Source organism: Kaistia granuli DSM 23481 (assembly GCF_000380505.1).
GTDB classification, from domain to species: Bacteria; Pseudomonadota; Alphaproteobacteria; order Rhizobiales; family Kaistiaceae; genus Kaistia; species Kaistia granuli.
The window spans coordinates 57476-114364 of record NZ_AQYH01000004.1; the positions used below are offsets into that span (position 1 = coordinate 57476).

A 56889-nucleotide genomic window follows, 5' to 3' on the forward strand; every position below is an offset into this window, starting at 1 on the left:
GCTCGGCCTCGCCATCGTCGAGGTCGCGTCGGCCCGAATCGGCTGGAGCCTGCATCTGGAAAACCGTGCCGAGGGGCGTGGCTTCCGGGCAGAGCTTCGCCGGGTCGGAAACGCCATTCCGGCCTGAGCCAGCGGCGGCCGCCGAGCCCAAGGAAGGCTCATTTGGCGTTTACCACCGCTCTGAACTGAATGTTAATCCACAGTCCGCTAGGTTTCCCGCTCGGAATGACCGCTGTCTTGTCAGCGGGTTATGATCCGCGTTGCGAAGGCGGCTGGCGGTCCCTGGCGGACCTCTCGCACACTTGAGAAGAGGAAGCCGGCGCGGCCATGAACGACGTCTCGCATGACATCGGAAAAGCCAATGGGGCATCCGGCGATGCCGGTCCCTGGCCGATGGCGTTCGCCATTCTGGTGAAGACGCTCCGGCGCTGGATCTGGATCATCCTGGCGGCTGGAATCGTCTTCGGCCTTCTGGCCGTGGTCGCCAAGTCGCTGATGCCGCAGCGCTATACGGCGACAGCGCAGTTCCTGCTCGATCCGCGCGGCCTGCCGATCTTCCCGGGCGATCTCTCGGTCGCCCAGTTCGACGCCAACAGCCAGATCGGCGTGGTCGAGAGCCAGATGCGGATCATCACCTCCGAGCGGGTGCTCTCCAAGGTCCTCGCCGACGAGGCTCTGATGGACGCGCTGATGCCGCGCGACGGCGGCGAGGGTACCGCGCCAGCGGATCCGATGCCGCTGCGCCCCAGCCTCGACGTCAGCGGCAACAAGGCCGCGGCGCTGACCGTCCTGCAGCGCGCGATCTCCGTGCAGCGGGCCGAGCGCAGCTTCGTCATCGACGTCACGGCGACGGCGCGCACGCCGGTTCTGGCGGCCGAACTCGCCAATGCCGTGGTCAAGGCCTATCTCGAGGAAGACGCAGCCAATCGCGGCGAGGCGGCCAAGCGCCTCACCGATGAACTGACCGGCCGCCTGGAGACGCTGCGCCAGCGCCTGCGCGATTCCGAGGCCAAGGCCAACAGCTTCCGTATCGAAAGCGGCCTGATCAGCACGGGCGACCGCCTGGTCGTCGAGCAGAAGCTCGCCGAGGCCGTCACCGAACTGAGCGCGGCGCAGCTGCGGCTCGATCAGGCGACGTCGCGGGCGGCGCAGCTCGATTCCGCCCAGCGCGATCTCGGCATGCTCGGCGCCAATGACGACATGCGTTCGCTGACGCCGCTGATCGAACGGCAGAACGCGGCGCGCGAGAATATCGCGGTGCTGGCGGCGCGCCTCGGCGATCGCCATCCGGCGTTGAGCGAGGCCCGCGATCGCCTCGAAGAGATCGGCCGGCGCATCGACGTCGAGCTCGGCTGGATCAAGCAGGCGGCGCAGGCCGATCTGGAGCGGGCGCGGACGACGCAGCAGGCACTGTCGCGCTCGGTCGCCACGTTCTCCGACCAGGTTGCCAAGACGCAGCAGGCGAAGCTCGAAATGCGGGCGTTGGAGCAGGAAGTCGAAACCAACAGGACGCTGCTGGAATCCTTCAAGACGCGTGCCCTGCAGGTCGGCGAGTTCGGTCGCATCGATCCCGGCGCGGTCCGCATCGTCTCGGTGGCGCAGCCGCCGCCGGAACGTCGAGGGCTCAAGGGCCTGGTGCTCTGGGGCGCGTTCGGCGCCGTCATGGGCATGATCCTCGCCGCCGCGTTCGCCACCTTCAAGGCCATGCTGTCCATCGGCGCCGCGATGTCTCGCGGCGCTGCCTCGGCCGGCGCCCGCCCGCACGCGACGCGGGAGCGTGCCGCGTCCGAGGGGGTGGCATTGCCATCCTGAGCCGATGATCCGCTCCATCGCCCATTCGACCCTCGCGGCACCGGTATGAAACCGGCGAGATCCCCGCGCCTGCTTGGCTGGATCGGTTGGGCCGGCGCCGACGCGATGGGCCGGCTGGCGCTGCTGACCGGCAGCACGATCATCCTGTCACGCATGCTGACGCCGCACGATTTCGGCATCAGCGCGCTGGTACTGACCATCGTCGCCGTGGCGTCGGTCTGTGTCGGCGCTCCGTTCGAGGAGGCGCTGGCGCAAAGGCGGTCGCTGCGGCGGTCGCATCTCGGTGCCGCGCTCGCCCTGTCCTGGCTGGTCGGCCTCGTCCTGCTCGTGCTTTCGGTGGCCGGCGGCTATTGGCTCGGCCATCTCTATGGCGAGCCGCAGATGCGGACCCTGCTGCCGGTCGCCATGCTGTCGGTCTTCTTCAGCGGCCATTCCGACATTGCGACGGCGCTGGCGCGCCGGCTGCACCGCTTCAACGATGTCGCGATGGCGACGCTCGCAGGGCATGCGATTGGCATCGCGCTGGCGCTTGCCATCGCCTTTGCCGGCGGCGGGGTCTGGGCGCTGATCGCCCAGCGCCTGCTCGTCGTCGTCGCCCGCGCCTTCATCCTGCAATGGCGGCTGGGCTTCCTGATCCTGCCGCGCTGGTCGATGTCGCATCTCGGCCATATCGGCCGGTTCGCCCGCATCTCCTTCTTCGACCGGCTGGCCGACAACCTGACCTATCTCGCCTTCAACAACATCGTCGGCATGCTCTACGGCGTCACCGTGCTCGGCTATGTCAACATGGCGATGCGGCTGATCGAACCGATTCGCGGCGCCATCATCGCCACCTCGCACAATCTCGCCTTCTCCTATTTCGCCGGCGCGAGCGACCATCCCGTCCGCCTGCGCGAGCGGGTCGAGCCCGTCGTCGCCAATGCCGCCTTCGTCATCGCGCCGCTCTTCGCCGGCCTTGCTGCCGTGACCCCGATCCTGCTGCCGATCGTCGCCGGTCCCGGCTGGGACGGCGCGATCAACATCGCCATCTGCCTCGCTGCCGGCGCGGCGATCGTGCTGCCGGCGCGGCTGGTCTATACGGCGCTCTCCGCCAGCGCCCGGCCGGAATTCAGCCTGATCGGCGCTTTGGCGAGCTTCGGCTCCACGCTCGTCATCCTCGTCGCCGCGAGCCCGCTCGGGCCGATCAGCGTCGGCGTATCTCGCTTCGTCGGCGACAGCGTCCAGGCCGGCTTCGCCATCAGCTTGCAGTCGCGCCATCTCGCCTGGTCGCGCTTCGAGCGCCTCGGCTCCCTGCTGCCGGCATGGTTCCTCTCCGGCGCCATGGGTCTGGTCGTCGCCGGCGCCGGGTACGGGCTTGCCGGCATCAACCGTCCGCTGGCGCTCCTGCTGTCGGTGGCGCTCGGCGTCGCCGTCTATGCCGGGCTGCTCGCTGTCTTCGCCCGGCCCGCTCTGCGCAACCTGCTGGCCGTCGTGCGTCCCGGCCGGCGGACCGGAACCATCAAGCTGGAATCCTGACCATGTCCGCCTCGTCTCCGCGCGATCGCGCTGTCCTCGTCACCGGTGCCGCCGGTTTCATCGGTCAGGTGGTGACGCGCGACCTGGCAGCGGCCGGCTTCGCGGTACGGGCCGGAACGCGTCGGAACGCCGCCCCGCTGCCGGAGGGCGCCGTCGCCATGCGCTGCGACCTGGCCGATCCGGCCGCGACGCGCGCCGCCGTCGCCGGCACCAGCGTCGTCGTCCATGCGGCCTATGGCGATTCGGCCTCGATGGTCGCCGAATGCCGCGTCCTGCTCGCGGCGATGAGCGCGGCCAAGGTGCCCTGCCTGATCTATTTCAGCTCGATCGCCGTTTATGGCGAGCGGACGGGCGTGGTCGACGAGACGATGCCGGCGGCTGGCGCGCCGGGCGGCTATGGTGACGCCAAGATCGCCTGCGAGGCCTTCGTGCGCGCCTGGGCGCAGGATCCGGCCGCGCCGGAGCGCCGGGTTCTGATCCTGCGGCCGGGCATCGTCTATGGCACCGGCAGCGTGTTCTGGACGGACAAGCTGGCCGAGCGAATCCGGGCTCGCGCCTGGGGCCATTTCGGCCCGTCCGGCGCCGGCCCGGCGGCGCTGGTGCATGTCGATGACATCGGCGAACTGGTGGCGACCGCCGCGCGCTGGCTGGCGCTGGTGCCGTCCGAATGGCCGCCGGTAACGGCGCTCAATGTGGTCGGCCCGGAAACGCCGAGCTGGAACGACTATTTCGCGGCCCTGGCGAAGCGGATTGGCGTGCCGTTGCGGCCGCTCGGCGGTGTGAGGCTGTCGCTCCGCCAGGCACTCGCCGTGCCGGGCAAGGTCGCGCGCAAGCTGCGGCTGCCGCTGTTCCGTCGCGCCGCGCTGGCGCCGACCCGACCCGAGATGGCGATCTTCGCGCGGGACGTGCGCTACGACACGACGGCGATCCGCGCGCGCGGGCTGGCGCCGCGCACCGGTCTGGCGGAAGGCCTTGCCCGCACCACTTTCAAGCCGACGCGCTGACGCCTCAGGCGAAAGCGAAACGACGCGCCGAGCGCGCGGGCAGGTCTATCTGCCAGCCGTTATCGACCTGGCGGGCGCCCGCGTCGAGGCCGATCGCCTGGGGGTGGGCGTCATCGAAACCGAACGCGGCGACGAGCGGCCGGGCGCCGCCGGTCTCGAAGCTCACATCGATCGTCGCGGCGGCGTCCGATTTGTTGATCACGACGAGATGCAGGCCCGTCTGGCCGGTCGCGCCGGCGGCATAGGCGACCAGGTCCGCGCCGCCGCCCGCGATCGTAACCTCGAGCGATTGATCGCCGAAGCGTTGTCCGCCGGCGTCGGCCGCGCGATAGAGCCGGTAGGCCTCTCCGAGCCAGCCCTCAAGACTGCCCCAATGGCTGGCGAAGACGACGTCGTGGCGGCCGAACCGGCCGAGCACGTCGGCCAGCGCAAGGCCGGAGGCGAGTTGGCCGGCGCCGCCATAGTTGAACTCGGTGATCGCGAGCGCCGTGCCTGGGAAGGTCGCGGCGATGATGGCCTCGAGGCTAGGCAGCAGCGGCAGGCCGAGCTGGGCCTCGCCCGAAAATGCCGGCAGGGCGCGCGGCACCCAGCTTTCCTCCCGGAAACCGGGCTCGGTCAGCGTGCGGGGCGCCTCGAGCAGCGCCGCCGCCAGCGCCGGATTCTCGGTACGGAACAGGTCGCCGGAATTGCTGTAGGGGTACCAGTGCACGTCCAGCGCGTCGAGCAGGCGGATGCCGTCCTGCTCCGAGGCCTGGCGGAAGGCGTCGAGATAGGCGGCGACGAAGCTGCCGTGATGGCGGTAGTCGTTCCAGTCCGGCGCATCCTGGAAGCTCGCCATCTCGGTAGCGCCCCAGCTCACCGGGCCAAAGACGAGGGCGGCCGGGTCGGCGCGCTTGATGGCGCGCGCGGCCGCCAGCGAGCGCTCGAGGAAGGCGCGGATCGTCGGCTTGCCGGCGACGATGCGCGGGTGGGTCTCGAACCAGAGCCCCGGTTCGTTGTCGAGTGCATAGGCGTAGATGCCGCGCTCGCTGTCCGCGCCGCCATAGGTCTCGACCAGGCGCGCGAGCAGCTGCGGGATATCGGCGACGGCCGGCACGATCGGGTCGCCGGCCTTCGTGCCGGCTGTCCACTGGATCGGCACGAAGCGCGGCGAGGGCGCGGCGGCCTCAGGCGGTACGGGGCCGTCGAAATCGGCGGCGACGGAACCGGCGAGCGGCACGGTGACGAGGCTCTTGGCGCCCATGGCCAGCGAGGCCTCGTGCATCGCCTCGATCAGCAGGGCGGGCTTGGTCCATTCCGTCTTCGGCAGGCCCAGCGCGTCGAGCAGGAACGGGCCGTTGGCGTGCTGGTAGTCCTTGCCGGCATTGGCGGCGTTGTTGACCCAATTGTAGGTCGTCATCAGATTGCCGCCGAGCCGGCGCGCCGTGACACCGGCGGCGCGGTCGAGTTCGGCGGAGGGCGCGCCGCCATCCATCGTGCCGATCTCGTTGGAGCCGTAGATTAACGGGCTGATCGGCCGGCCCGGTCCGCCGTCCGCGACGCGCAGGCTCCACTTTGCGCCGGACTGCGCCATCGCGGGGAGACCGCCGAGGGCGAGACCGCCGGCAGCTAGGCCGGCGCCGAGTACGGCGCGGCGGGTGGGGCGGCGATTCACGAAACGAGACCCGAGCCGTAGAGGGCAGGGCGGCTGCGCATCCACAGCAGCTTGCCGAGCCCGCCATGGAGCTTGACCCGCGCCTTCTCGGCGCGGATCGGATCGATCGGCGTGAAGACGAGCGCTGTCAGGCCGTGCAGCACGATCTGGATCGCGCCGGCCGCCATCCAGAAGCCGATGCGCGTCCATTCGACCGGGCGCGCCTTCCAGTGGGTGAGGACGCGGATCTGGCCCGAGAGGAACTTGCGCTTGCGCACATAGGCCCAGTTCAGCCGTCGTTCCGGCACCCATTCCGTCACGATGCCGCCTGCCGACCAGGCAAAGCGCTTGCCTTCCTCGACCAACCGCTTCAGCAGCAGCGTATCCTCGCCGCCGATCTCGTTCATGCTGGTGTCGAAGGGCTGCTCGAGGGCGAGGCAGGCCGCGCGGTTGAACATCGAATTGTTGGTGCCGAGATAGGCGGCGCGCGCGGTGATGTCGGCGCCGTCCGGCAGATCGAGCCAGCGCGAAAAATACGGCGCGAGCGGTCCGATCGGCTTGTCGTCTTCCGCCTCGGCGCCCACCGGTCCGAACACCGCCGCGGCGCCGCTCCGTCGCGCGGTCGCGACATGGCTGGCGAGCCAGTTCGGCGCGGCTTCCTCGTCGTCGTCCAGAAACGCGACCCAATCGCCCTGCGCCGCCGCGACGCCGGCATTGCGGGCATTGGCGACGCCGGGAACCGGGGCGGAGATATAGCGGACGACAGGCCCGTCGTTCGCCGCGATCGCCTCGACCCCGGCGCGGGCATTGCCGTCGCACGAATTGTCGATGATCAGGATCTCGATCTCGAGATCGTCCAGATCCGTCTGTGCACGGGCGCTGGCGATGGCGCGTTTCAGGGCCTTCGGCCGGTTCAGGGTCGGGATGACGATGGAAACGCTGCCCACCAGAAACGTCTCCTGTAAATGGGCAACACCGCCAGGGACGCTGGACGCGGACCATTGGACGATTGCTATTGCTTGCCCGTTGATTCTACGAATCTATGCTAGGAAGGCAAGCCGCTGCGGCCGGCTGCGCACATCGTGTCGCGCCTGCCGCAGGGGCGGCGCGACCGTCGGGGTGCCGATCCGGCCGCTAGTCGAAATTGTCGCTTCGGAGCCCATGAACATGAGCGATGCCCCGATGCCCGTGAGCTTGCGCGCATCGGCCGAAGCCCGTGTCGTCGCTCTGGGCGCCGCCGGCCTGCATGGCGTGCTGCTGGCCGGCTTCATGGCCTACACCTTCGTCGGCACGCGGCCATTCTCCGATGCCTCGGTCGCGGAACGGCTGGAGGGCAATCCGCTCGATCGTTTCGCCGCGCTGGGTCTGGTGCTGCTGGCGCTCGTTTCGATCGTCCTGCACTACCGCGTCGCGCTGAGGCTGTTCCTGGTCAACCTGCCGCTGGTGGCGCTGACCGGCTTCTGCTTTCTCAGCATGTTCTGGTCGGACTATCCGGGTCTGACGCTCCGGCGGGCGCTGCTGTTGGCGTTCCTGACGACGATCGCCGCCGGCATCGCCGCCGGCCTGCAGGATCTCCGGCGCTTTCACACCTGGTGGTTCTTCGGCCTGACGGGCGTGATCCTGATCAATCTCGTCGGCACGGCCCTCTGGCCCGGCATCGCCATCACCGATATCGGCGTGCGCGGTCTCTACACCCAGAAGAATGTCGCCGGTCTCGTCGCGATGATCACCGTCGTCTGCGGCGCCACCTGGATGCTCGGCGCGCGCGGCGCGCGACCGGTTGTCCTGGCCCTGCTCATGCTGCTGCCGACACTGCTCTTTCTCGTCCTGACCAAAAGCAAGACGTCGATCGGCCTCACCGGGGTCGCACTCGTCGTGATCGCCGGCATGGCGCTGGCCGAACGGCTCGGGCCGCGCTTCGTGCTCCTGGTGATCGGCTTCGGTTTCGCCGGTCTCGCGGCGTTGCTGCTCATGTTCGCCGCCTATGATTTCGAGCTGAACGCGCTGCTGACCGCGACGCTCGGCGACGCCTCCTTCACCGGCCGCGACGAACTCTGGGCCTTCGCGCTCCGCTCGGCGCAGGAGCGCTTCTGGCTCGGCCACGGTTACGGCGCGTTCTGGGATGTCGGTCTCGCCGCCGATCCGTTGCAGCGACTGGAGCCGGGCACCTGGCTCGGCGATGTCGAGATCGGCACGATCAACCAGGCCCATAACGGCTATCTGGAACTCTGGCTGCATATCGGCCTGCCGGCGACCATCTTCGCCACGCTGATCGTCATGGCCGGCGCCGTCTCGGGCGTGGCGCAATCGGTCTCGACGGCGCTGACGCGGCCGGCGCGCGCCGCTATCGGCTTCATGACGATGTTCCTGCTCGTCTATCTCTTCCACAATCTCACCGAGGCGTCGCTGTTCATGCGCGGCGCCGTGCTGTCGAACGTCGCCGTGCTCTTTCTTTTCGTGCTGTCGCGCAGCCGGTCGCTGGGCCGGCCGGATCGCGGACCGGCCGAGGTGGCCGCGACGCGCTCGTTCGGCTAGGAATGCCGGGGCATGACAGGGGGCGGGCAGTCTTGAACACGGAACTACGGGGCGCGAACACGGCGCCGGATGGCAGCGATGCGATCGATGTGGTGATCGTCATCTGCACCTTCCGGCGGGAGAAGCTGCTGGCCAAGACCCTTGCCAGCATCCGCGCGCAGACTATCCCGCCGGGAGCGCGGCTTTCCGTCGTCGTCGCCGACAACAGCGACGAGGGCTCCGCCGCTGGGGTGGTGGCGGCGCAGGCGGAGAGCCCGTTCGAGATCCGCTATGTCGAGGCCCATCCCGCCAACATCTCGGTAGCCCGCAACGCCGGCATCCGTGCCAGCGACGCGCCCATCGTCGCCTTCGTCGACGACGACGAGGAACTGGCGCCGGACTGGTTCGAGGCCGTGGTCGCGGGGTTGCGCGCTCATCCGCACGACGTCTTCTTCGGTCGCGTCGATCCCGTTTTCGAGACGCCCGAACGGGTGACGCCGGCGATCCGTCAGCTGTTCTCGCGCTTTATCGATGCGCAGTCGGGGCGGGAAGTCGCCGCGCTCGGCGCCCGCAAGGATCGCGTGCTGACGGTCGCGACCTCGAATTCGGTCCTGCGCCGTGCCACCACGCTCACCGACGACGCGCCGTTCAACCCGCATTTCGGCAATGCCGGTGGCGAGGATCTCGACCTTTTCTGCCGCCTGCAGGTGCGTGGTTGCCGCTTCGCCTGGCTGCCGGAGGCGCGGGTCTCCGAGTGGGTGCCGGCGTCGCGCTGCGATCCCGGCTATTTGCGCCGGCGCTTCTTCGCGGGTGGCCAAGCCTATGCCGAGGCGGTCGCCGGCAGTAGCGGCCAGCCGGTGCTGGCGCGCTGGTGGTTGCGCGCTAAGGCGCTGGTGCAACTCGGCCTCTTGGCGCTGCGCTATCCTGCCGTCCGCCTGCAGGGTGGCGCCGCGCTCACCGATTTCGGCTTCCGCTGGGCCGGCGTGCGCGGCAAGCTCTCGCTTGGCCGGCTCTATCCGGTCTATCGCGAGGCGGACGGGGTCCAGCGGCCGGCTTCCTGATCCTGGACGGCGGCGCGCGCGGCGATCTTCTCGAAGATCGCCTGCCGCTCCGCCATGCTCGTGCTCATGGTCGACTGGATCAGGGTTGCGACATGCTCGGGGCGCAGCGCGTCGATGAAGGCCTGCACGCCCTCGGCCCCGTCGAACTCGTCGCCCCAGCGCGCATGGCTGAGCGAGAAGGGCTCCGCCACCAGCCCGGCTTCCTCCAGCCCCAGCACCTGATCGGCGAAGACGCCGTAGAGCACGTATTCGGCGAAATGCGGCGTGCGGGCGAGCGCGACGCGCCAATCGCGACCCGAGACCTGCGCGATGCGCGCGATCATGCGCTGGATCACCGAGCGCCGCCAGACGACGAGCTGGTCGATGTACTCGGCGCCATAGTAGCGGCTCGATGGCAAGCCGAGCAGCCGGCCGGCCGCCTCCTGCCAGACGCGATGCGTTTCCAGATCCACCATCTCGGGATTGCGGTAGATCCGCACCTGGCCGTCGCGGGCGAGGTGTTCGAGCCTCAGCGGGCGGATGAAGTTGTTGTCGCTGTCGACATGTACCGTGATTTCGGCCGAAGCGCACGCCGTCGCGGCGATCTTCATGATCTGCTGGGCGATCCAGCCGCGCACCAGCGGGCTGTAGGGCGTGACATACATGTTGCGGCGCGGAAGATGCAGCCGGCGTCGCCATTCCGGGCTCGGCAGCGGCAGCTTGACGAACCAACGCGGGAGCAGGTCTTCCTGCGCGCCGATCGTGCGGCGATCGGAGGCGAGATCGGCGAAGAGCGGGATGTCGGCGCGCGGCACGTAGAGGCTGTGCGGGATCGTCTCGGGCACGAAACGGTCAACGCTCTCGCAGAGCATGCGACAGACGTCGAGATCGCCCCGGAACGAGCAGGTGATCAGGTTGGCTTGCGGTTCCGGCAGGCTCATCGTGCCCACTCCATCGGTTCGATCGGCGCGAAGCGCGACTGCACGCGGGCCGGGCGCTCGAAGCGCTCGGGATATTGCAGCATTTCCGTCACTTCGGTCACATGCACGGCGAAATCCTCGTCGAGGCGCGAGGGGCGGTTGTCGCGGATGGCGGTGGCGAGCTCGGCCGGGCCGCGCATGAAATCCATCGTCGGCTTGCCGCGCCCGCCCTTGAACGGAACCGGCCGCGCCATCGGCAGCTTCTTGCCGAAGGCGCCGAGATGGCGCTCGATCACGCGGGTGATCCGGCCTTCGCCGGGCCGGCGCAGGACGACCGGCGAGGCATAATCCCACGGCTCCTTGATCTGGAGCGTGCCGGTCTCGCCGATGATCCGCATGCGGTGGTCATAGGGGGCGACGATCGAATTGGTCAGCCGCGCGACGACCCCGCTCTCGAACTCGATGCAGCCGACGGAGAAATCCGGCGCCGGATGGGCGAGGGGCGGCGAGGTGCCCTTGTCGGGGACCAGCAAAGCAGCGAAGGAGGTTACCCGCATCGCCGGGCCGAACATGGCGGCGAACAGGGTCAGCGCATAGCCGGCGTGCTCATAGGTGCAGCCGGTCTCGAACTCGCCGCGACCCGGCCATGGCTTGCCGCTGCGGCTGCGCCAGCTGTCATAGTTGGTGCGATGGATCATGCCGTCGTCGAGTTCGGCATAGGCGAGCAGCACCTTGCCGATCGTGCCGGCGCGGACCGCCGCCCAGGCGGTCTGCATGCTTTCGCCGAGCATGTTGCACGGGGCGGAGGCGAGCCGCACACCGGCGGCGCGCGCCTGGTCGCGCAACGCGCCCGCTTCGGCCGCCGTCATGGCGAGCGGCTTTTCCGAATAGACATGCTTGCCGGCGGCGATCGCCGCCTGGGTGACGGCGGCGTGGTTCTCCGGATCGGTCAGATTGAGCAGGATGGTGCAGGATTTATCGGCCAGCACCTCGTCCAGCGACGCATAGCCATGGTCGCCCCAGGTCGCCCTGAATGCCGCGACGCGCTGCGGGTCGCGGTCATAGACGCCGGTCAGCCGGAGCACGCCCTCATGCAGCGGCAGGCAGTGCCGATAGGAATCGGCGACATAGCCGCAGCCGATGATGGCGATGCCCGTCCCCGTCGTCGTCGCCATGTCGCTTCGGTCCCCGCCTGTTTCCCGACCCTGCCGGTCGCGCCGCCGTCGACGCGCCGCGACCATAAGGGCAGGATCTTAATACCGGCTGACCAATTCGGCCGGTCGAGGCTCCGACAGGGTGGGACGAGGCGTCGTCAGGCCGTCCTCTGCAGCAGCAGCCAGCCGGGGCCGGCGCATTCGAAGGCGGTCTCGGCCGGGCCGGGCACACCGTCGGAGAGCTTCAGCGCGGCGACGCGGGACGAATCCCAGCCGGCGACCAGAAGGTGGTCGCCATGCACCAGCAGATGCTGCGGCCAGAACACGGAGGAATCGACTTCCGAAACCAGCGCCGGCTCGGCGCCCGAGACGTCGAAGGTCGCGATCGTGTCGTTGCCGCGATTGGCGAAATAGACGAAGCGGCCATCGGCCGAGCGCTGGATGTCGCCGGGATAATTGCGGCGGTGGCGGGTGCGGGGCGGACCCGGCCGCGTCGTGCTCGGAACGCTCTGCCAGGCGCCCTCGGGCGCGCCGAGATGGCCGACGAGCAGGTTGGAGCCGAGCTCGCCCGAGACGGCGAGGCGGCCGTCCGGCAGCACGACGGCATGACGCGGGCCGCAGCCGGCGGGAAGTTTGGTCACCCGCGTCTCGGAGAGCGCGGCGGCGCCGGGCTTCGCGAGGTCGACGCTGAATTCGCGGATCGAATCGTCGCCGAGATCGATGATGACGAGCGTCTCGCCGACGAAGAAGGCCTGATGCGGATGCGCGTCGTCCTGGCGATCCGACTCCGGGCCGCCACCCGAGAGCTTTACAAGTGCAACCTCGCCGTCGAAGCCGCCATCGGCGCCGAGGCGCTGCAGGCCGAGCGTCGAGGTGGTGTAGTTGGTGAAAACGAGAAGTTTTCCCGAGGGATCGACCGTCAGATGACACGGCTCGGCGCCGGCGCTCTTCTTCTCGCCGATCGTCGCGGCCTTGTCGCCGTCGATGCGCCAGGCGTGGATCTCGCCGTCCATGCCGGCGCGCGAGGTGCCGTAGATGACCGGGAGCGTCGGGTGCCAGCAGAGTGCGGAAAGCTGCTCGGCGCGCCCCAGCGTTTCACCCTTCCAGACGCCGTCCTCCTGCACCCAGCGCGTCAGGCCATGCAGTTCGAAGACGCCGCGCGAGGCGACGAACAGCGCCTCGCCGACGGCGAGGTTGTAGTCGGACATATTGGTCTCCCCCGATCGAATCTTTCTGTTCCTGTGGAGCTTAGTGCAAGATCCATTGGCTCTGAAACAAGACGCTCTACTTCACCTCTCCCCGAGGAGGCCGCTGCAAAACACCGAATGGTCGCCATGCGACCCACGGCCCATGGCAGGGGCATCGTCGCCCCGGCGGAGGCCGGGGCCCATGAACACCGGCCAAGAAATCTTGGTCCCAGCCTGTCGGCCACAGGCCCGTGTGTCTGGATCCCGGCCTTCGCCGGGATGACGGCGGAGGGTGCAAGATCCGACCAGCACGATGAGGCGCTATTCGTCACCTCTCCCTCAGGGAGCGGTGACGCGTCGGACCTTGTCCGTCCGGTTCAGCCCTTTACTCCGACGAGCCCGGCCCAAATCCTTCCCAGGTCTCCGTCACCTTGCCATCGCGGATGATGGCGGCGCGGCGCAGCATGGCGAAGGCCATGCAGACATGGTTGGGCACGATTTCCAGCCGCGTGCCGACTGGCAGCGGCGTCGGCTCGCCCGCGCCTTGCCAGCGCAGCCAGCCATGCTCTTCCGACATCTTGTCGATGACCCAGCCGGGCGCGTTCACGATCAGCCCCATGCCGGGATATTCGTGCCGGTGGGCCGCGGCGGGGACGAGATCGGTCGAAAGCGACTTCGAGCCGGCGTCGATGCAGGCACGGTCGGGATCGGGATGGCTGATCACGGTGCCGATGACGCGGACGGCGACGGTGTCGAGCGTCGCATTGCCGAGCGCGACCTGGCCGACATCGTTGAAGGCGTAGATGCCGGGACGGATCTGCGTCACGCCCGGCACATGGGCGACGGCGCGGGCCGAGGCCGAGGCGCCGAGCGAGACGATCGGCAGCGGGATGCCCTCGGCGCGGATCGCCTCGGCGACGGCGACCATCGCCTCGCCGGCGGCGACGGCGCGCGCCTCGAGATCGGCCTTGTCCTTGGCGCCGTAGGTGCTGCCTTCATGCGTGTAGATGCCGACCAGTTCGACGCCGGGCGCGGCGGCGATCGCCTTGGCGACATCAGGCGCCTTGGCCGGCGACACGCCCTCGCGGCCGAGGCCGGAATCGATCGCCAGCATCATGCGGACCTTTTCGCCGGCGGCGGCGAAGACGGCGCCGATGCTAGCGGCCGCGTCGACGCTGTCGGTCGCGAACAGCGTGTCGGCCCGGCGCGCCAGCGCCAGCGCCCGGGTGCCGTTCTCGGCGCCGAAGATCGGGTTGGCGACGAAGAGGCGCTCGATGCCGGCATCGGCGAAGGCCTCGGCCTCGCCCAGCTTCGCGACACAGAGGCCATGCGCGCCGCGCGCGATTTGGCGGCGGCCGGCATCGGCCATGCGGTGGGTCTTGGCATGCGGGAACAGCTCGACCCCGGCCGAGCGGGCGATCGCCGCCATCTCGTCGAGATTGCGGTCGAGCACGTCGAGGTCGAGGACGAGGCCGGGCGTTGCGACCGGGATCTCGGTCCAGAGGGAGGCGGTCGGGGCGGAAGTGTCGAGTGCGGACATGGTCAATACCTGCGGGGGACTGTGATCAGGACGGCATGCGGATGACGCGGCCGGCGCGGTTACCGGTCATCTGGCCGTCTTCGAGTGCCAGTTCGCCGTTCACCATCACGTGGAAGATGCCGGACGCCGCCTGGCGCGGCACTTCATAGGTCGCGTGAGCCTTGACCGTCATGTGGTCGAACACGACGAGATCGGCCTTGGCGCCCTCGACGATGCGGCCACGATCGGGCTGGCGCAGGCGGTTGGCTGCCGTGCTGGTCATGTGGCGGACGCATTCGGAAAGCGTCAGCACCTTTTCCTCGCGCACATAGGTTTCCAGCATGCGCGGGAAGGTGCCCCAGGAGCGGGGATGTGGCCGGTCGCCGACCAGGATGCCGTCGCTGCCGACGGTGTGCTCGTCGCGCTGCATCAGCGCACGGACATGCTCCTCATGGCCGATGAAGAAGACGCAAGGCGCGCTGCGCTCGGTGGCGACGAGGATGTCGAGCGCGAACTCGGCCGGCTTCTTGCCGGCCTTGGCGGCGGCGGTGGCGAGGTCGCTCTCCATCACCCATTCGAGCTCGGGTGCGCCGGGCGTGCCGACGACATGCACGGTCGACCAGTTGACGGTCAGGCCCTGATGGCCGTCCGAGCCGATGACGTCGAGCGCCTCGATGATCTTCGCCCGGAACTGCGGCGAGCGCAGCCGCGCCATCTGCTCCTCGCCTGTGCCGGCCAGCGCCCAGCTCGGCAGCTGTGAGAGCAGCGTCGTCATGCCGGCGAGATAGGGGTAGCTGTCGAAGGTCAGATCGACGCCGTCGGCGATGGCGTCGTCGAGCATCTTCAGGAGTTCCGGCAGCTTGCCGCGATTGCACTCGAACGAGAGGTGCGTGTGCGCCAGATGCAGCGCGACGCCGGAGCGGCGGGCGATCTCGAAACACTCTCGATAGCCGCCGAGCGCGTCGAGGCCGTAATTGCGGTGATGCGGGCAGTAGAAGCCGCCATATTCGGCGACGACCTCGCAGAGCGCCACCAGCTCATCCGTGTCGGAATACATCGCCGGCACATAGGTGAGGCCGGTCGAGAGGCCGACGCCGCCTTCCTCGAGCGCGGTGCGCAGCAACGCCTTCATCTGCTCCAGCTCGTCCGGCGTGGCGAGGCGAGGGGCGTTGCCCATCACCAGCATGCGCAGATTGCCGTGCGGCACCAGATAGGCCGTGTTGACGGCGGTGTTGCCATCGAGACGCTTCAGATATTCGGCGACCGAGCGCCAGTTCCAGTCGAAGCCCGGCGGGTCGTCGTTCCAGCCCTTCAGCTGGGCGCGCAGTTCTGCCAGCGTCGCCTCGTCGATCGGCGCGTAGCTCAAGCCGTCCTGGCCGAGCACCTCGGTCGTCACGCCTTGCGTGATCTTCGAGGTGTGATCGGGCTGGACCAGAACCTGCAGATCGGAATGGGTGTGCATGTCGATGAAGCCGGGCGCGATGATCAGCCCGTCGATGGCGATCGTACGATCGGCTTCAAGCTTTTTCGTGCCGTCGGTGATGCGGACGATGCGGTCGCCTTCGACGAGCACGTCGCCGCGCACGGGATCGGAACCGAGGCCATCGACGATGATGCCGCCGGAAAAGAGCGTGGTCTTCGAAGTCATGCTGTTGGGATCCGTATTTTCTGTCCGGTCCGGGCGCTCTCATAGATGGCGTCCGTGACGGCGACCACATGGGCCGCGAGCTGTGCCGTAAGTCCCGTGGGCGCGGGTGCGCCGAGCGCGCAGTCGATCAGCGCCTTGGTCGGCGCGCCGGAATCGTAGAGGCCGGAGGCTTCCGCCTCGCCATATTCGACGACGTCGCCATTGGCGCGCACCAGGCGGACATGGTCGGCGACGGAATCGAGCCAGATCTGCCCCTTCGATCCGTACAGCGCCATGTGCCATTGCGGCCGGGCGAGATAGGCGTGCGTCGAGGCGCTGCTGATCGCCGCCGAACCGCCGCCGGCGAATTCGGCATTGACGCTGGCATGCAGGTCGATGTCGCGGCCCGGCGGATAGGTGCTGGCGTTGAGGGCCACGATCGGCTCGCCGGCCAGCCATTCGATCAGGCCGAGCTGGTGCGACATCGAGACGGCGGCCGAGCCGCCGCCAGAGATCTTTCGGTCGGTATAGGTCGAGGCATCGGAATTGCCGGCTCCGCCCCAGCCGCCATCGGTGCCGCCCATCAGCAGCGCCCGCGTGTTGACGGCGAGATGCATGGTGAGATGCTCAACCGGACCGATCTCACCAGCGTCGATCAGCGCCTTCGACAGGGCGAAGCAGGGCGCCGCCGGCCAGCCGAAGCCGACGAGCAGCACGCGTCCGGCCCGCGCCGCCGTGTCGCGCATGCGGTTGGCAGCGCCGGATTCGAGCGCGAACGGCTTCTCGACCAGCACATGCGCACCGGCTTCGAGCGCTGCGATCACCTGTTCCTCATGCGCGACGGGCGGGCTGGAGACGACGATGATGTCGGGCTTCGTCGCCAGAACGTCGCGCCATTCGGTCAGCCCGAGCGGCACGTCGAAGGCCGCGGCGAGCCTTGTCGCCGTTTCGCCGTTCGGGCTCGACAGGGCGACGATCTCGACGTCCGGATGGGCGGCGAGCGCCGGCAAGTGGCTCGACTGCGACCAGGCGCCGGCGCTGATCACCGCGGCGCGGATGCGCTTCGTCATTTCACGGCTCCGGCGGTCAGCGCGCCGACGACGTGGCGCTGGAAGATGATGACCAGCACGACAGGCGGGATCATCGACATGACGGTAGCGGCGGCCAGCGAGTTCCAGTTGAACTGCTGCACCGACTGGAAGCCGGCGAGAAGCGGCGGCACGGTCAGCTGGTTGGTGAGCACGAGCGAGTAGAAGAACTCGCTCCAGCCTTCGAGGAAGATCAGCACGCCGGCGGCGACCAGGCCGGGCTTGGCGATCGGCACGATGATGATCCAGAGCGTCTGCATGCGCGACGCGCCGTCGATCTTGGCCGCTTCCTCGATCTCGCGCGGCAGCTGGTCGAAGTAGTTCTTCAGGATCATGATCGCCAGCGGCAGCGTGAAGACGTTGTAGCTGATGATCAGCGCCCAGGGCGTGTTGAGGATGCCCATCACGCGGAAGGCGACGAAGAACGGGCCGATGATGGCGATCGCCGGAATGACGCGCGAGATGATGATCGACAGTTCGAACAGGCGCGAGCCGGAGAACGGATAGCGCGACAGGCCGTAGGCGGCGTGGCCGGCGATCAGCAGGTTGAGAATGACGAGCACCGAGCTGACGAAGAAGCTCTGGCCGATCGCCGGCAGCAGGCGCGAGCCGACATCGGTGCTGCCGAAGCCCTTCGAGCCGGTGTCGCCGGTGAGCACCGACCAGTAATTGTCGAAGGTGATGCTCGACGGCACGATCGGGAACGGCTTGATGCCGAGCTGGGCCGGCGTGATCAGGCTGGAGACGACGAGGTACCAGACCGGCAGCAGCACCCAGAGCGCGAACAGGGCGACGCTGGCATAGATGACGATGGAGGCGGTCAGGCTGCGCGGCCGGCCGCCGCTGGCGGCGAAGCTCGTCGCGCGCTTGCGGCTGCGGGGCTTGTCCAGTGCGATGTTAGCCATGGGTACGCTCCGCGCGGTAGAGGATCTTCACGGTCAGCAGGCCGCCGACCAGGGCGATGACGCCGAGAATGACCGCCAGCGCCGAGCCGAGGCCGATCTGGGTGACGCCGAACAGCTGGCGGTAGATCAGGATCGACAGAACCTGCGTCGCATCGCCGGGGCCGCCCTGCGTCATCGCGAAGATCACGTCGAACTGCAGGAAGGCGTAGATGATGTTGAGCACGGTGACCGTGATCAGCGCCGGCCGCAGCCACGGAATGGTGATGTTGGTGAAGCGCTGCCAGAGATTGGCGCCGTCGAGCGAGGCGGCCTCGTTCAGATCGTCCGGCAGGGTCTGCAGGCCAGCCAGAAGCAGGATTCCGGCAAAGCTGGCCTGACGCCAGACGGCGGCGACCACGGTCAGGGCGAGCGCGGAATTCGGGTCCGACAGGAAGTCGTGATAATCGCTGATGATACCGAGCTTCAGCAGGATGGCGTTGAGGCCGCCGACGCTGCCGTCGGCATACCACTTCCACAGGATGCCGATGACCAGCCAGGGCGTCGCCCAGGGGATGATCAGCATCGCGCGGGCGAGGCCGCGGCCGACGAAGCGCTGGTTGAGCAGGATCGCCATGGCGAGGCCGATCAGCGTCGAGAAGATGACGAAGCCGATCGAGAACAGCGACGTCACCCAGGCCGAGCGCCAGAACACGTTGCTCGATAGCACGATGGTGTAGTTTTCCAGTCCGACGAACGGGCCGAGGCTGCGGCCGTTGGCCGGCACGTCATGCACGCTGTAGAGGACGGTGAGAACCGTGGGGACCAGGAGCAGCGCGGCGAGCAGGATGCCCGCCGGCGCCGTCAGCTTGAGGCCGAACATGCGTTCGGTCCCCGGGAGTGGTCCGCTGGTTTTGGATAGAGCCGACACGGCCGCTCCCCTTGCTTTCGTCAATCAGGACAGTCGGCCCCGAGTCCTCGATCGCCCGTGGAGAGCGAGGAAGGACCCGACGCCTGGACGGGTCGCGTTTTCGCAACGCGACCCGGTATCCGCTTCGGGCGAAAGCGCCCTAGAGGCTGCGACCCTTCTGGGCCGAGTTCGCCGCGGCGGTCAGGTCCTCGACCGTCTTCTTCGGCGTCGCCTGGCCGAGCAGTAGTGCATGGACGACGTCGCCGACCTTCGCCTGGAAGTCCGGATACCAGGGCAGCGTGCGGGCTGGCACGACCTTGGAGCCGGTCTCGAAGGTCTTCGAGATCAGCGGCAGGTCGTAATAGTCCGGGAAGGCGGCGATAACGTCCGGATCCTTGAAGAAGCCCGGATAGGGCGCGGCGAGGCCGGCGGCCTTGGCCCACTGGTTGAACACCGTGAACTTGCCGGCGGAATCCTTCCAGCCGTAGAACTTCATCAGGTCCCAGGCGGCGTTGCGGCGTTCCTCGTCGCCGATCTCGCCGAGCTGCAGCACTTCGCCGATCTGGAAGGTGTGGTTGGCGCCGCCGATCGGGCCCTGCATCACATTCGCCGATTCCTTGCCGCCGAGGCTGCGGATCGACGACAGGAAGTAGTGGTGCAGCACGAAGAAGGCGGCGTCGCCCTGGGCCATCTGGTTGGACAGCTTGCCCGGATCGTCGCTGAGCACCGACTTCGGCGCCAGGCCCTCCTGGTACATGGTCTGCCACCACTCGAAGACGCCTTCGGTCTTGGCATCGTCGGCGAAGACGGGCTTGCCGGCGGTGTCGAACGCCGTAATGCCCTCGTTCAGCAGGTAGGTGTGCAGGTATTCCTCGCAGAATTCCTTGACCCAGTAGGCAACATAGGGGCTCTCGACGATCTTCTTGTCCTTGAGGATCTTCGAGGCGTCGTAGACTTCCTTCAGCGTCTGGGGCGCGGCGGCGATGCCGGCTTCCTTCAGCATGCGGTCGTTGTAGTGCATCATGTGCACGGCGGAGAAATAGGGCGCGCTGATGATGTCGCCGGCGGCGTTCACATGCGCGGCGCGGGCGCTCTCGAACATGTCGGCGACCATGTCGTCGACGCCGGGAAGGCCGTTCAGCTTGGCCGCCCAGCCCTGGTCGATGAACTTCTGCGAATTGTAGGCGAAGTTGTAATAGAGATCGATCGCGTCGCCGCCGCGCAGGCGCGTCTGCAGCGCCGGCGAGTAGCCGAGATTGGGGATCACCGCGACGTTGACGGCCGGATTGCCCTTGGCGGTCCATTCGGCGACCAGCGTCTTGATCGTGTCGGGCTGGAAATCCCAGGCCAGCATGTCGAGCGTGCCGGAATAGGCGGCCTGGGCGCGGCCCGCAAAGGCGGGGGCCATGATCGTGGCCAGCGCCGTGGCGCCGCCGGCCTTCAGAAAGGCGCGCCGATCGAGGCCGCCCGTGCCGCGCTTCCCAGCTGAATCGGTCGTTTTCATAGTGAATCCCTTCCCTTGGATGGTGTGAACCCGCTTGGTGTCGTCAGGGTCCGGGCTTGCACCCTCGCCGCTGTCGTTCCTGGCCGCGCGAGCGTGTCGTCCGCCCGTCGAAGCCCGGCCTTCCCGCCTCCGGAGCTGGATGGAGGCCTCGTTCGCGGTGGCGTTCCGGGCCGCCGCGGCCTCCGCCTGTCAGTCGTTACGGCTCCTCGATCCGGTGTCGGTGACCTGCGCCGCCTGAACCCCTCCGGCCCCGGTGCGATGCTGCCTCCGCCACCCTATGAAGCGCCACGCTATGGCAGCTCATATCAAATATCAACGCCTAATATTGTAAGTGAAACAGTCACGCACAGTCGGCTAACGCATGGATTTCAGGACGGTTTCCGCCGTCTCCAGGGTCCTGCCAATGTTGATTCGGCATGAGCGGCGCTGATAGGGTTGGGTTTCAGCGCCACGGGCAGCCGAAAGGGCCCGCTGACGCGCGGGCGCAATCGACTGTCGGGTATGGGCTACGCCTCCGGCGAGGCAGGGAGACCGATGGCACGGCGCGGCGAGCCGCCGATCCGGACGAGGGGACCTAGGCCTTCGAACCGTCGGGACGGCGTGTGCCGTCTGCCTTTTCGCGAGCGATGCGTTCGCGTCGTTCGGCGCGGCGCGCCGCCACTTCTTCCGGCGTGCTGATCCTCGGCGGCGGCAGTTCCGCCGCGGCGGCGGCGATCGCCTCTGCGACGGCGAGCTCGATGCCTTCGGCGATCAGGGCTGTTTTCAGTTCGTCGGCGCGGGACAGGGCGGCTTCCTCGGTGGCCGCTGGATGGCGGCGGCGGATGTGCCGTCCTACCAGCCCCGCCCGCCGGGCTCAACAGGCGCGCGACGCCGTCCACGCCTGTCCGGCCGACTGTCGCGCCGCTCGGCTCCGGCGCCTATCGCTTCACGCGTGAACGATGACAAGGCGGCCCGCGGTTGATTCGGCCGGCTGTTTCCAACTAACTGACTGCACAATGGATTCTTGCAGTGCCGCTGGCGGATTCTTGCAGTGCCGCCGGCGCTCGGCGGCTGGGCATGAAGGATTCGCGACATTGACACATAAGCCTGCCGGATGGCTCGTGAACCTGACCCGTCTCAATCCCAAGACGGCCTGGCCTTGGCGGCATTCGATTCGCACCGCGCTGGCGGTGACGGTGCCGCTTGCGATCGGCTTGCTCGCCGGGCAGTTGGAAGCGTCTCTCCTTGTCGGCCTCGGCGCCTTGCTGAACTCGACCAAGGTGCAGTCCGATCCCTATCGGATCCGCTTCGAGAACTTCCTCATCATCGTGCCGATGGCCATGGCGGGGTTCGTGCTGGGCGCTCTGGTGGCAGGGCACGGGCCGCTGACGCTCATGCTTCTGATTCTGCTCGGCCTAGTCTCCGGCCTGGTCAGCGGCTATGGCGCCACCTATTCCACCGGCGCCATGCAGATGCTCATTCTCGCCGTCATCGCCGCCGGCCATCCGTCCTCGTCGCTGTGGATGCCGCCGCTTCTGTTCGCGGCCGGCGCCGCCTATGCGGCGTTCCTGCTGGCGATCGAGGCGGCCTTCGACCGGCGCATGCCGGAGCGGGCGGTGCTGGCGCAGCTCTTTCATGCGCTGGCGCAATTCGCCAGATGCGCCGCCCGGCCGACGCCGGACAAGGCAACGACGTCACTCGCCACTCCGCTGGAGCAGCAGCGCCGCCATGTGACGGATGCGATGCTCAAGGCCTATTCCGGGCTGCTGCAGACCCGGCAGCAGGATGCGGGAAGCACGCCGGAGACCAATCGGCACGCTGTCGTGCTGGCCAGTGCGGACCTGGTATTCTCGGGCATCGTGGCGGGCGGCGTCGAGCCGGCAGAGCTGCATGGCGTTGCGCATTATCTGGATGAGATCGCAACGGCGGTCCGAAAGGGGCACGGACGACCGACGCGCCCGGCCGACCTGCCGGAAGCGAGCCGGCTTGGCAGCCTTGTCGACAACCTTGCCGACAGCCTGTGGCCTGACACCGTGCCGCCGCGCCCGATTCACAGGGCGCGTCACCGGGCGGCGGCGTCATTCCCGGATCTCGCTACGCGTCTGCGTGCGCTGGCGGCGCGGCTGGCCCTTGGACACGACGTCGTCCTTTCGGCCCTGCAATTGGCACTCTGTCTCGGCATCGCCTTCGTCGCGCAGGACATTCTCGGCGGCGCTCGGTCGTACTGGATTCCGCTTTGCGTCGTGATCGTCCTGAAGCCGGATTTCGGCTCGGTTTTCGTCCGCGCGGTCCAGCGCTCGCTCGGCACGATCCTCGGCGTCGTCCTTGGCGTGGTCCTGATGACCTTCCTTCCCAAGGGATGGTGGTTGCTGGCCAGCATGGGCGTGCTCGGCGCGTTAATGCCGGCCGCCGGCCAGCGCAGCTATGCGCTGCAATGCGCAGTCTTGACGCCGCTCGTGCTGCTCCTGATCGACATGACGGTGCCTGGGGCAACCGTCGACTTCGGCCCGCAACGCCTGGTCGACACACTGATCGGCTCGGCGATCGCGCTCGTCTTCGGCTACCTGGTCTGGCCGCAGAACCCAGGGTCGAAGATCCTCGCTTCCTTCACCAAGGCGATGAGCGCCGCCGCGGCCTATCTCCGTGCGGCTTCCGCGCCCGCTCCCGCCGACGCGGCGGATCTCCCCTCAGCCCGATCCGCCCTGCTGATGGCGATGATGGCCGCCTATAGCAGCCTCTCCAATGTGCGCACGGCGCTGCAGCGTTCGCTCGCGGAGCCGCCGCCGGCCAGCCGCGAGGCTGCCGCCTGGTTCCCGGTCATCGTCGAGGCGGAGCGCTTGTGCGATCGCATCACCCGGCTGGCGCACCAGACCATGGCGGGCTCGGCGGTCCTCGATCCGGACGCGGTCGAGCAGCGGGTCGCGGTTTTGAAATCGCTGGGAGCCGAGACAGCCCTGAAGCATGCGTCGGTCGCCGGTCCTGGCAAGCCGGCCGATACCGACGCGGTGTTCCACGAGATCGACGTGGAGCTCGACCAACTGACACGGATGCTGGAGCCGACGCGCTAGCAAGGCGAATGGGCTGGAGCCCCGACTTGCGTTCCGCCGTCGAAAGCTTCGCCAAGTCCTACTGGGCGGTGAGCAGCGCCCTATTTGGAAACGTTCGGGCGGATTTTCGGGTCGCAGGGAGAGGGCCATGCTGGTCGACACCATAATGACAACGCCAGTCGTCGCCATTCTTCCCTCGATGACGGTTCGTGAAGCGGCCCGCCTGATGGTGGCGGGCCGATTCGGCGGACTCCCGGTGGTCTCGGAGGATGGCACACTCGTCGGAATGGTGAGTGAGGGCGACCTTCTGCGGCGTGGCAAGACTGTGTCCGAGCGGAAGTCTCCCTGGTGGCTGGAGTGGTTCGCCAGCGCCGGCAAATCGGCGGAAGACTACGCTGAAATCTACGAGAGGTCCGTGGGTGACGTCATGTCCAGAGATTTGGTCGTGGTCAACAAAGGGGATCGTCTGGATGACGTTGCCGACCTCATGGTCGGGCGTCAGATCAAGAGGCTTCCGGTGGTTGAGAATGGAAAATTAGTCGGGCTTGTGGCTCGGATTGATCTTCTGAAAGGTTTGAGTGGACGCCTTCCTGGCGATGACCGGCACGTTTCCGCGGATGCGAAGCTGCAGGTCGAGGTTGAGGCAGCTATTGCCGGTGAACTCGGCAGGAGCTTCGTACGGACTCGGGTCGAGGATGGCGTGATCAAACTGCGCGGGATCGTTTTCAACGAGAAGGCACACGTCACGGCCGTGGAGGCGGCGCGACGTGTTGCCGGCTCAAAATCGGTTGAGGATGGCCTCGTCTGGGTGGAACCGATGGCCGACAGGGTCGTCCTGCCCTGAGGGCTGGCGTTTGGAGGAGATCGTCGCGCGCCGGTCCCGACCGGCGGCTACACGTCGAAGGCCATGGCGTCCCGATTGGGGAGCGTGCTGGTCTCAGGGAGAAAGGCACATGTTCGTCGAAGCCATCATGTCGTCGCCTGTCATCAGTGTCCAGCCGACAATGTCGATCCAGGACGCCGCACGCCTGATGCTGGCGCGCGGCGTGAGCGGGTTGCCGGTTGTGTCGGAAAACGGCAGCCTGGTCGGAATGGTCAGCGAAGGCGATTTCCTGCGACGACCGGAACTGGGGACAGAGCCGAAGCGATCCTGGTGGCTGGAATGGCTCAGCACGGAAGGGTCCGCCGCCGACGACTATGTTCACGTGCATGGGCGGAAGGTGGGAGAGGTGATGTCGCGCGATGTGGTGACCACCCGCAAGAACGCCGCGCTAGACGAAGCCGTCGGCCTGATGGTTCGGCATCACGTCAAGCGCCTGCCCGTACTTGAGAATGGAAAATTGGTTGGGATCGTGGCCCGTTCTGATCTTCTGAGGGCTATGTTGCGCATCCTGTCGTCGGAGCCTCGTGGTGTTTCCGATGACGAGCGCATTCGGGCGGACATCGAGGCGGAGCTGGCCCGACAAACATGGGGCGGATTGGTGCGCGTGCGGGTCACCGGGGGAGTGGTCGAACTGCGCGGCACCATCTTCGATGATCGCATCCGCGCGGCAACGCAGGTCGCGGCCGAGAACGTCGCCGGCGTGAAGGCGGTCAAGGATGAGCTTGTCTATGTCGAGCCGCTGTCCGGGCTGGTGATCCTGCCGTGAGAGCCATGGTGCTGCGCGGGATCGGACAGCCCCTGGAGCTGGAGACGCGGGCAGAGCCCGTTCCGGGTCCCGGCCAGATCCGCGTCCGGATCGAGGCCTGCGGCGTCTGCCGCACGGACCTGCATGTCGTCGACGGGGATCTCCACCACCCCAATCTGCCGCTCGTTCCCGGACACGAGATCGTCGGCATCGTGGAAGCGCACGGCGCCGATGTCACGACGCCGGGACTGGGGGCTCGTGTCGGTATTCCGTGGCTTGCCCACACCTGCGGTCACTGCCGCTATTGCGCGACCGGACGGGAGAACCTCTGCGACGAGCCTGCCTTTACCGGCTATTCGCGCGATGGCGGCTTCGCAACCCACGCGGTAGCGGAGGCGACGTTCGCGTTTTCACTCGAAGGCTTTGATGATCCGGTCGCGGCGGCGCCTCTGATGTGCGCCGGCCTGATCGGCTGGCGGTCGCTCGCCATCGCTGGGGATGGCGGGCGGATCGGTCTGTACGGGTTCGGCGCCGCTGCCCATATTCTGGCGCAGGTCTGTCGGTGGCAGGGGCGCGAGGTCTATGCCTTCACGCGCCCCGGTGACACGGCCGCGCAAGCCATGGCGCTGACGCTCGGCGCGGTCTGGGTCGGCGGCTCGGACGAGTTGCCCCCCGAGCTCCTGGACGCGGCAATCCTGTTCGCGCCGGTCGGTGCGTTGGTGCCGCAGGCGCTGCGAGCGGTCCGAAAGGGCGGGAGGGTCGTCTGCGGGGGCATCCATATGAGCGACATTCCGAGCTTTCCCTACCAGCTGCTCTGGGAAGAGCGGCAACTGGTCTCGGTCGCCAATCTCACCCGTCAGGACGCGGTCGATTTCCTTGCGATCGCCGCGAAGGCGAACATCCGGACGACCACGACCGTCTACCCCCTCGAGAAGGCGAATGAAGCCCTCGCTGATCTTCGTGCCGGCCGGTTTCAGGGCGCCGCGGTCCTCGTCCCATAGTGACGATGGAGGCCCGATCTCGATTGAAGCAGTGTGATGAGCCGTTCAATGCGACATCAGCACGGGTAGGCGCAGGTCGCTGAGGACCCCCTTGGTCGCGCCGCCCAGGACGAAATCGCGGAGGCGTGTGTGACCGAAGCCACCCATAGCCAACATATGGGATTCAGCGTTCAGCGCAGCGTCCTGCAATGTTTCGGCGATATTCCCTCCCTCAAGTTCCACATTTTGAGCCTGGGCTTGAAAACCGCGTCGCTGAAGGGAAAGCGCCAAAGTTTCCGCTATGCCGCGTCCTTCCAATTGCTTCTCGTTTTGAACGGTCAAGATCGTAACCTGTGAGTCGGGCGTCAGTAGTGGCATGACGTCCGCGAGTGCGCGAGCCGCGACGCGACTGCCGTCCCAAGCAACCGCCACATTCTTGATGGGACTAGATGTGGCCGATGAGGGAACCAGTATCGCCGGCCTGCCGGCATCAAATATGACCGTTTCCGCCAGTTCCTGCAGGACAGAGCTATCCTTGACCCAGGGCAGCAATGAGAGGTCGAAATACCGTGCCTCCGAGGCCGCTGCAGATCCTGCCGAACCGAGTGGTAGTTTCCTGCTTGAGCATTGAACCCTTATCCGACCATCCGCGTGACGCTGAACCAGTCGCTCAAGCCGAAGGCAGTCGCTTTGGCTGTACTCTTCGGTAGTCCGGATCAGATCCGGGATATTGAGCAAGAAGTTGCCAATCGGCGAGGCCACAGGCGGAATATCGACGGAGAAGGTTGTCACCTGGAGTTCGGTATCCAGGGCCATGGCAGTGGACGTGGCTGCAATAACGGCCTCTTCCGTGGCTATGTCGGGATAGGTGATCAGGGGCATATAGGCGAGGCGGGTCTTCGGCATCATGCACTCCCTCTTCTTGTTTCGTTCATTTCTACCGCTATCCGGTCAGCAACTTGCCAAGCCAGCCCGGCTCGGCGCGGTCTTCCAATCCGACGGGTCAATCCTTCCCCGTCCAGCGCCAGTCGGCGACCATCGGCATGTCGGCGCCGTGCTCGCGGATATAGTAGTAATGCTCCGTCAGCCGGTCGCGCATCGCCTGCTTGACGTAAGCGGCGGCGGTGCCGAGCCGGGGCACGCGGTCGATTACATCGGCGACCAGGTGGAAGCGGTCGAGATCGTTGCGCACCACCATGTCGAACGGCGTGGTGGTCGACCCCTCTTCCTTGAAGCCCCGCACATGCATGTTGTCGTGATTGGCACGCTTGTAGGCGAGGCGATGGATCAGCCAAGGATAGCCATGATAGGCAAAGATCACCGGCTTGTCCCTGGTGAACAATTGATCGAAATCCGCATCCGACAGACCGTGCGGATGCTCGGTCTTCGGCTGCAGCGTCATCAGGTCCACGACGTTGACGAGCCGCAGCTTGAGGTCGGGAATGGCGTGGCGGAGGAGGTCGACGGCGGCCAGCGTTTCCAGCGTCGGCACGTCGCCGCAGCACGCCATGACCACGTCCGGTTCGCCGCCGCGATCATTGCTTGCCCATTCCCAGATGCCGATGCCGGCTGCGCAGTGCTTGATGGCCTCGTCCATGGTCAGCCATTGCGGGTGCGGCTGCTTGCCCGCCACGATGACATTGATGCGATTCCAGCTGCGCAGGCAGTGGTCGGTGACATAGAGCAGCGTGTTGGCGTCCGGTGGAAAATAGACGCGGACGATCTCGGCTTTCTTGTTCACCACATGATCGACGAACCCCGGATCCTGATGACTGAAGCCGTTGTGGTCCTGTCGCCAGACGTGGGAGGTCAGCAGGTAGTTCAAGGACGCGATCGGCCGCCGCCAGGCGACCTCCTTCGAGGTCTTTAGCCATTTGGCGTGCTGGTTGAACATCGAATCCACGATGTGGATGAAAGCCTCGTAGCACGAGAAGAAGCCGTGCCGGCCGGTGAGCAGATAGCCCTCCAGCCAGCCCTGGCAGGTGTGCTCGCTGAGGATTTCCATCACTCTTCCATCGGCCGACAGGTGATCGTCCGAGGCGAGGACCTCGGCATTCCATGTCCGGTCGGTCACCTTGAACAGATCCTGGAGCCGGTTGGACGCGGTCTCGTCGGGCCCGAAGACGCGGAAATTCCGGGTCGATGCGTTCGCTTCCATCACGTCGCGCAGGAAGCCGCCGGTGATCCGGGTCGCCGCGGCGTCCGAGCCGCCCGGCTCCGTCACCGCGACCGCATAGTCCTTGAAATCGGGCAGCTTCAGCGGCCGCATCAAGGCCCCGCCATTGGCGTGCGGATTGGCGCTCATCCGCTTGTCGCCAATTGGCGCCAGCGCGGCGATCTCCGGCCGCAACCGGCCTGTCGCGTCGAACAGTTCTTCCGGCCCGTAGCTGCGCAACCAAGCTTCCAGCAGGCCGAGATGCTCGGGCTTTTCCATGGTGAACGGCACCTGATGCGAGCGCCAGGAGCCCTCGGTCTGCTTGCCGTCCACGGTCTTTGGCCCGCTCCAGCCCTTGGGCGACCGCAGCACGATCATCGGCCAGGCCGGCCGCTCGGTCATGCCGCCGCCGGTCCGGGCCTTCTGCTGGATGGCGCGGATCGAAGCGAAGGCGGCATCGAGCGCCGCCGCCATCTTCTGATGCATCGCCGCGGGCTCGTCGCCTTCGACGAAGATCGGCGCATAGCCATAGCCGCGCAGCAGGGCTTCGAGTTCTGGATGCGGGATCCGGGCAAGCACCGTCGGGTTGGCGATCTTGTAGCCATTGAGATGCAGGAACGGCAGCACGGCGCCATCGTGCGCCGGATTCAGGAACTTGTTGCCGTGCCACGCGGTGGCGAGCGGCCCGGTCTCTGCCTCGCCATCACCCACGACGCAGGCCGCGATGAGATCCGGGTTGTCGAAGACCGCCCCGAAGGCGTGGCTCAGCGAATAGCCGAGCTCGCCGCCTTCATGGATGGAGCCCGGCGTTTCGGGCGAAGCGTGGCTCGGAATGCCTCCGGGAAAGGAGAACTGCCGAACCAGGCGGCACATGCCCGCTTCGTCCTGCGAGATCTCGGGATAGAGCTCGCTATAGGTGCCTTCGAGCCAGGTGCTGGCGACGACGCCCGGCGCGCCATGCCCAGGCCCGGCGATGTAGAGAACGCTCATGTTCTCGCGCTTTATCACCCGGTTCAGATGCGCGTAGATGAAGTTCAGGCCGGGCGTGGTGCCCCAATGGCCGAGCAGGCGCGGCTTGACATGCGCCTGGGTCAGAGGTTCGCGCAGAAGCGGATTGTCCAGCAGATAGACCTGGCCGACGGACAGATAGTTCGCCGCCCGCCACCAGGCGTGTATTAGTCGCGCCTCTTCCGGCGACAAGGGCTGCGAGACCGCCCGGGATACGTCCTTCTCAGCGGTCGTCATATGGCAGGCTCCGTTGTGAGACGTCGAATGATCCACTATGGCTTCCGCTACGGACAATAGCGCAATCGGCAGGAAAGTCCCCGATCCGGCAAGACTGCGGCTTGGCCGGACGGGCCGCCTTGATTTCCATCAAGCCGAGATCGGTGACGGCCGGGAAGGCCGCCGGGAGAGCAAGACCATGGCCGAAGCGATCCTGACCCTCAATGCGGGTTCCTCGAGCCTCAAATTCGCGCTTTTCCGAGTGGAAGGCCCCGACCGGCTCGAACTCTCGCTGCGCGGCGAGATCGAGATGATTGCCACGCGGCCGCATTTCTTGGCGCGGGACGCCGGCGGGGCTGTTCTTGCTGATCACAACTGGCCGGATGCCGCGGGAGCGTCGCAGCCGCTGTTTGAAATGGTCGTCGGCTGGACCGAGGCTCATCTCGGCGCGGACAGGCTGATGGCCGTCGGCCACAGGGTGGTGCATGGCGGGCCCAATCATGCCAAGCCGGAACGGGTGACGCCGGCACTTCTGGCCGCGCTCGACCGCATTACGCCCCTGGCGCCGCTGCACCAGCCGCAGAACCTCGCGCCGATCCGTGCCATCGCCGCCGCGCGGCCGGAGCTGCCGCAGGTCGCCTGCTTCGACACGGCCTTTCACCACACCATGCCGGACGTCGCGAGCCGCTTCGCGCTGCCGCGCGAATATGAGGCGATGGCGGTTCGTCGCTACGGATTTCACGGCCTGTCCTATGAATCCATCGCCCGTCGCCTGCCGGATGTGGCGCCTGCCTTGGCACATGGCCGGGTGATCGTCGCCCATCTCGGCAACGGCGCCAGCCTGTGCGCGCTTCACCAAGGGCGCAGCATCGATACGACCATGGGCTTCAGTGCTCTGGACGGGCTGGTGATGGGCACGCGGCCCGGCACGCTCGATCCCGGCGTCATCCTCTACCTGCTGCAGGAGCGCGGCATGACGGTCGGCGAGGTGGAGGACCTTCTCTATCGCCGCTCGGGACTCCTCGGCGTTTCGGGCGGCATCGCCAGCGACATGCGCACGCTGCTCGTCAGCGCCGACATCCGCGCGGCCGAAGCGGTCGAGCTTTTCACCTACCGGATCGCGCGCGAAGCCGGTGGATTGGCGAGTTCGCTAGGCGGGCTCGACGGCATTGTCTTCACCGCGGGCATCGGCGAGCACGCGCCGCCAGTCCGTGCGGCTGTCTGTGAAAGGCTGGAATGGCTTGGCGCCGTGCTTGATCCGGCCGCCAATGCGCGGGGCGATGCCGTCATCAGCGCGCCGCAAAGCCGGATCGAGATTCGTGTCATCCCGACCGACGAGGAGCGGATGATCGCCCGGCACACCCAGGTCGCGATCGGTTCGACTTGACGCTGGTCGGCGGGCCGCTGTCGAAGGGGACGAGACAGCAGGGCTGTTGGCGCCGAACGGCAGAAACGCAGCGTGTTCGGGCGGGTCGAGAAAGGTTAGATGGCGGTGGACGCAGTCTGCTGCGAACTCGACTCTGAGTATCCCCGCAAACGGGGAGTTTGGACTTTCATCGGAACGGAGCCCCTCCAAGGCTCGTGCGATGTGAGTGAGCAAAGGAAGTCCGCATCTGCGCCATGGCGGACTTGAAAAAGGGCTGGCATTCTGCAGAGCGAACGCGACGCGATCTCCTGGCCGATCTCCGCATCAGCCCTGCGCACCGCGCCAGGCTTCGAGGATGGCTTGGGCGGCGACCGCGATGTCGTCGTCGGTGGTCCCGCCGCCGATCACTGAGATCCTGAGGATCCAGTCGCCGCGCCATTGCGCGCCGCCGGCGAAAATACGCCCCTCGCGCTGCAGGGTGGCGATCGTCGAACGCGTCAGCGCATCGCTCTCTTCCCGTGGGCGGTCGCTGCCAAAGCGCACGATCAGCTGGTTGAGCACGACGTCATTCATGACGGCGATCCCGGGCTCGGCGCGCAGCGTATCGGCGAGTTGGCGCGCAAGCCGGCAATGCCGCCCGACCATTTCGGCTACGCCCGCGCGGCCGAAATGCCGAATCATCGCAAACGTCGCGAAACCGCGCGCCCGCCGCGACAATTCTGGAACGTAGTGCGACGGGTCGCGCTCCCCCTCGGCCACGGCGGGCAGATAGCTGGCAGCGATCGTCATCGCCCGCCGATGCGCCTCGGCGTCGCGCACGATGGCGAAGCCGCAATCATAAGGCGTCTGCAGCCATTTGTGCCCGTCGGTCGCCCAGGAATCCGCCCCCTCAATGCCGTTCGCCAGGAAGGCGCGGTCCGGACAGGCACGAGCCCAGAGACCGAAGGCGCCATCGACATGCACCCAGCAATTGGAGTGGCGCCTCGCCGAAGCGAGGATCGCCGGGTGCGGGTCAAATGCACCGGAGTTGATTTGCCCGGCCTGCGTGATGGCGATGACCGCCCCTTCATCCGCCGCCGCCGCCATGGCTGCCGCAAACGCCTCCGGCAGCATCGCGCCTTCCTGGTCGACCGCGACTTTGGTGACGCGGGCCTGGCCGAGACCGAGATATTGCAGAGCCGAAAAGACCGTGCTGTGTGCCTCTTCGCCGATGATCACGCGGACGGATGGCGCGCCGAACAGGCCATCCGCCTCGACATCCCAGCCGAGCCGCCGCAGAACCGCCCCGCGCGCGGCAGCGAGCGCGACGAAATTGGCGACCGTGGCGCCCGTCACGAAGCCGACCGAGGCGGTGGACGGTAGGTCGAGCAACTCCAGGAGCCATTGCGCCGCGACGCTTTCGCACGCCGCCGCCGCCGGCGCTGCGGCGTGATTGCCGGCATTCTGACCCCAGGCCGCTGTCATCCAGTCCGCCGCGACGCCGACAGGGTGCGAACTGCCGATCACCCAGCCGAAGAACCGCGTCCCGGCCATGGCATGAAGCCCGGGCGTCGCCCGATCCACCAGGTCATCGAGAATGGCACGACCATCCGCGCCCGCCTCCGGTAACGGGCCTGCAAAGTCAGCCAGGGCTTCGGCATAGCCGTGCTCCGGGCGCTGCAAGCGGCTGGCGAGCCGTTTCCGGAAGGCGAGGGCATGTGCCGCGGCCCTGGCGAAGAGATCACGATCCGAATCGTCCATGGAGCCCTCCGCTATCGGGCGGACGCGGTCGATCCACCCGCACCACGATAGCGCGGATCGCAGCGGGTTCAACGCCCAGCGCAACGGCGTCATCCGAGAGCCCCGAGGCGAGCACACGAAAGACCGCCTGACATCTGCCTAAGCAAGCGGCGACGGCGTCACGCGTCCGGCAGCGCGGCGAACTGCTGGACGGCAGCACGACCTGGCGGGTTGGGCGGTGGGTGCTGGGTGCTGGGTGCTGGGTGCTGGGTATGATACTGGTGCGCTGGCGGTGTCCATGATGTCGACAACGCCGCCCCCAAGCGCGAGCTCAACCGGCAAAAAAAAAGCCTGCAAACGGCAATGAATGCCGTCTCTGCTGACACGCTCCGAAGGACTGGTCAGCAGAGTCACGGAAAAGTCGGGGCTATGTGCGCCCGCAAGCGAGACAGATAAAATCTAACAAAATCAGTTAGTTAATGGCGGAGGGAGCGGGATTCGAACCCGCGATACGGTTTCCCGTATACACACTTTCCAGGCGTGCGCCTTCAACCACTCGGCCACCCCTCCGTACCAGCGCGCTCGGCGCCTGTCCCTCGATCGCGACTGGGGAGCGGCGGGCGCTTCCTCACTTTCGACAGGACAGGCGTGCGGTATCACGAAGCCATGGGCCGCCGCAAGGCTTGCGGCGAAAACAAGCGGGGATGGCCTGCCGATCGTGATTGGTTTCCGCCGGCCGGCTTTGAATCATTGCCGAATTCGCGCGCAATCACTATCTCTGGATCCGTCGCTTCCGGACGGGAACCTCTGGCCCACCGCGCGACGAGGGATCCTGGAATGTTCACGCTCTTCGTCCGCCTTCTCGGCCTCTTTGCCATTGCCGGTGCGGTCGTGGGGCTGGTGATCGACGGAACGAAGTCGATCGCCGCCTCGTCGCTGACGGTGACGCCGCTCGGCCAGGCCTGGTTCACCTTCGATCCCGACAGCCTGACGGCCCTGCAGGCCGCCATTGCCAGCCATGTCGAGACCTATGTCGGTCCGTGGGTCTGGTCGCCCGTCATCGAGTTTCTGCTGACCCTGCCGACCTGGTTCGTCCTCGGCGCGCTGGGTGCTTTCCTGCTTCTGGTCGGGCGCCGCCGGCGCTACCGGTCCATCATCGCCTGACACCCCCTTCTGACAAGGAGACGACCCCATGAATCTCCTCGATATCCTATCGCGCAAGGCCCGCATGCCGGATCCGGGCGCGGCCCTGGCCGGCCGGTCGCATCCGATCAGCCAGCCCGGCGCGCATTTCGTCAACGGCCACCCGATCGCCGGACCCTATCCCGAAGGGATCGAGACGGCGCTGTTCGGGCTTGGCTGTTTCTGGGGCGCCGAACGCAAGTTCTGGCAGGCGAAGGGCGTCTGGGCGACCGCCGTCGGCTATGCCGCCGGCACGACGCCGAACCCGACCTATGGCGAGGTCTGCACCGGCATGACTGGCCACAATGAAGTGGTGCTGGTCGCCTATGATCCGTCCGTCATTTCCTATGACGCGCTGCTCGCGATCTTCTTCGAGAGCCACGATCCGACCCAGGGCATGCGCCAGGGCAATGATGTCGGCACGCAATACCGCTCCGGCATCTATGTCGCCAACGCCTCCGAGCGGCAGCGGGCAGAGGCCGCCCGCGACGCGTATCAGCGCGCGCTTTCGAGCGAGGGGCTCGGCGTCATCACGACGGAGATCCTCGACCGCCCGCCCTTCTACTTCGCGGAGGACGACCACCAGCAATATCTCGCCAAGAATCCGGGCGGCTATTGCGGGCTCGGCGGCACCGGCGTTTCCTGCCCGATCGGCACCGGCGTGGCCGCAGCGTGAACCACACTTCCTCGGAGGCTGACGATTTCGACAGCATCGCCAGCGACGCGGCCATCGCGTCGCTGGCGGAAGACGGCTATGCCTTCGTCAATCGTCTGTTTGACCCGGCATTGATCATGACGCTAGCGGCCGAACTCGCGGCGATGGAGGCGGCGGGCACGATGGCCACGGCCGCGGTCGGCCGCGATGGCGGACTTCGCCGCGACGTCGACATCCGGCGGGCGGCGATCCGCTGGTTCGATGGCGGCACGGAAGCCGAGCGTCGGTTCCTGGCGGTCGCCGAGTTGCTGCGCATCGCCATCAACCGGCGGCTCTTTCTCGGCCTGTTCGATTTCGAGTGCAATTTCATCGCCTATCCGACCGGTGGCTTCTATGGCCGGCATCTGGACAGTCTGGCCGGCGCGCGCAATCGCGTCGTGTCGCTGATCGTCTATCTCGATGCCGACTGGCAGGCGGACTATGGCGGCGCGCTCCGGCTCTGGTCCGGGCCGGAGGACCAGGGTGCGGCGAGCGCCGAGATCGTGCCGCAGGCCGGGCGCGTCGTGCTGATGATGTCGGAAGAGATCCCGCACGAGGTCCTGCCGTCGCACCGCCCCCGCCATGCCATCGCCGGCTGGTGGCGGGTCAACGCCTCGACCGGCCAACGTCTCGATACGTCGCGCTGATCCCCCCTTGCGCCTTCCGGCGCCAGGCTCTTATCCTGTCCCTTCCAATGGATCGATCGATGCCCTCCGCGCTCTTTACGCCGATCACGCTCGGCGAGCAGACCATCCCCAACCGCATCGCCGTCGCGCCGATGTGCATGTATTCGGCCGATGACGGCTCGGCCTCCGACTGGCATATCCAGCACTGGATGTCGCTCGGCATCTCGGGCGCCGGCATGATCACCTTCGAGGCGACGGGCGTCGAGCGCCGCGGTCGCATCTCGCATGGCTGCACTGGCCTCTATTCCGATGCCAACGAGGCGGCGATGGCGCGGGCTCTGGCTCCGGCGCGGCGCGTCGCAGCACCCGGTGCCGTGTTCGGCGTGCAACTCGGTCATGCCGGCCGCAAGGCGTCGTCGCAATTGCCCTGGCTCGGCGGCGGTCCGCTGACGCCCGCGCAGGATGCCTGGCAGACGGTCGGCCCTTCCGCCATTCCCTTTGCTCCCGGCTGGCCGACGCCGACGGCGCTCGACGAGGCCGGCATCGAGGCAATCGTTGCCGCCTTCGTCCAGGCGGCGGAACGGGCGGCGCGGATCGGCCTCGATTTCGTCGAGCTGCACGGCGCCCACGGCTATCTGCTGAACGAATTCCTGTCGCCGATCTCGAACCGGCGCACCGATCGCTGGGGCGGCAGCCTGGAAAATCGCATGCGGCTGATCGTGACGATCGCCCGCGCCGTGCGCGCCGTGCTGCCGGCGCGGATGTTCGTTGGCGCGCGGCTGTCGGCGACCGAGTGGGTCGAGGACGGTTTCACGATCGAGGACGCCATCGCCGTGGCGGCCGCGCTGAAGGCGGAGGGCGTCGTCTATATCTGCGCCTCGAGCGGCGGCAACGCGCATGACCAGCAGATCCCGATCGGCCCGCTCTACCAGGTCGACTTCGCCGAGGCGATCCGCAACGGCGCCGGCATCGCGACCCGCGCGGTCGGTATGATCACGACGCCGGCCGAGGCCGAGGCGGTCCTGCGGGAGGGCAGGGCGGACATGGTGGCGCTGGCGCGCGCCATTCTCGCCGATCCGCGCTGGCCGTGGCGCGCCGCCTATGAACTCGGCGCGGAAGCCTACGCGCCGCCGCAATATCTGCGCAGCCTGACGACCATGAAGCATTGGGTCGTCGACGACGACGACTAAAACCGGCAAGTCCATGCGGACAAGACAAGGGCGCTCCGAGGGTCTCGGGGCACGCCCTTGTCCTTGTTGGCGCGACTCAGTGCAGCGTGCCGGTCACCGGCGCGTCGGTCGGATTCTCGACATCGGCCGGCGGCGCGCCGTCATAGGCCATCGCGGCGGTCGGCGCGGGCTCCGGCGCGATTCCGGCCGGGGCGCCGATCAGCACCTGGCGGCAGGCCGGCGGCAGGTCGGCCAGCATCATCGGGCGCGGCTTGACGGTCGGCTTGGTCGGTTTGGTGGGCTTGGTTGGCTTTGGCGGCTGCAGCCAGGCGTCGAGCTCGGCGCCGCAGCCGTCGCCGGCGGGCGTCGCCTTCTGCGGTACGCAGCCGGCCATGCCGGCCGGGCAGTCGAGCCGGACATGGAAGTGATAGGTATGGCCCCACCACGGCCGGACCTTGTTGAGCCAGCCGCGGTCGGGCCCGGCGCCCTCGCAGAGCGCCTTCTTGATCGCCGGGTTGACGAAGATGCGTGCGACACGCGGATCGAGCGCGGCGCGGCGGATCAGCTTGTGCTGGCCCATGGTCCAGACCGAGCGGTCGATCTTGCGCGCCTTCTCATTGACCATCGAGACGGCCGACATGTTCTCGCGCTCGTCGCGGGAGAGCGTCCGGTTCGGCATCGGCGTCAGCCAGAGGTCGACGTCGAGGCCGATCTGGTGGCTGGCATGGCCGGTGCGGGCCGGACCGCCGCGCGGCTGGCCCATGTCGCCGACGAGCAGTCCCGGCCAGCCGTCGCGGGCCTTCGCGTCGGCGGCGAGTTTTTCGGTGAAGGCGATCAGTTCCGGCGTACCCCAGTTGCGATTGCGCGACAGGCGCATCGCCTGCCAGCCGGGGCCGTTGACCGGGAGGGCGACAGCGCCGGCAAGGCAGCCCTTGGCATAGGAGCCGATGGCGCGCGCCTCGAGCGGGATCGGCGTCTTGACGTCGCCGAACAGGATCTTGGCGGGCGTCGTGTCGATCGCGTCCGCCATCGCCGGGACGGCGGCGACGAGCGGCAGCAGCAAGGACAGCGCCAGCGCGCGGATCGGGCTCTTCAGCATGATGACACCTTCCAGTTCAGCGCTCCCACGCCGAGAGTATCGGCGATCAAGATTGACGATTTATCAACCATCCGGACGCGGCCGGCGCCCTCTCGGGTTGGACGTTTTTTCCAGCTTTCGGCGGAATCCATCTCAGGGTCGCGATGCGGTTTCGGATTGCGCCAGATTATTGGGAATCTGTTCTCAATGAGGGCGCTAATTCGCGATTGACCGCAAAATACGCGATGCGATACTCGCTGCGGAAATGGTGGCGAAAACTCTCGCCGCCGGCATAATGCACTGAGGGAAAACGGCAAATGGCACTCAATCTGGGGGACGTCGTTCCCGATTTCACCGCCGACACCACGGAAGGCAAGATCTCTTTCCACGAGTGGCTCGGCGACAGCTGGGGCGTTCTGTTCTCGCATCCGAAGAATTTCACGCCGGTCTGCACGACCGAGCTCGGCGCTGTCGCCAAGCTGAAGCCGGAATTCGACAAGCGCGGCGTCAAGGTGCTGGGCCTTTCCGTCGACCAGCTCGCCAATCACGGCCAGTGGATCGATGACATCCGCGACACCACCGGCGCGACGCTGAACTTCCCGCTGATCGCCGATCACGACAAGAACGTCGCCAATCTCTACGGCATGATCCATCCCAACGCCTCCGATACGATGACGGTCCGTTCGGTCTACGTCATCGGACCCGACAAGAAGCTCAAGCTGACACTGACCTATCCTGCTTCGACAGGGCGGAATTTTGACGAGATCCTGCGCGTCATCGACAGCCTGCAGCTGACCTCGAAATTCTCGGTGGCGACGCCGGTCGACTGGAAGCAGGGCGAGGACGTCATCATCGTCCCGTCGGTCTCGGACGAGGCGGCCAGGGAGAAGTTCCCCGGCGGCTGGAAGACCCTGAAGCCCTATCTGCGCTTCGTGCCGCAGCCCAAGGTCCAAGAGCCGGTCTGATCGCGCAGCCCTACCATTCTTGATGGCGTCGGCCTTGGCCGGCGCCATTTTCGTTTGGCATTCCTTCTTGGGTCCTTCGAGGCGCCTTCTGCGAAAGCGCCTCAGAATCCGCCTCCTGCGAACCGCATCCAGGCGCTTCCTGAACGCTCCTTCGAGACCCGGCTTCGCCGGGCACCTCAGGAACATGGCCTAGTTCGGGACATCCTTCCTAGTCGATCGAGATGATCTCGGCGTCCTGGCCGGCGATGGCGATCTCGTCACCGACGCGCCGGCCGAGGACGGCCTGCGCCAGCGGCGAGATGTACGAGACGGTTCCGCCTTTCGGATCGGCCTCGTCCTCGCCGACGATCCGGTAGGTCTGCCGCCTTCCGTCCGCGCGATGGATCGTGATCGTGGAGCCGAACTGGACGGTCTCGTTGCTGCCGGGCGGGGCGACAGGCTCGGCGCTGCTGCGACGCTGCTGCCAATAGCGCAGATCGCGCGCGAGTGGCGGTATGGCCATCGTGTCGCCGTCGGCGCGCGCCATCGCGAGCGCGTTGCCGAGGCGGGCGATCTCGGCTTCGATCGCCGCCAATCCATGCAGCGTGACGAGGTTCGGATGCGACGAGACGGCGCGTTCCGGCAAGCCGTCATCGCCCTTGTCGGCGCTGTCTTCCTTGACGAAGGCTCTGCTCATGCCGGAATGGTAGGGCCGGGCCGGCGCGGCGTCCATCGGCAAGGCCGGATGACAGGCTGCCGGTCGTCGCCTCGCCTGGTATGTCGCCAAAACGAAAACGGCCGCACCGAAGTCAATCGGGGCGGCCGTCGAGGGGCGGGAGGCTGGCTGCCTCAATCTTCCATCTTGAGCGCGGCGATGAAGGCTTCCTGCGGGATGTCGACCTTGCCGAACTGCCGCATCTTGCGCTTGCCTTCCTTCTGCTTGTCCAGAAGCTTGCGCTTTCTCGTAATGTCGCCGCCATAGCATTTCGCCGTCACGTCCTTGCGCATGGCGCGCACGGTCTCGCGGGCGATGATCTTGCCGCCGATCGCCGCCTGGATCGGGATGACGAACAGATGCTGCGGGATCAGATCCTTCAGCTTCTCGCACATGGCGCGGCCGCGACGCTCGGCCTGGGTGCGGTGAACCAGCATCGATAGCGCGTCGACCGGCTCGGCATTGACCAGGATCTGCAGCTTGACCAGGTCGCCCGGGCGGTGGTCGGTCAGGTGATAGTCGAACGAGGCATAGCCCTTCGAGATCGACTTCAGCCGGTCGTAGAAATCGAACACCACCTCGTTCAGCGGCAGGTCGTAGGTGACCATGGCGCGCGAGCCGACATAGGACAGATCCGACTGGATGCCGCGCCGGTCCTGGCAGAGCTTGAGGATGGCGCCGAGATATTCGTCCGGCGTCAGGATGGTCGCGCGGATCCAGGGCTCGGAGATCTCTTCGATCTTCATCACGTCCGGCATGTCGGCCGGATTGTGCAGCTCGACCTCGCTGCCGTCGGTCAGCGTGATCTTGTAGATCACCGACGGCGCCGTCGCGATCAGGTCGAGATTGAATTCGCGCTCCAGCCGCTCCTGGATGATTTCGAGATGCAGCAGGCCGAGGAAGCCGCAGCGGAAGCCGAAGCCGAGTGCTGCGGATGATTCCATCTCGAACGAGAACGAGGCGTCGTTGAGCCGGAGACGACCCATCGCGGCGCGCAGTTCCTCGAAATCGGCGGCGTCGACCGGGAACAGGCCGCAGAACACCACCGGCTGCGCCGGCTTGAAGCCCGGCAGCGCTTCTGCCGTCGGCTTCTTGTCCTCGGTGATGGTGTCGCCGACGCGGGTGTCCGCCACTTCCTTGATCGAGGCGGTCAGGAAGCCGATCTCGCCAGGGCCGAGATTGTCGACGGGGACCAGCTTCGGCGTGAAATAGCCGACGCGCTCGACGTCATAGACGGCGTCGGCGCCCATCATGCGGATGCGCATGCCCTTCTTCAGGTTGCCGTCGATGACGCGGATCAGGACGATGACGCCGAGATAGGCATCGTACCAGCTGTCGACGAGCAGCGCCTTCAGCGGCGCCTCGACATCGCCCCTGGGCGGCGGCAGGCGGGTAACGATCGCCTCGAGCACGTCGGGAATGCCGATGCCGGTCTTCGCCGAGATCAGGACGGCGTCCGAGGCATCGATGCCGATCACTTCCTCGATCTGCGCCTTGATGCGGTCGGGCTCGGCCGCCGGCAGATCGATCTTGTTCAGGATTGGCAGGATTTCGAGATCGTTGTCGATCGCCTGATAGACGTTCGCGAGCGTCTGCGCCTCGACGCCCTGGGAGGCGTCGACGACCAGCAGCGCGCCTTCGCAGGCGGCGAGCGATCGCGACACTTCATAGGCGAAGTCGACGTGGCCGGGCGTGTCCATCAGGTTCAGGATGTAGGTCTTGCCATCCTTGGCCTTGTAGTCCAGCCGGACGGTCTGCGCCTTGATGGTGATGCCGCGCTCGCGCTCGATATCCATCGAGTCGAGCACCTGCTCCTTCATCTCGCGGTCGGTCAGACCGCCGGTCGCCTGGATCAGCCGATCGGCGAGCGTCGATTTGCCATGGTCGATATGGGCGACAATGGAGAAATTGCGGATGTTGTCTTGCGGCGCGGTGCTCATGGCGCGCTCAATAGCATCAAGGTTGTTGGCCGCAAAGCGCTGAAACGTGCCTTTTCAACGCCGGTCCGCATGAAGGACGCCGAGTTCGCCGGCGCGAGCCACGATTCGGTCGGCAAGTTCGGCCACCAGGGGACGCGAAAGCGCGTCCGGCGTCCCCGCGACAAGCGCGGAATCGCGCCAGATGACGGGCATGTCGATCGGCGCCAGGTCGATCAGCCGGCCCTCGGCCAAGTCCTTGGTGATCGCGGCCTGGAGCAGGTGGCCGATCGCCTCGCCGCGCTCGATCAGCGCGCGGCCGGAACTGAAGAGCACCTGCGAGCTGGTACGGGCGCGGTGGCGCAACGACTGGATCGCGTCGGGCGTCACCTGCCACCAGAAGAAGGAGAGGAAGTGCGGCGCCACGGCGAAGATGCGGTCGAGCGTCGGCTGCGGGCCGATCGCCTCGGCGAGCGCCGGGGAAGCGGCGAGCACGGCCTTCTCGCGCAGGATGGCGATCGGTTCCAGCGTCTCGAGCAGGGGGTCGAAATTGGGCCAGCCGATGATGGCGAGGTCGATGCTGCGGTCATGCAGCCATTCAGCGATGTCGCGGTGTCGACCCTCCTCGAACTGCAGCTCGACGCGGGGATGGGCGCGCATGAAGTCGACGACGGCGGGCGTCGCCAAGGGTTCGATCAGGCTGCGCAAGGAGGCGAAGGCGATGCGGCCGCGATCGACGCTGCGCATCGCGTCCTCGCTTTCGAGCAGCGTCGCCAGCACGCGGCGGGCATAGGGCAGGAAGGTGGCGCCGCGCTCCGTCAACTCCACCTTGCGACCGCGCGTGAACAGCGTGCCGCCGACATGCGCCTCGAGGGTGCGGATGCGGGTCGAGATGGTCGCCTGGGTGACGTTCAGCCGCGCCGCCGCCTTGGTGAAGCTGCCGTCCCGCACGATGCGGTCAAAGCTGCGAAGCTGATCGATATCCATAATGTTTATTTATGTATCATTTCAATAAATGTGATCGAAGGAGTTTATCATTGACAAAATCGATGATGAAGCCTGTTTTCTGGCAAAAGGGCAATGGAGACATGATGGCTTCGATCCTTCGTCAGCTGGATGGTGCGGCGGCACGCGCGGCGATCCCGGCGCTGGCCGATATTCTCGTCGATGTCGTCGAACACGGCGCATCGGTCAATTTCCTCGCCGGCTTCTCGCATGCCGACGCGGCCGGATACTGGCAGGGCCAGCTGGACGGCATCGATGCCGGCAGCCGCGTCCTGGTGGTCGCCGAGCTCGACGGGCATATCGTCGGCACGGTCGTCGTCACCTTCGCGCCGCAGCCGAACGGCCAGCATCGCGCCGAAATCGGCAAGATGCTGGTGCATTCCAGCGCGCGACGGCGCGGCATCGGCCGGCAGCTGCTCGCGGCGGCCGAGACGGTGGCGCGCGAGGCTGGCAAGACGTTGCTGCATCTCGACACGCAGACCGGTTCGGCCGGCGAGGCGCTCTACCGCGCCACCGGCTGGATCGAGTATGGCGTGATGCCGGGCCACTCGCTTACCCCGGACGGCCGGCTCGAAGCGGCGACCTTCTTCTACAAGACAATCTGAACGGCATGACCATGACCCTGATCCGCCCGGCCACCGAGGCCGACATACCCGCCATCCTGGCGATCTACAACGACGCGGTCGTCAACACGGCGGCGATCTGGAATGATGATGTCGTCGATCTCGACAACCGGCTCGCCTGGTTCGCGGCCCGACAGGCGCAGGGTTATCCGGTTCTGGTCGCGGTCGAGTCGGACACCGTGCTCGGCTATGCGAGCTATGGCGATTTCCGAGCCTTCCAGGGCTACCGCTTCACGGTCGAGAATTCGATCTATGTGGCGAGCGCGGCCCGCGGCAAGGGAGCCGGCACGGCGCTGCTCGGTGCGCTGGTGGCGCATGCCGCGGCGAACGGCAAGCACGTCATGGTGGCCGGCATCGAGGCGGGCAATGATGTCTCGATCCGCCTGCACGAGCGCCATGGCTTTGTCGAGACGGCGCGGATGCCGGAGCTCGGCTTCAAGTTCGGCCGTTATCTCGATCTCGTCTTCCTGCAGAAGACGCTGGACTGAGTCTCCTGTCGTGACGGCGAGGGTGGGCCGGAAAGGGTGTGACTGGGCAAGTCGAAGGGGCGATGCTCCCTAGATCGCCAGCGCCCGGGCCCGCATGGCGAGAGCGGCACCGTCGGCGACGGCGGCATAGGCGACCGCCTTCTTGCGGAAGCTGGTGAAGGCGGGGTGGACTTCCTTCGCCATCGGGCTCGCATCGCCGATCTCGGCCAGGACGTCGGCCGAGGTCTTGGCCAGCGCCTCGATCACCTCGTCCGGGAAGCTCTTCACCACCGTGCCGCGATCGATCAGCGTCGGCAGGGCGATGATGTTGTTGGCGGTGAAGTCGGCGGAGGTCTCGGCCGCCGTCGCCAGCGCCGCGGCGCGAACGGTTGCCTGTAGGTCGGGCGGCAAGGCGTCGAAGGCGGCCTTGTTCACCGTCAACTCCAGTGCCGTCGCCAGTTCGTGGAAGGCCGGCATGTAGCAGAACGGCGCGGCGCGCGGCAGGTTGAGCGCCAGATCGTTCCAGGGGCCGACCCATTCGGCGGCGTCGATCGTGCCGGATTCGAGCGCGGCGGCGATGTCGTCCTGCGGCAGCAGCACGGGATTGGCGCCGAGGCGCTTCAGCACGTCGGCGCCGAGGCCGGTGATGCGGATGGCGAGACCCTTGAAGTCCTCCGGCTTGCGGATCTCCCGCTTGAACCAGCCGGCCGCCTGCGGACCGGTCGAGCCGGCATAGAAGGGCAGGACGCCGAACGGCTCGTAGGCGCGCTCCCAAAGGGCCTGCCCGCCGCCGGCGGTGAGCCAGCCGGCATGCTCCGTCGCCGTCAGGCCGAACGGTACGCCGGAGAAATAGTGAAAGGCCGGATCTTTCGCCGCCCAGTAATAGGGGGAGCCATGGCCCATCTCGGCCTTGCCGTTCGAGACCGCGTCGAAGACCTGGCCGGGCGCGACCAGGTCGCCGGCGGCGAACAGCTGCACGCTCAGGCGGCCGTCGGACAAGGTGGTGATCCGCTCGGCCAGGCGTTGCGCATTGGCGCCGACGCCCGGGGCGTCCTTGGGCCACGCGGTCGCCATCTTCCAGACCAGCACATTGGCGGCGCGGGCGATCGACGGCATGGCGAGGCTGGAGCCGAGGCCGGCCATGCCGACCCCGATCAACTGTCGCCGATCGATCCTCGTCCGTTCCCGCGCCATGCGATCCTCTCAGAAAAATACGATTACAGCCTAGCAGCGCTGAACGTTGGCTGAACACTTATCTGGCGAGCGTGAACAGAAAAACTCGGCCTTGACGGGGTGGAGGCGAATGCCCAGCTTCGCCGGGTGGATATCGCAAGGCGCTTCGTCGCCCTCCTGCTCGTCGCCGCCAGCCTGCTATTGCCGGGCGGGGCCATGCCGGCTGTCGCCATGCCGGCCGCTACCATGTCGGATCATGCCGCCATGGCGGATTGTCCGCACGCGTCGACGGTCATGACCCCGCAGCAACCGACGTCTCATCCCGCCGGACTGCCGGCGATGTCGTCCTGTTGCCATGCCGTGCCGGCGCTGCTGGTCGAATTCCTGGCAAGACGAGAGCCCGTCGAGCCTAGATCCCTGCCGAAACCGATATCCGACGCCATGCCGGCCGCGATCGCGATCGGCCCCGATGTGCCGCCGCCGCGTGCCTGATCGTTCGCACCATGTCATCGCGCCGGCATAAGCGGGCCCGAGCCGGCGACGACAATCCGGCCCGCCTCATCGAGATGAGACCAACGATCATGAGAAAAATTCTGACCATCGCGGCTGTCGCCGCCACCTTTGCCTTTTCCCCCTTCGCGGCCTCGGCCGAGGAGACTGTGGATCACAGCCAGATGGACCATGGCGCCATGTCCGAGGAAAAGGCGGACGACACGGCCTCGACCAAAGCCTTCCGCGCGGCTGACAAGGCCATGATGGATGGCATGGCCATCGAGTATTCGGGCAATGCCGATGTCGATTTCATCCGCGCGATGATCCCGCATCATGAAGGCGCGGTTGCCATGGCCGAGATCGAGCTGAAATACGGCAAGGACCCGGAAGCGCGGAAGCTTGCCGAGGCCGTCATCAAGGCCCAGAACGAAGAGATCGCGTTCATGAAGGCATGGCTCGCCAAGAACGCTGACAAGAACAGCCAGTAACAAACCACGGCTGACCCAGCGCACGGCCGCCGCCATGGCGGCCGTGATGCTTGGCGACGACTGCCGTCGACGACGATATTTGCCGTGAACCGCGCGCGGCGATTGACAGTTGCAGCGGGCAGATGTTCCCTCGCCTTTGGGGCAGGCGTGAACCGCCTTGTCAGACCGTTGCCGCTTGGCGGCACCGAAGGGAGATCGGCACTATGAAGATGCAGTCAAAGCTTCTCTTGGTCGGTGCGAGCATGGCCCTGGGCCTGTTTGCTGCAACCTTGCCCGCGGCCGCGCAGTCGACCGCCATGCAGTCCTGCAGCGACGACTGGTCGAAGATGAAGTCCGCCGGCACCGTTCCCGAGGGCCAGACCTGGCCGAAGTTCTGGAGCCAGTGCGCCAAGGACTATGCCGCCGCCAATCCCGACGCGGCAGCCGCGCCAGCGGCGAAGACGGCTGCCCCGGCGGCGAAGGCCGCCACTGACAGCAAGCCGGCGAAGGCCGCCAAGGCGAAGGCCGATACTGCCGCTGCGCCGGCTGCCGATACGGCCGCGAAGACGGCCGGCAAGTCGCCAGCCATGACGGCCTGCAGCGCCGAATGGGCCAAGATGAAGGCCGCCGGCACGACGCCCGCCGGCCAGACCTGGCCGAAATTCTGGAGCCAGTGCGCCAAGGATTACGCCGCCGCCAATCCCGACGAAGGCGATGCGCCCGCGCCGAAGGCCGGCAAGACGGCCAAGGGCAAGGCTGCCGCCGCCGCCGTGGAAGCCGATGAAGGCATCGCCCTGCCGGATCCGGATTCTGCCGCCAAGATGAATACCGCCGCCACCACGGTCGGCAAGCGTCCGCTGACGCCGGGCCAGCAGGCGGCGATCGTCCGCATCCGGGCCTGTGGCGCCGAATGGCAGGAGCGCAAGGCGGCCGGCAAGCTGCCGCAGGGCGCCAAGTGGCCGCAATACTGGAGCGACTGCAACAAGCGACTGAAGGCAAAGGGCCAGTAGGCCTGAAAGGGCGGCCGTCGGCCGCCCGAAGACCTGCGGCTCCTCAACGGCGCCTACATCCTGAGTACCTTCGATAGTCTCATCGGCTCTGTGATTGAGCGCGTTGACAGAGAAGGGGGCGATGGCGTCCAGCCGGATGCCATCGGCAAAGCCCTCGATGGCGTTCTCGCCAATACCCCGTACGGCAGTCTCGACGGCCTGCTGGCCCAGTTGAAGAGTTCCGGCCTCGGCGATCAGGGCGCGCCCTGGCTCGGCACCGGCAGGAATCTGCCGATCAATCCGGACCAGATCCGCGCGGCTCTCGGCAATGAGGAACTGCAGAAGCTGGGCACTTCGCTCGGCATCCCGATGGACAAAATTCGGCGATGTGCTGGCCCAGGTCCTGCCGTCGACGGTCGACAAGCTGAGCCCGAACGGCACGTTGACGACGCCGAGCTGATCGGCGGCCGTAAGTCGCATGCCGGTCGCGGACCCGGACGCGCCGGTCTTCGAAACTCTGACACATGGCCGGCGGGTTCCGGCCATGAGTCCATCGGCTTGGGAACACCTGGGACTGGAGATCGCAGGGCGGAGAGATGCGCGAAGCGTCTCGACCTGCTAGGACGGGGCGAAACCATTTCTTAACCACGAGCCCGCCGTGACCGAATATACCAGCCCTGCCGATCAGCTCCTGACGATCCGCGATTTCCTGCGCTACGCCATCAGCCGCTTCAACCAGGCGGGCCTCGCTTTCGGGCATGGCGCCTCGACGGCGTTCGACGATGCCGCCTTCCTGGTGCTGGAAGGCCTGAAGCTGCCGATCGACACGCTCGAGCCCTTCCTCGACGCGCGGCTGCTGCCGGAAGAGCGCAAGCGCCTCGCCGATCTGATCGAGGCCAGGGTGACGACCCGCAAGCCGACGCCCTACCTGCTCAACCGCGCCTATATCCAGGGCGTGCCCTTCTTCGTCGACGAACGCGTGATCGTGCCGCGCTCCTTCATCGGCGAGCTGATCCATTCCGAATTCTTCGGCGGCGATGATTTCGCCCTGATCGAAGACCTGTCGTCGGTCGAGACCGTGCTCGATCTCTGCACCGGCTCCGCCTCGCTGGCGATCCTCGCCGCCGGCGTGTTCGAAAGCGCTGAGATCGATGCCGTCGACCTGTCGCCGGAAGCGCTGGAGGTCGCCAAGATCAACGTCGCCGAGCACGGCCTCGGCAACCGCATCGAGCTCTACGAGGGCGATCTGTTCGCGCCCCTCGGTGGCAAGCGCTACGACCTGATCCTGACCAATCCGCCCTATGTCGACGAGATCGCTATGGAAGAGCTGCCGGAAGAGTACCGGCACGAGCCGGAGATGGCGCTGGCTTCGGGCCTCGACGGGCTCGACATCGTCCGCCGCATCCTCGACGCGGCGGCCGCCCATCTCAATCCGGGCGGCGGCATGCTGTGCGAGATCGGCGCCGGCCGCGAGATCCTCGAAGCTGAGTATCCGGAGCTCGACTTTTTCTGGCTCGATACCGAGGAGAGCGCCGGCGAGGTGTTCTGGATTTCGGCCGAGAGCCTCGGCGTCGAGGACACTTCCGTCGAGGACCAGGACCTGGCCGACCTTCAGGATCTCGACGGCGAGGCGCCCGAAGACGTGTGATCCGACCGTCGACTTGACTGGATGAAGCAAAGCCCTCTCCCGCCGTCGCGGGAGAGGGCTTCTTTTTTGGGCCTGCAGTCTCAGGCGCCGATCTCGAGCATGATCGGTTCGCGCTCCGTCTTCGGCTTGCGCGAGCGCAGCGTCACCAGTGTGACCAGCGCCGCCGCGAAGGTGATCGCGGCACAGATCAGCATGGTGTCGCGGAAGGCGGCCCCATAGGCTTCTGCCGCCGCGGCGCGGGCGATCGACGGGGCGATCAGGGCCGCCTGGTCGAGGCCGCCGCTCGCCAGCGCGCTGGCAACTTCGGTGGCGATCCCGGCCGGCAGGCCGTTCAGGCTGGCGCCGAGCCCGCCGGTGACGAAGGCGGCCATCAGCGCGCCGACAAGCGCGATGGCGACGGTCTCGCCCGCGACCCGCATGGTACCGAAGATGCCGGTCGCCATGCCAGCCCGTTCGGTCGGCACGACGCTGATGGCGAGATCGTCCATCAGCCCCCAGGGCAGGGCGGCGCCGGCGCCGATCATGGCGAGCGGCAGGATGAAGCTCGACGGCGCGCTGCCGATCGGCACGAGGGCCAGCATCAGGACGCCGGCACCTGCGAGCACCAGCCCGAGGCCGGCGAGGATGCCTGACGGGATCCAGCGCGCGAGATTGGCGGCGATGAAGGGGATCGTCGCGATCGGCAGGCTGAGCGGCAGCAGCATCAGGCCGACCTCGAGCTCGTTCATGCCCTCGATGCGGATGAAACGCACCGGCAGCAGGATGAACGGCACGATGAAGGAATAGGCGACGGCGACCGGCAGCGCCTGCACCGAGACGAAGCGGGCATAGCGGAACAGCGACAGGTCGAGCATCGGCCGCTTCTGCAGTGTCTCGATGGCGATGAAGCCGGCGAGCAGGATCGCGGCCCCGACCAGCAATGTCAGGACGAGCGCATTCGACCAGCCGTGGTCAGGGCCCAGCATGATGCCGAAGATCAGCGCCACCAGCATGGCGGTGAAGCTCGCCGCGCCCCAGAAGTCGATGCCGGTGGCGCCGGGATCACGGGTTTCGCGCATGCGCGGCACGCCGGCGACGAGGATGACGAGGCCGGCGAGGGCGGTGGCGAAGAACAAGGCCCGCCAGCCGAGCGTCCCGATCAGCGCGCCAGCGATCAGGGGCCCGAAGGCGATGCCGATGCCGAAGCCGGTGCCGAGCAGGCCCAGCGCCCTTGTGCGGGCCGGACCCTCATATTCCTGCGCGACGGCGGCGAAGCCGGCCGAGATGGTGATCGCCGCCGCGATGCCCTGCAGGGCGCGCAGCAGGTCGAGGACGAGCACGTTCGGCGCCAGGCCGACGGCGAGCGAGGTGAGGGTGAAGCCGATGGCGCCGAGGCGGAACATCCGCTTGCGGCCGAACTGGTCGGCGAGGGCCCCCCCAAGCATGATGGTGCTGCCGAAGGCGAGCATGAAGCCGTTGACGATCCAGACGAGCAGGGACAGTTCGCCGCCGAGATCGCGGCCGATCGCAGGCGTCGCGACGGCGGGGCCCGTGAAGGACAGCGGCATTATGACGGCAACGAGGAAAACGGCGGCGAGCACAAGGTGCCGGCCCGCGGCCGCCTGGTGAGAAGCGTCGGTCATGGTGGTCTCGATCTGTTGGGCTGGGTCAGCCGTGCGGTGGACCCGTCGCAATGGGTGAAGCGCGCGGCGGGAGAGGCGCCGCGCGCTCTTGGTCACCACCGACTCTTTTCTGTGTCGGTCGATACAGAAACCATAATCGCTTGATTCCCGGCGTCAAGCGCTTTATTTGATGATCGATACAGAAAAAGAAAGGGCTGCGCGCAGGCCATGAACGCACGCGGACGTCCCCGGAGTTTCGATCGGTCTGTTGCCCTGGAGCGGGCCATGGATGTGTTCTGGGCGCGCGGCTATGCCGGCACGTCGATCGCCGAGCTGACCGAGGCGATGGGCATTAATTCGCCGTCGCTCTACGCCGCCTTCGGCTCGAAGGAAGCGCTTTTCCGCGAGGCGGTGGCGCTCTATGTCGCGACCGATGACGCCTGCACCCTGCAGATGCTGGAGGGTGCACTGACGACGCGGGATTCGATCACCGCCATGCTGCATGCGAGCGCCAAATCCTGCGTTCGTCCCGACAAGCCCGCCGGCTGTTTCGTCATGCTCGGTGCCACCAATGGCGGCCCGGAGACGGACGCGGCCCAGCAGTTCCTCTGCGATCAGCGCAAGGACATGGCCAGCCGGATCCGCGGCCGGCTGGAGCGCGGGGTCGCCGACGGCGAGTTGCCGCCCGGCCTGCAGCTCGACCGCATCGCCGCCTATTTCGGTACCGTCATCAAGGGCATGTCGATCGAGGCCCGCGACGGCGCCACTGTCGAGACGCTGCTCTCGGTAGCGCAGAGCGCGATGCTCGGCTGGGATGCGTTGACCTCGACCCAGGGTTGACGGTTCCGGCCGCGCGGCGCTAGGCATGGCGACATGTCCAAGCCCCGCCTCGTCATCATCACCGGCGCCATGGCCGCCGGCAAATCCACCGTCGCCCAGGCCGTCGCCGAGGCGCTGCCAAAATCCGTGCATCTCAGAGGCGATGTCTTCCGCAAGATGATCGTCGGCGGCGCCGCCGTGATGGGTCCGGTGCTCGACGAAGAGGCGCTGGCGCAATTGAAACTGCGGCACGATCTCGCCTGCGACGTCGCCCGGCGCTATCACGCGGCCGGGTTTTCTGTCGTCTATCAGGACATCCTGATCGGCCGGTACCTGACCGATGTGGCGGCGCGCCTGGCCGATCTCGATCCCCAGATTGTGGTGCTCGCCCCCGACGCCGCGACGCTGGCGCGTCGCGATCGCGACCGCGGCAAGACTGGCTACAGCGCGTCCTTTCCGCCGGAGATCCTCGCCGACGCGTTGGTTCGCGAGACGCCGAGGACGGGGCTCTGGATCGACAGTTCGCAGATGAGCGTCACCGACGTCGTCGCCCGAATCCTCGCCGGGTGAGGCCACACCTCGTCGCGCCGATCACGCCTTCCTTCGGGCCCTTCGATCCGCTGCCCCTTGTTCTGTGCAAGGCGGCCGCTCATTTGAAGCATTCCTGATTTCTGCGAAATTGTGATATGAGGCCGGCAACAATGATGGATGGCCCTGATGCGCGCCTCTCGCGCCCGGCCTCTCACCGGAACCCGATATGACCGCACCGATCGCCGTGGCCAACGCCATTCCGTCCCCTGCCGCCCCGATTCAATCCGCCGCGCTGCCGCTTGCGGAGATGTCGTCGCTCGTCGGCCTTTCGCGGCCCGAGATCGGCGAGAAGCTCGCCGCGATCGGCATCGAGCCGAAGCAGATCCGCATGCGCACGGCGCAGATCTGGAACTGGATCTATGCGCGCGGCGTCACCGATTTCAGCGACATGCTGAACGTGTCGAAGGACCTGCGCGCCACGCTCGCCGCCAATTTCACGCTGAAGCGTCCCGAGATCGTCACCGAGCAGATCTCGCAGGACGGTACGCGCAAATGGCTGCTGCGCTTCCCGCCGCGTGGCGCCGGTCGACCGGTCGAGATCGAGACCGTCTATATTCCCGAGATCGGCCGCGGCACGCTCTGCGTCTCGTCGCAGGTCGGCTGCACGCTCACCTGTTCGTTCTGCCATACCGGCACGCAGAAGCTGGTGCGCAACCTGACGGCCGAAGAGATCGTCGGCCAGATTCTTGTCGCGCGCGATCGGCTGGGTGACTTCCCGGAGAAGACGACTCCGGTCGGCGCCGCCGTGCCGTCCGAAGGCCGCCTCGTCTCCAACATCGTGATGATGGGCATGGGCGAGCCGCTCTACAATTTCGACAACGTCAAGCAGGCCCTGCTGATCGCCTCGGACGGCGAGGGCCTGTCGCTCTCGAAGCGTCGCATCACGCTGTCGACCTCCGGCGTCGTGCCGATGATCGAGCGCACCGGCGCCGAGATCGGCTCGATGCTGGCGATCTCGCTGCATGCGGTGCGCGATGATCTGCGCGACATGCTGGTGCCGCTCAACAAGAAGTACCCGATCGCCGAGTTGATGGAGGCCTGCCGCAACTATCCGGGCCTCACCAATGCCCGCCGCATCACCTTCGAATATGTGATGCTGAAGGACGTCAACGACAGCCCGGCCGACGCCAGGGAACTGGTCCGCCTGCTGAAGGGCATCCCGGCCAAGATCAACCTGATCCCGTTCAATCCCTGGCCCGGCGTCAACTACCAGTGCTCGGACTGGGAGACGATCGAGACCTTCTCCGACATCGTCAACCGCGCTGGCTATGCCTCGCCGATCCGCACGCCGCGCGGCCGCGACATCCTCGCCGCCTGCGGCCAGCTGAAGAGCGAGACGGAGCGCATGCGCATCCGCGAGCGGCTGGCGCTCGAGGCGATGGTCACCAGCGACGACGACTGATGCTGGCCTTTCTCCGGATCATCCTGCTGATCCCGATCGGGCTGATCGCCGCGATGCTGAGCGCGGTGGCGATCTATCTCGGCTCGTTCGGCTTTTTCGATACGGATAGCTGGGTGGGGCCGGGCGGCGATATCAGCGCGATCCTCGGGCCGATCTTCATCGTGCTGTTCGACCTGAGCCGCTTCGCGCTGCTGCCGTTCCTGGCCGGCATCGTCGTGGCGGAGATGCTCGGCGTGCGGTCGATGATCGCCTGGACGCTGTTCGGCGGCGCGATTGGCCTTGCCCTGCACGTCTCCGCCTATGGCAGCGACTATTCGGCGGTGCCGCCGATCGCCGCCGGTCTCGTCGCCGGCTTCGCCTATTGGCTGATCGCCGGGCGGCTGGCCGGAACCGGCTTCGGCGGCGCGCCTACTTCCCCTGCGCCAGAATAAGCCGCACGGCGAAACCGCCCATCACGCTGGCGAACAGCCAGTCGACCGCCCGGGTCGTGCGCGGCGAGCGCTTCAGGAAAGTCGCCAACGATCCGGCGAACCAGATCATCGCGATACTGATCGGGGTTGCCACCACGACGAACATCAGGCCGAGGAACATCAGCTTGCCCGCGGCATGCGGATCGCTGCTGGATACGAACTGCGGCAGGAAGGTCACGAAGAAGACGATGATCTTCGGATTGAGCAGATTGACCAGCAGGCCCTTGAGATAGACCTTGCCGATCGGGTCGTTCGCGCCCTTGCCGCCGACCGAAAGCGCCGAGCCGTGGCGGATCGCCTGCACGGCCAGATAGACCAGATAGGCGGCGCCGACGACCTTCAGGATGGTGAAGGCGGTGGTCGAGGCGGCGAGCAGGGCCGACAGGCCGACGGCCACCAGGACGGTGTGGACCACCAGTCCCGTCGAGGCGCCGGCGAAGGCGGCGACGCCGGCCATGCGCGATTGGCCGATCGCCTTGCCGAGAAACAGCGTCATGTCGGGTCCCGGCGTCAGCGTCAGCGCGATGACGGCGACCAGGTAGGCAAGCAGGATCGAGAGCGAAGGCAGGAACGTCAGCATCGCGAAAGCCCCGTTGGGAGGCGCAGCTATAGCACGCCTGCCCGGGCCTCCGATATCTCCACCGCAGCAAATCGCGGCGCGAACGGCGGTCGGGCCGCTTCGAGCCGGCGGGATCGTCTTTGGACGCCGCCGCCGGCTGATTTCGAGCGGGAGCTCAGTCCCGGACCGTCACGAAGCAGATCGAGGTCGGCGTGCCGACTGCGATGTCTTGCCCGAGATGGGCCAGGCCGCCATCATCCGGATCGACGGCGAAGAGCGAGATGCAGTCGCTGTCCTGGTTGGCGACGGCGAGCGTGCGGCCGTCCGGCGCGAAGGCGAAATGGCGCGGTGTCTTGCCGCCGCTCGCCACCGTGGTGCGCAGCTGGGCGATGCCATCCGCGCCGATCTTGAAGATCGACAGGCTGTCATGGCCGCGATTGGCGACATAGAGGAAGCGCCCGCCCGGTCCGAGCCGGATTTCCGAGCAATGATTGGTGGCGCGCGCCGTCTCGGCGACCGTCGCCGTCACATCCAGCACGCTGAAGCGTCCCGTCTCCGCGTCGAAGGCGAGCGAGGCGACCGTCGAGGCCAGCTCGTTGACGACATAGGCGAAGGGCTTGGTCGGATGGAAGACGAAATGACGGGGGCCGGAGCCGGGCGGCAGTGCCGTTTCGCCGGCCTTCTCGATTTGACCGGTCTTCGCGTCGAAGCGATAGGTCACCAGCCGGTCGATGCCGAGGTCGCTGACCACGATATGGCGGTTGTCGGGCGTCGCCTGAACGCAATGCGCATGCGAACGGTCCTGGCGGGCCGGGTCATGGCCCTTGCCGGGATGGGCGGCGGACGCAGCGGCCGGCGCCAGGCCGCCATCGGCGCGGAGCGGGAAGACGACGACTGACTGGTTCGGCGCCTCGCTCTCCGGCAACATCATGTAGTTGGCGAGCAGCAGATGCCCGGCCGAGCGGTCGAGGCTGATATGCGCGGTGATGCCGCCCAGCGCCGACTGGCGGTTCACATAGGAAAGCGTCCCGCTCTCGGGGGCGATCCGATAGGCGCTGACCAGCCCCTCGTTCCACTCCATCACCTCGCTCGTCGCGTAGAGCATCCGGCCATCCGGCGATGCGGTCAGGAAGGTCGGGTTCTCGATGCCGCCCTGGGTGGCGACTAGCGTCGCGCAGGCGGTGTCCGGGTCGAAGCCGAAGACGGAGATGCCGCGGGCATTGGCAGAAGCGAAATAGGGCGTCGCACGATTGCAGCCGCCGACATAGATGAAATTCTGTTGCTGAGCCAAGACGACATTCCTCTTTGCCGGGGCAGGGTGATCGTGTTGCCTGCACGATAGCCAACTATTCCGACGGTCGTCACCGCACAATCGTGGCCATTCACGGTTGTGCCGTCCGCCGGGCGAAAAGCAGTGTCGCTGATGCGTTTTTGTCGCTTGTACCGACCGTCGGCTCTGGCACACTCATTGACGCTGCGGCACTTGGGCGATGGGGCAGGGACATGGTCGGAAAGTCGGCATTGAACTGGCGCGCTGCCTTCTGCGTCGCGCTGATCGGGACGACGGGGAGTGCCCTTGCCGATCCCGTTTCGCGCGACAAGGTGCTGGCGGCGCTTCCCCGCCTCGAGGCGATGGCCGAGAAGGCGGTGGCCGATCGGGCGGTCCCGGGGCTTTCCGTCGCGGTCGTCCATAATGACGAGGTCGTCTACCTGAAGGGCTTTGGCCATCGGGAAGCCGGCAAGGTCGAGACGGTCGATGCCGACACCGTCTTCCAGATCGCCTCGCTCTCCAAGCCGGTCAGCGCTACCGTCGTCGCCTCGCTCGTCAGCGCCGGCCTCGTCGGCTGGGATTCGCGCATTGCCGATCTCGATCCTGGCTTCCGCCTGCAGGATCCCTATCCGACGGCCGAGCTGACGATCCGCGACCTGCTCGCCCACCGCAGCGGATTGCCGGGCGTCGCCGGCAACGAGCTGGAGGATATCGGCTTCGATCGCGAGACGGTTCTCCATCGCCTGCGACTGGTGCGGCCATCGTCGAGCTTCCGCGCCGGCTATTCCTACAGCAATGCCGGCTTTACCGAGGGCGGCGTCGCCGCCGCGCGGCCGACTGGCAAAAACTGGGAGCAGGTGTCGGAGGCGCGCCTCTTTCGACCGCTCGGCATGAACGCCACCAGTGCGCGCTACGCCGATTTCCTGGCCAGGCCTAACCGCGCCACCCTGCATGTCGATCTCGGGTCCGGCTGGGCAGCGGCGCTGAAGCGCGAACCGGACATGCAGGCGCCGGCCGGCGGTGTCAGCTCGAGCGCGCGCGATCTGGCGCAGTGGATGCGGCTGGAACTTTCCAATGGCCTCTTCGATGGCGAGAGGCTGATCAGCGCGGATGCGCTCGCAGCGACGCATCAGCCCCTGATGGCCCGCGGCACCAATCCGGCGACCGGCGCTGCCTCGTTCTACGGGCTCGGCTGGAATGTCGAATTCGGCCGCCATGGCCTCAACTGGGGCCATGCGGGCGCCTTCAGCGTCGGCAGCCGCACGCTGGTTTCGCTCTATCCCGATGCGTCGCTCGGCATCCTGGTGCTGGCCAACGCCTTCCCAACCGGAGCTCCGGAAGGGCTCGCCGACAGCTTCTTCGACGTCGTTTTCGACGGCGCCGTCTCGCAGGACTGGATGGCGACATGGGACGGCATCTATGCCGGCCTGCTCGGACCGGCCGCCGCCCAAGCCAAGGCGACCTATGCGAAGCCGCCGACCCCGACTAGCCCACCCCTGGCGCTCGCTACCTATGCCGGCCGCTATCGCAACGCTTATGTCGGTGACGCGGTGGTCACCGAGGCGGGTGGGGCGTTGACCCTCGCCGTCGGCCCGGGCGGCGCGCGGACCTACCGGCTGCGCCATTTCGACCGCGACCTCTTCCTTGCCTTCCCCAGCCCCGAAACGCCGGACGCGCCGTCGGCGATCCGGTTTGCGATCGGCCCGACCGGCAGCGCCGAGGCGGTGACGATCGAGTTCCTCGACGATGTCGGACTCGGCCGGCTGCTACGCGTCGCACCCTAGCCGGCCGCGATGCGGCGCCTCGATCTCCCTGATTTGTCGGAGCGATTTTCCATGACAATTCGGCAGCCGGCGTAATTTCGCCATCAGCGCTCGCCTAACTTCGCCAGATGCCGGGCAGGGCGGGTAGCCGGTTGCAGGGAGCGGGAACGGGAATGTCTGCAAGATCGGGTCGAAACGGCGGGAACGCTGGGAATTCTCGTTCCAATACACAGCAATCCGTGGTTTAGATCGCCGGCCGTTCCTTCGGGCGCGGTGCCGATGAACGCTGGTCGACGACCAGGAGGATATTCTTGATTGCTCAGTTCGGGCAGCGTCTCAACCTCCCCACCCAATATGCGCTGACATGCCTGTTCGTGCTGCCGTGCTTCGCGCTCCGGCTGCAATGGCCCTGGCACAGCTTCTCGTTCTTCCTGTTCGCGCCGGCCGTGCTACTGGCCGCGGCCCTGTTCGGCCGCGGCCCCGCCATCCTCGCCACCGCGCTGTCGTCGGTCCTCGCCGTCTTCTTCTGGCTGGAGCCGATCTACACCTTCCGCATGTCGTCGCAGCAATTGCCGCCGATGGTGCTCTATGCGCTGGTCTGCGCGGGAATCGTCGGCTTCTGCGAATGGTCGCGCGCCGCGCTGAACCAGGACCGCCGGGCGGCGCTGGCCGAGCAGCGGGCGCAATCGGGCGCCAGGCTCGACGGCATTGATTTCTGGCGGGGCCTCGTCCTCTGCACGATCTTCGTCAACCATGTCCCCGGCAACATCCTGGAAGCGATCACGCACCGGAATTTCGGCGTTTCCGATTCGGCCGAGGC

The 56889-nt window shown here is 67.0% G+C and carries 51 protein-coding genes and 1 tRNA gene (2 of these 52 only partly in view); 29 read left to right on the top strand and 23 right to left on the bottom strand.

The features are described 5' to 3' along the window. The 4 genes from G342_RS0104230 to G342_RS0104245 all read left to right on the top strand — a co-directional run. On the top strand, positions 1–127 hold the end of the coding sequence (locus tag G342_RS0104230; protein ID WP_018181861.1) for an ATP-binding protein. It extends 1214 nt beyond the left edge of the window; 127 of the gene's 1341 nt are visible here — the last part of the coding sequence; its start codon lies off the left edge, out of view; its stop codon occupies positions 125–127. A gap of 200 nt (positions 128–327) precedes the next feature. Continuing rightward, positions 328–1812, top strand: a complete 1485-nt coding sequence (locus tag G342_RS0104235; protein WP_018181862.1) for a GumC family protein — start codon at positions 328–330, stop codon at positions 1810–1812. A gap of 45 nt (positions 1813–1857) precedes the next feature. Further along, positions 1858–3327, top strand: coding sequence for an oligosaccharide flippase family protein (locus G342_RS0104240; protein ID WP_156830799.1), 1470 nt, complete (start codon positions 1858–1860; stop codon positions 3325–3327). Positions 3328–3329: 2 nt separating this feature from the next. After that, positions 3330–4331, top strand: coding sequence for an NAD-dependent epimerase/dehydratase family protein (locus G342_RS0104245; protein WP_018181864.1), 1002 nt, complete (start codon positions 3330–3332; stop codon positions 4329–4331). 4 nt (positions 4332–4335) lie between these two features. Here G342_RS0104245 and G342_RS0104250 read toward each other — a convergent pair whose 3' ends face one another. Further along, on the bottom strand, positions 4336–5985 hold the full coding sequence (locus tag G342_RS0104250) for a glycoside hydrolase family 44 protein (RefSeq protein WP_018181865.1): 1650 nt from the start codon (positions 5983–5985) through the stop codon (positions 4336–4338). Beyond that, positions 5982–6911, bottom strand: coding sequence for a glycosyltransferase family 2 protein (locus tag G342_RS0104255; protein WP_018181866.1), 930 nt, complete (start codon positions 6909–6911; stop codon positions 5982–5984). The genes G342_RS0104250 and G342_RS0104255 overlap by 4 nt, the downstream gene beginning before the upstream one ends. 220 nt (positions 6912–7131) lie before the next feature. Here G342_RS0104255 and G342_RS0104260 point away from each other — a divergent pair, with 220 nt between their 5' ends. Both G342_RS0104260 and G342_RS0104265 read left to right on the top strand, forming a co-directional pair. Then, positions 7132–8499, top strand: coding sequence for an O-antigen ligase family protein (locus G342_RS0104260; protein ID WP_156830802.1), 1368 nt, complete (start codon positions 7132–7134; stop codon positions 8497–8499). A gap of 32 nt (positions 8500–8531) precedes the next feature. After that, complete coding sequence (locus G342_RS0104265) at positions 8532–9539, top strand: glycosyltransferase family 2 protein (RefSeq protein ID WP_018181868.1); 1008 nt, start codon at positions 8532–8534, stop codon at positions 9537–9539. On the opposite strand, the gene G342_RS0104270 is transcribed toward G342_RS0104265, so the two are convergent. The 9 genes from G342_RS0104270 to G342_RS0104310 form a co-directional block, all read right to left on the bottom strand. Then, the gene (locus tag G342_RS0104270) at positions 9500–10459 is read right to left on the bottom strand and encodes a DUF6492 family protein (RefSeq protein WP_018181869.1); all 960 of its coding nucleotides are present in this window, start codon (positions 10457–10459) and stop codon (positions 9500–9502) included. The two genes, G342_RS0104265 and G342_RS0104270, sit on opposite strands and share 40 nt — an antisense overlap. Then, entirely contained in the window at positions 10456–11613 is a 1158-nt protein-coding gene (locus G342_RS0104275; protein ID WP_018181870.1) for a Gfo/Idh/MocA family protein, read from the bottom strand. Before G342_RS0104275 ends, G342_RS0104270 begins: the two co-directional genes overlap by 4 nt. Positions 11614–11750: 137 nt before the next feature. Then, positions 11751–12800 (bottom strand): lactonase family protein, encoded by a 1050-nt coding sequence (locus G342_RS23230; RefSeq protein ID WP_018181871.1) that lies wholly within the window; start codon positions 12798–12800, stop codon positions 11751–11753. A 364-nt stretch (positions 12801–13164) separates the two neighbouring features. Continuing rightward, positions 13165–14319, bottom strand: coding sequence for an alanine racemase (locus G342_RS0104285; RefSeq protein ID WP_018181872.1), 1155 nt, complete (start codon positions 14317–14319; stop codon positions 13165–13167). Positions 14320–14344: 25 nt separating this feature from the next. After that, on the bottom strand, positions 14345–15946 hold the full coding sequence (locus tag G342_RS0104290) for an N-acyl-D-amino-acid deacylase family protein (RefSeq protein WP_018181873.1): 1602 nt from the start codon (positions 15944–15946) through the stop codon (positions 14345–14347). Continuing rightward, entirely contained in the window at positions 15943–16995 is a 1053-nt protein-coding gene (locus tag G342_RS25120; RefSeq protein ID WP_018181874.1) for a Gfo/Idh/MocA family protein, read from the bottom strand. The genes G342_RS0104290 and G342_RS25120 overlap by 4 nt, the downstream gene beginning before the upstream one ends. Continuing rightward, positions 16992–17918, bottom strand: coding sequence for a carbohydrate ABC transporter permease (locus G342_RS0104300; RefSeq protein WP_018181875.1), 927 nt, complete (start codon positions 17916–17918; stop codon positions 16992–16994). Before G342_RS0104300 ends, G342_RS25120 begins: the two co-directional genes overlap by 4 nt. Continuing rightward, positions 17911–18777 carry a carbohydrate ABC transporter permease gene (locus tag G342_RS0104305; protein ID WP_018181876.1) on the bottom strand — a complete coding sequence of 289 codons (867 nt, stop codon included), beginning with the start codon at positions 18775–18777 and terminating at the stop codon, positions 17911–17913. Before G342_RS0104305 ends, G342_RS0104300 begins: the two co-directional genes overlap by 8 nt. Positions 18778–18964: 187 nt before the next feature. Further along, positions 18965–20308: an ABC transporter substrate-binding protein gene (locus G342_RS0104310; RefSeq protein WP_018181877.1), complete on the bottom strand. Its 1344-nt coding sequence runs from the start codon at positions 20306–20308 to the stop codon at positions 18965–18967. Positions 20309–21408: 1100 nt separating this feature from the next. Between G342_RS0104310 and G342_RS0104320 the strand changes: the two genes are divergently transcribed. From G342_RS0104320 to G342_RS0104335, 4 genes are all read left to right on the top strand, one after another. Next, positions 21409–23355, top strand: coding sequence for an FUSC family protein (locus G342_RS0104320; RefSeq protein WP_018181879.1), 1947 nt, complete (start codon positions 21409–21411; stop codon positions 23353–23355). A 127-nt stretch (positions 23356–23482) separates the two neighbouring features. After that, the gene (locus tag G342_RS0104325; protein ID WP_018181880.1) at positions 23483–24178 is read left to right on the top strand and encodes a CBS domain-containing protein; all 696 of its coding nucleotides are present in this window, start codon (positions 23483–23485) and stop codon (positions 24176–24178) included. A gap of 109 nt (positions 24179–24287) precedes the next feature. After that, positions 24288–24983, top strand: coding sequence for a CBS domain-containing protein (locus G342_RS0104330; protein WP_018181881.1), 696 nt, complete (start codon positions 24288–24290; stop codon positions 24981–24983). Further along, a complete protein-coding gene (locus tag G342_RS0104335; RefSeq protein WP_026304112.1) occupies positions 24980–25963 on the top strand; it encodes a zinc-dependent alcohol dehydrogenase family protein in 984 nt (327 codons plus the stop codon). Before G342_RS0104330 ends, G342_RS0104335 begins: the two co-directional genes overlap by 4 nt. A 45-nt stretch (positions 25964–26008) precedes the next feature. Here G342_RS0104335 and G342_RS0104340 read toward each other — a convergent pair whose 3' ends face one another. Both G342_RS0104340 and G342_RS0104345 read right to left on the bottom strand, forming a co-directional pair. Continuing rightward, entirely contained in the window at positions 26009–26851 is an 843-nt protein-coding gene (locus tag G342_RS0104340; RefSeq protein WP_018181883.1) for a universal stress protein, read from the bottom strand. A gap of 94 nt (positions 26852–26945) precedes the next feature. Next, positions 26946–29342: a phosphoketolase family protein gene (locus G342_RS0104345; protein WP_018181884.1), complete on the bottom strand. Its 2397-nt coding sequence runs from the start codon at positions 29340–29342 to the stop codon at positions 26946–26948. A 178-nt stretch (positions 29343–29520) separates the two neighbouring features. Between G342_RS0104345 and G342_RS0104350 the strand changes: the two genes are divergently transcribed. Beyond that, positions 29521–30708, top strand: a complete 1188-nt coding sequence (locus G342_RS0104350; RefSeq protein ID WP_026304114.1) for an acetate/propionate family kinase — start codon at positions 29521–29523, stop codon at positions 30706–30708. Positions 30709–31011: 303 nt separating this feature from the next. Here G342_RS0104350 and G342_RS0104355 read toward each other — a convergent pair whose 3' ends face one another. Further along, the gene (locus tag G342_RS0104355; protein WP_018181886.1) at positions 31012–32427 is read right to left on the bottom strand and encodes a pyridoxal phosphate-dependent decarboxylase family protein; all 1416 of its coding nucleotides are present in this window, start codon (positions 32425–32427) and stop codon (positions 31012–31014) included. Between the two features lie 459 nt (positions 32428–32886). After that, positions 32887–32976: transfer RNA gene (locus G342_RS0104365), tRNA-Ser, on the bottom strand. Between the two features lie 267 nt (positions 32977–33243). Between G342_RS0104365 and G342_RS0104370 the strand changes: the two genes are divergently transcribed. Genes G342_RS0104370 through G342_RS0104385 form a run of 4 tightly spaced genes read left to right on the top strand, consistent with a single transcriptional unit; the run spans position 33244 to position 36098 of the window. Beyond that, positions 33244–33570 carry a hypothetical protein gene (locus G342_RS0104370; protein WP_018181888.1) on the top strand — a complete coding sequence of 109 codons (327 nt, stop codon included), beginning with the start codon at positions 33244–33246 and terminating at the stop codon, positions 33568–33570. A 28-nt stretch (positions 33571–33598) separates the two neighbouring features. After that, positions 33599–34264 carry a peptide-methionine (S)-S-oxide reductase MsrA gene (gene msrA, locus G342_RS0104375; protein WP_018181889.1) on the top strand — a complete coding sequence of 222 codons (666 nt, stop codon included), beginning with the start codon at positions 33599–33601 and terminating at the stop codon, positions 34262–34264. After that, a complete protein-coding gene (locus G342_RS0104380) occupies positions 34261–34929 on the top strand; it encodes a 2OG-Fe(II) oxygenase (protein ID WP_018181890.1) in 669 nt (222 codons plus the stop codon). Before msrA ends, G342_RS0104380 begins: the two co-directional genes overlap by 4 nt. 59 nt (positions 34930–34988) lie before the next feature. Then, the gene (locus G342_RS0104385) at positions 34989–36098 is read left to right on the top strand and encodes an NADH:flavin oxidoreductase/NADH oxidase (RefSeq protein ID WP_018181891.1); all 1110 of its coding nucleotides are present in this window, start codon (positions 34989–34991) and stop codon (positions 36096–36098) included. 76 nt (positions 36099–36174) lie between these two features. Here the strand turns inward: G342_RS0104385 and mepA are convergent, their stop codons facing one another. Beyond that, positions 36175–37176 carry a penicillin-insensitive murein endopeptidase gene (gene mepA, locus G342_RS0104390; protein ID WP_018181892.1) on the bottom strand — a complete coding sequence of 334 codons (1002 nt, stop codon included), beginning with the start codon at positions 37174–37176 and terminating at the stop codon, positions 36175–36177. Positions 37177–37472: 296 nt separating this feature from the next. Here mepA and G342_RS0104395 point away from each other — a divergent pair, with 296 nt between their 5' ends. Then, complete coding sequence (locus tag G342_RS0104395) at positions 37473–38120, top strand: peroxiredoxin (protein WP_018181893.1); 648 nt, start codon at positions 37473–37475, stop codon at positions 38118–38120. A gap of 208 nt (positions 38121–38328) precedes the next feature. Here G342_RS0104395 and greA read toward each other — a convergent pair whose 3' ends face one another. From greA to G342_RS25125, 3 genes are all read right to left on the bottom strand, one after another. Further along, complete coding sequence (gene greA, locus G342_RS0104400; RefSeq protein ID WP_026304116.1) at positions 38329–38796, bottom strand: transcription elongation factor GreA; 468 nt, start codon at positions 38794–38796, stop codon at positions 38329–38331. A 152-nt stretch (positions 38797–38948) separates the two neighbouring features. Further along, on the bottom strand, positions 38949–40754 hold the full coding sequence (gene lepA / locus G342_RS0104405; RefSeq protein ID WP_018181895.1) for a translation elongation factor 4: 1806 nt from the start codon (positions 40752–40754) through the stop codon (positions 38949–38951). Positions 40755–40808: 54 nt separating this feature from the next. After that, entirely contained in the window at positions 40809–41717 is a 909-nt protein-coding gene (locus G342_RS25125) for a LysR family transcriptional regulator (protein WP_018181896.1), read from the bottom strand. A gap of 101 nt (positions 41718–41818) precedes the next feature. Between G342_RS25125 and G342_RS0104420 the strand changes: the two genes are divergently transcribed. Further along, positions 41819–42340 (top strand): GNAT family N-acetyltransferase, encoded by a 522-nt coding sequence (locus G342_RS0104420; RefSeq protein ID WP_425402196.1) that lies wholly within the window; start codon positions 41819–41821, stop codon positions 42338–42340. 5 nt (positions 42341–42345) lie between these two features. Then, positions 42346–42846, top strand: a complete 501-nt coding sequence (locus G342_RS0104425; RefSeq protein ID WP_018181898.1) for a GNAT family N-acetyltransferase — start codon at positions 42346–42348, stop codon at positions 42844–42846. A gap of 69 nt (positions 42847–42915) precedes the next feature. On the opposite strand, the gene G342_RS0104430 is transcribed toward G342_RS0104425, so the two are convergent. Continuing rightward, positions 42916–44019 (bottom strand): TRAP transporter substrate-binding protein, encoded by a 1104-nt coding sequence (locus tag G342_RS0104430; protein WP_040878229.1) that lies wholly within the window; start codon positions 44017–44019, stop codon positions 42916–42918. A gap of 126 nt (positions 44020–44145) precedes the next feature. On the opposite strand from G342_RS0104430, the gene G342_RS0104435 reads away from it, so the two are divergent. From G342_RS0104435 to prmB, 5 genes are all read left to right on the top strand, one after another. Beyond that, positions 44146–44490 carry a hypothetical protein gene (locus G342_RS0104435; protein ID WP_156830804.1) on the top strand — a complete coding sequence of 115 codons (345 nt, stop codon included), beginning with the start codon at positions 44146–44148 and terminating at the stop codon, positions 44488–44490. A gap of 89 nt (positions 44491–44579) precedes the next feature. Beyond that, complete coding sequence (gene copM / locus G342_RS0104440) at positions 44580–44978, top strand: CopM family metallochaperone (RefSeq protein ID WP_026304119.1); 399 nt, start codon at positions 44580–44582, stop codon at positions 44976–44978. 203 nt (positions 44979–45181) lie between these two features. Then, entirely contained in the window at positions 45182–45967 is a 786-nt protein-coding gene (locus tag G342_RS0104445) for a hypothetical protein (protein WP_018181902.1), read from the top strand. 90 nt (positions 45968–46057) lie between these two features. Then, on the top strand, positions 46058–46591 hold the full coding sequence (locus G342_RS25130) for a YidB family protein (protein WP_051094114.1): 534 nt from the start codon (positions 46058–46060) through the stop codon (positions 46589–46591). Between the two features lie 13 nt (positions 46592–46604). Then, on the top strand, positions 46605–47594 hold the full coding sequence (prmB, locus tag G342_RS23250) for a 50S ribosomal protein L3 N(5)-glutamine methyltransferase (protein ID WP_018181903.1): 990 nt from the start codon (positions 46605–46607) through the stop codon (positions 47592–47594). Between the two features lie 80 nt (positions 47595–47674). Here prmB and G342_RS0104460 read toward each other — a convergent pair whose 3' ends face one another. Further along, complete coding sequence (locus tag G342_RS0104460; protein ID WP_018181904.1) at positions 47675–49216, bottom strand: MFS transporter; 1542 nt, start codon at positions 49214–49216, stop codon at positions 47675–47677. A 264-nt stretch (positions 49217–49480) separates the two neighbouring features. Here G342_RS0104460 and G342_RS0104465 point away from each other — a divergent pair, with 264 nt between their 5' ends. From G342_RS0104465 to G342_RS0104480, 4 genes are all read left to right on the top strand, one after another. Continuing rightward, positions 49481–50035: a TetR/AcrR family transcriptional regulator gene (locus G342_RS0104465; RefSeq protein WP_018181905.1), complete on the top strand. Its 555-nt coding sequence runs from the start codon at positions 49481–49483 to the stop codon at positions 50033–50035. Positions 50036–50068: 33 nt separating this feature from the next. Beyond that, on the top strand, positions 50069–50584 hold the full coding sequence (locus G342_RS0104470; RefSeq protein WP_018181906.1) for a P-loop nucleotide/nucleoside kinase family protein: 516 nt from the start codon (positions 50069–50071) through the stop codon (positions 50582–50584). Between the two features lie 217 nt (positions 50585–50801). After that, positions 50802–52007, top strand: a complete 1206-nt coding sequence (gene rlmN, locus G342_RS0104475; protein ID WP_483790098.1) for a dual-specificity RNA methyltransferase RlmN — start codon at positions 50802–50804, stop codon at positions 52005–52007. Continuing rightward, positions 52007–52438, top strand: a complete 432-nt coding sequence (locus tag G342_RS0104480) for a hypothetical protein (RefSeq protein ID WP_018181908.1) — start codon at positions 52007–52009, stop codon at positions 52436–52438. The genes rlmN and G342_RS0104480 overlap by 1 nt, the downstream gene beginning before the upstream one ends. Here the strand turns inward: G342_RS0104480 and G342_RS0104485 are convergent. Both G342_RS0104485 and G342_RS0104490 read right to left on the bottom strand, forming a co-directional pair. Next, positions 52416–53057 carry a LysE family transporter gene (locus tag G342_RS0104485; protein ID WP_018181909.1) on the bottom strand — a complete coding sequence of 214 codons (642 nt, stop codon included), beginning with the start codon at positions 53055–53057 and terminating at the stop codon, positions 52416–52418. The two genes, G342_RS0104480 and G342_RS0104485, sit on opposite strands and share 23 nt — an antisense overlap. A gap of 154 nt (positions 53058–53211) precedes the next feature. Beyond that, complete coding sequence (locus G342_RS0104490; protein ID WP_018181910.1) at positions 53212–54327, bottom strand: lactonase family protein; 1116 nt, start codon at positions 54325–54327, stop codon at positions 53212–53214. Between the two features lie 212 nt (positions 54328–54539). Here G342_RS0104490 and G342_RS0104495 point away from each other — a divergent pair, with 212 nt between their 5' ends. Beyond that, positions 54540–56090, top strand: a complete 1551-nt coding sequence (locus tag G342_RS0104495; protein ID WP_051094116.1) for a serine hydrolase — start codon at positions 54540–54542, stop codon at positions 56088–56090. Positions 56091–56380: 290 nt separating this feature from the next. Further along, positions 56381–56889, top strand: the start of a protein-coding gene (locus G342_RS23255) for an OpgC family protein (protein WP_018181912.1). It continues 982 nt past the right edge of the window; only the first 509 of its 1491 coding nucleotides appear in the window; its start codon is at positions 56381–56383; the stop codon falls past the right edge of the window.

Excerpts from the sequence above, each read along its gene's own strand:
- G342_RS0104495 (WP_051094116.1), top strand. The coding sequence starts at position 54,540 with ATGGTCGGAAAGTCGGCATTGAACTGGCGCGCTGCCTTCTGCGTCGCG.
- G342_RS0104460 (WP_018181904.1), bottom strand. The coding sequence starts at position 49,216 with ATGACCGACGCTTCTCACCAGGCGGCCGCGGGCCGGCACCTTGTGCTC.
- G342_RS0104300 (WP_018181875.1), bottom strand. The coding sequence starts at position 17,918 with ATGGCTAACATCGCACTGGACAAGCCCCGCAGCCGCAAGCGCGCGACG.
- G342_RS0104235 (WP_018181862.1), top strand. The coding sequence starts at position 328 with ATGAACGACGTCTCGCATGACATCGGAAAAGCCAATGGGGCATCCGGC.
- G342_RS0104355 (WP_018181886.1), bottom strand. The coding sequence starts at position 32,427 with ATGGACGATTCGGATCGTGATCTCTTCGCCAGGGCCGCGGCACATGCC.
- G342_RS0104305 (WP_018181876.1), bottom strand. The coding sequence starts at position 18,777 with ATGTTCGGCCTCAAGCTGACGGCGCCGGCGGGCATCCTGCTCGCCGCG.
- G342_RS0104445 (WP_018181902.1), top strand. The coding sequence starts at position 45,182 with ATGAAGATGCAGTCAAAGCTTCTCTTGGTCGGTGCGAGCATGGCCCTG.
- G342_RS23230 (WP_018181871.1), bottom strand. The coding sequence starts at position 12,800 with ATGTCCGACTACAACCTCGCCGTCGGCGAGGCGCTGTTCGTCGCCTCG.
- G342_RS0104350 (WP_026304114.1), top strand. The coding sequence starts at position 29,521 with ATGGCCGAAGCGATCCTGACCCTCAATGCGGGTTCCTCGAGCCTCAAA.
- G342_RS0104330 (WP_018181881.1), top strand. The coding sequence starts at position 24,288 with ATGTTCGTCGAAGCCATCATGTCGTCGCCTGTCATCAGTGTCCAGCCG.
- G342_RS0104395 (WP_018181893.1), top strand. The coding sequence starts at position 37,473 with ATGGCACTCAATCTGGGGGACGTCGTTCCCGATTTCACCGCCGACACC.
- G342_RS0104430 (WP_040878229.1), bottom strand. The coding sequence starts at position 44,019 with ATGGCGCGGGAACGGACGAGGATCGATCGGCGACAGTTGATCGGGGTC.
- G342_RS0104260 (WP_156830802.1), top strand. The coding sequence starts at position 7,132 with ATGAGCGATGCCCCGATGCCCGTGAGCTTGCGCGCATCGGCCGAAGCC.
- G342_RS0104485 (WP_018181909.1), bottom strand. The coding sequence starts at position 53,057 with ATGCTGACGTTCCTGCCTTCGCTCTCGATCCTGCTTGCCTACCTGGTC.
- G342_RS0104245 (WP_018181864.1), top strand. The coding sequence starts at position 3,330 with ATGTCCGCCTCGTCTCCGCGCGATCGCGCTGTCCTCGTCACCGGTGCC.
- G342_RS0104340 (WP_018181883.1), bottom strand. The coding sequence starts at position 26,851 with ATGATGCCGAAGACCCGCCTCGCCTATATGCCCCTGATCACCTATCCC.
- G342_RS25120 (WP_018181874.1), bottom strand. The coding sequence starts at position 16,995 with ATGACGAAGCGCATCCGCGCCGCGGTGATCAGCGCCGGCGCCTGGTCG.
- greA (WP_026304116.1), bottom strand. The coding sequence starts at position 38,796 with ATGAGCAGAGCCTTCGTCAAGGAAGACAGCGCCGACAAGGGCGATGAC.
- G342_RS0104290 (WP_018181873.1), bottom strand. The coding sequence starts at position 15,946 with ATGACTTCGAAGACCACGCTCTTTTCCGGCGGCATCATCGTCGATGGC.
- G342_RS0104270 (WP_018181869.1), bottom strand. The coding sequence starts at position 10,459 with ATGAGCCTGCCGGAACCGCAAGCCAACCTGATCACCTGCTCGTTCCGG.
- G342_RS0104385 (WP_018181891.1), top strand. The coding sequence starts at position 34,989 with ATGCCCTCCGCGCTCTTTACGCCGATCACGCTCGGCGAGCAGACCATC.
- G342_RS0104275 (WP_018181870.1), bottom strand. The coding sequence starts at position 11,613 with ATGGCGACGACGACGGGGACGGGCATCGCCATCATCGGCTGCGGCTAT.
- G342_RS0104480 (WP_018181908.1), top strand. The coding sequence starts at position 52,007 with ATGCTGGCCTTTCTCCGGATCATCCTGCTGATCCCGATCGGGCTGATC.
- G342_RS0104425 (WP_018181898.1), top strand. The coding sequence starts at position 42,346 with ATGACCATGACCCTGATCCGCCCGGCCACCGAGGCCGACATACCCGCC.
- G342_RS0104420 (WP_425402196.1), top strand. The coding sequence starts at position 41,819 with ATGATGGCTTCGATCCTTCGTCAGCTGGATGGTGCGGCGGCACGCGCG.
- G342_RS0104465 (WP_018181905.1), top strand. The coding sequence starts at position 49,481 with ATGGATGTGTTCTGGGCGCGCGGCTATGCCGGCACGTCGATCGCCGAG.
- msrA (WP_018181889.1), top strand. The coding sequence starts at position 33,599 with ATGAATCTCCTCGATATCCTATCGCGCAAGGCCCGCATGCCGGATCCG.
- G342_RS0104310 (WP_018181877.1), bottom strand. The coding sequence starts at position 20,308 with ATGAAAACGACCGATTCAGCTGGGAAGCGCGGCACGGGCGGCCTCGAT.
- G342_RS25125 (WP_018181896.1), bottom strand. The coding sequence starts at position 41,717 with ATGGATATCGATCAGCTTCGCAGCTTTGACCGCATCGTGCGGGACGGC.
- G342_RS0104285 (WP_018181872.1), bottom strand. The coding sequence starts at position 14,319 with ATGTCCGCACTCGACACTTCCGCCCCGACCGCCTCCCTCTGGACCGAG.
- G342_RS0104370 (WP_018181888.1), top strand. The coding sequence starts at position 33,244 with ATGTTCACGCTCTTCGTCCGCCTTCTCGGCCTCTTTGCCATTGCCGGT.
- G342_RS0104345 (WP_018181884.1), bottom strand. The coding sequence starts at position 29,342 with ATGACGACCGCTGAGAAGGACGTATCCCGGGCGGTCTCGCAGCCCTTG.
- G342_RS0104470 (WP_018181906.1), top strand. The coding sequence starts at position 50,069 with ATGTCCAAGCCCCGCCTCGTCATCATCACCGGCGCCATGGCCGCCGGC.
- copM (WP_026304119.1), top strand. The coding sequence starts at position 44,580 with ATGAGAAAAATTCTGACCATCGCGGCTGTCGCCGCCACCTTTGCCTTT.
- G342_RS0104325 (WP_018181880.1), top strand. The coding sequence starts at position 23,483 with ATGCTGGTCGACACCATAATGACAACGCCAGTCGTCGCCATTCTTCCC.
- G342_RS0104240 (WP_156830799.1), top strand. The coding sequence starts at position 1,858 with ATGAAACCGGCGAGATCCCCGCGCCTGCTTGGCTGGATCGGTTGGGCC.
- lepA (WP_018181895.1), bottom strand. The coding sequence starts at position 40,754 with ATGAGCACCGCGCCGCAAGACAACATCCGCAATTTCTCCATTGTCGCC.
- mepA (WP_018181892.1), bottom strand. The coding sequence starts at position 37,176 with ATGCTGAAGAGCCCGATCCGCGCGCTGGCGCTGTCCTTGCTGCTGCCG.